Annotated in this window: 47 protein-coding genes (1 of these 47 running past the window's edge); 25 read left to right on the top strand and 22 right to left on the bottom strand. The window is 71.5% G+C overall.

From position 1 onward, the window contains the following. The 5 genes in view from ACIQZN_RS34345 to ACIQZN_RS34325 are tightly spaced (at most 48 nt apart) and all read left to right on the top strand, a layout consistent with a single transcriptional unit that may run on beyond the window. On the top strand, positions 1-1,285 hold the 3' portion of the coding sequence (locus tag ACIQZN_RS34345) for a YhfT family protein (RefSeq protein ID WP_404002543.1). Its footprint begins 53 nt before the window's first position; 1,285 of the gene's 1,338 nt are visible here — the last part of the coding sequence; its start codon lies off the left edge, out of view; its stop codon occupies positions 1,283-1,285. Between the two features lie 48 nt (positions 1,286-1,333). Then, positions 1,334-2,287, top strand: a complete 954-nt coding sequence (locus ACIQZN_RS34340) for a phosphotriesterase (protein ID WP_404002541.1) — start codon at positions 1,334-1,336, stop codon at positions 2,285-2,287. Between the two features lie 2 nt (positions 2,288-2,289). Next, a complete protein-coding gene (locus ACIQZN_RS34335; RefSeq protein WP_404002539.1) occupies positions 2,290-3,405 on the top strand; it encodes an aminotransferase class V-fold PLP-dependent enzyme in 1,116 nt (371 codons plus the stop codon). Between the two features lie 2 nt (positions 3,406-3,407). After that, the gene (locus tag ACIQZN_RS34330; RefSeq protein ID WP_404002537.1) at positions 3,408-4,574 is read left to right on the top strand and encodes a YhfX family PLP-dependent enzyme; all 1,167 of its coding nucleotides are present in this window, start codon (positions 3,408-3,410) and stop codon (positions 4,572-4,574) included. 11 nt (positions 4,575-4,585) lie between these two features. Then, positions 4,586-5,827: a phosphopentomutase gene (locus tag ACIQZN_RS34325; protein ID WP_404002535.1), complete on the top strand. Its 1,242-nt coding sequence runs from the start codon at positions 4,586-4,588 to the stop codon at positions 5,825-5,827. A gap of 13 nt (positions 5,828-5,840) precedes the next feature. Here the strand turns inward: ACIQZN_RS34325 and ACIQZN_RS34320 are convergent, their stop codons facing one another. The 6 genes from ACIQZN_RS34320 to ACIQZN_RS34295 all read right to left on the bottom strand — a co-directional run bounded on the left by ACIQZN_RS34320 (position 5,841) and on the right by ACIQZN_RS34295 (position 11,379). Further along, positions 5,841-7,013 (bottom strand): PP2C family protein-serine/threonine phosphatase, encoded by a 1,173-nt coding sequence (locus tag ACIQZN_RS34320; RefSeq protein WP_404002533.1) that lies wholly within the window; start codon positions 7,011-7,013, stop codon positions 5,841-5,843. A gap of 10 nt (positions 7,014-7,023) precedes the next feature. Further along, positions 7,024-7,914: an endonuclease/exonuclease/phosphatase family protein gene (locus tag ACIQZN_RS34315; protein ID WP_404002531.1), complete on the bottom strand. Its 891-nt coding sequence runs from the start codon at positions 7,912-7,914 to the stop codon at positions 7,024-7,026. Continuing rightward, the gene (locus ACIQZN_RS34310; RefSeq protein WP_404002529.1) at positions 7,911-8,915 is read right to left on the bottom strand and encodes a YdcF family protein; all 1,005 of its coding nucleotides are present in this window, start codon (positions 8,913-8,915) and stop codon (positions 7,911-7,913) included. The genes ACIQZN_RS34315 and ACIQZN_RS34310 overlap by 4 nt, the downstream gene beginning before the upstream one ends. 111 nt (positions 8,916-9,026) lie before the next feature. Next, positions 9,027-9,431, bottom strand: a complete 405-nt coding sequence (locus tag ACIQZN_RS34305) for a RidA family protein (protein ID WP_404002527.1) — start codon at positions 9,429-9,431, stop codon at positions 9,027-9,029. Beyond that, a complete protein-coding gene (locus tag ACIQZN_RS34300; protein ID WP_404002525.1) occupies positions 9,428-10,555 on the bottom strand; it encodes a mandelate racemase/muconate lactonizing enzyme family protein in 1,128 nt (375 codons plus the stop codon). Before ACIQZN_RS34300 ends, ACIQZN_RS34305 begins: the two co-directional genes overlap by 4 nt. A gap of 29 nt (positions 10,556-10,584) precedes the next feature. Further along, the gene (locus tag ACIQZN_RS34295) at positions 10,585-11,379 is read right to left on the bottom strand and encodes a creatininase family protein (RefSeq protein WP_404002523.1); all 795 of its coding nucleotides are present in this window, start codon (positions 11,377-11,379) and stop codon (positions 10,585-10,587) included. A 41-nt stretch (positions 11,380-11,420) separates the two neighbouring features. Here ACIQZN_RS34295 and ACIQZN_RS34290 point away from each other — a divergent pair, with 41 nt between their 5' ends. Next, positions 11,421-12,377 carry an ROK family protein gene (locus ACIQZN_RS34290; RefSeq protein ID WP_404002521.1) on the top strand — a complete coding sequence of 319 codons (957 nt, stop codon included), beginning with the start codon at positions 11,421-11,423 and terminating at the stop codon, positions 12,375-12,377. Between the two features lie 8 nt (positions 12,378-12,385). Here the strand turns inward: ACIQZN_RS34290 and ACIQZN_RS34285 are convergent, their stop codons facing one another. From ACIQZN_RS34285 to ACIQZN_RS34265, 5 genes are read right to left on the bottom strand one after another with little or no spacing between them, the layout of a single operon-like run. After that, positions 12,386-13,204 (bottom strand): ATP-binding cassette domain-containing protein, encoded by an 819-nt coding sequence (locus ACIQZN_RS34285; protein WP_018104763.1) that lies wholly within the window; start codon positions 13,202-13,204, stop codon positions 12,386-12,388. Continuing rightward, entirely contained in the window at positions 13,201-14,028 is an 828-nt protein-coding gene (locus ACIQZN_RS34280; RefSeq protein WP_404002518.1) for an ATP-binding cassette domain-containing protein, read from the bottom strand. Before ACIQZN_RS34280 ends, ACIQZN_RS34285 begins: the two co-directional genes overlap by 4 nt. After that, a complete protein-coding gene (locus tag ACIQZN_RS34275) occupies positions 14,025-14,936 on the bottom strand; it encodes an ABC transporter permease (protein ID WP_404002516.1) in 912 nt (303 codons plus the stop codon). Before ACIQZN_RS34275 ends, ACIQZN_RS34280 begins: the two co-directional genes overlap by 4 nt. Continuing rightward, positions 14,933-15,913, bottom strand: a complete 981-nt coding sequence (locus ACIQZN_RS34270) for an ABC transporter permease (RefSeq protein ID WP_404002514.1) — start codon at positions 15,911-15,913, stop codon at positions 14,933-14,935. The genes ACIQZN_RS34275 and ACIQZN_RS34270 overlap by 4 nt, the downstream gene beginning before the upstream one ends. Continuing rightward, positions 15,913-17,487: an ABC transporter substrate-binding protein gene (locus ACIQZN_RS34265; RefSeq protein WP_404002512.1), complete on the bottom strand. Its 1,575-nt coding sequence runs from the start codon at positions 17,485-17,487 to the stop codon at positions 15,913-15,915. Before ACIQZN_RS34265 ends, ACIQZN_RS34270 begins: the two co-directional genes overlap by 1 nt. A gap of 54 nt (positions 17,488-17,541) precedes the next feature. On the opposite strand from ACIQZN_RS34265, the gene ACIQZN_RS34260 reads away from it, so the two are divergent. The 5 genes from ACIQZN_RS34260 to ACIQZN_RS34240 all read left to right on the top strand — a co-directional run bounded on the left by ACIQZN_RS34260 (position 17,542) and on the right by ACIQZN_RS34240 (position 25,485). Next, on the top strand, positions 17,542-18,447 hold the full coding sequence (locus ACIQZN_RS34260; protein ID WP_404002510.1) for an IclR family transcriptional regulator: 906 nt from the start codon (positions 17,542-17,544) through the stop codon (positions 18,445-18,447). Between the two features lie 110 nt (positions 18,448-18,557). Further along, positions 18,558-19,589 carry a serine hydrolase domain-containing protein gene (locus ACIQZN_RS34255; RefSeq protein WP_404002565.1) on the top strand — a complete coding sequence of 344 codons (1,032 nt, stop codon included), beginning with the start codon at positions 18,558-18,560 and terminating at the stop codon, positions 19,587-19,589. A 119-nt stretch (positions 19,590-19,708) separates the two neighbouring features. Further along, positions 19,709-20,437 carry an alpha/beta fold hydrolase gene (locus ACIQZN_RS34250; protein ID WP_404002508.1) on the top strand — a complete coding sequence of 243 codons (729 nt, stop codon included), beginning with the start codon at positions 19,709-19,711 and terminating at the stop codon, positions 20,435-20,437. 223 nt (positions 20,438-20,660) lie between these two features. Next, on the top strand, positions 20,661-24,086 hold the full coding sequence (locus tag ACIQZN_RS34245) for a CARDB domain-containing protein (RefSeq protein ID WP_404002506.1): 3,426 nt from the start codon (positions 20,661-20,663) through the stop codon (positions 24,084-24,086). A 106-nt stretch (positions 24,087-24,192) separates the two neighbouring features. After that, positions 24,193-25,485 (top strand): haloacid dehalogenase-like hydrolase, encoded by a 1,293-nt coding sequence (locus tag ACIQZN_RS34240; RefSeq protein ID WP_404002504.1) that lies wholly within the window; start codon positions 24,193-24,195, stop codon positions 25,483-25,485. Between the two features lie 63 nt (positions 25,486-25,548). Here the strand turns inward: ACIQZN_RS34240 and ACIQZN_RS34235 are convergent, their stop codons facing one another. Beyond that, the gene (locus tag ACIQZN_RS34235) at positions 25,549-26,154 is read right to left on the bottom strand and encodes a lytic polysaccharide monooxygenase (protein ID WP_404002502.1); all 606 of its coding nucleotides are present in this window, start codon (positions 26,152-26,154) and stop codon (positions 25,549-25,551) included. 275 nt (positions 26,155-26,429) lie between these two features. On the opposite strand from ACIQZN_RS34235, the gene ACIQZN_RS34230 reads away from it, so the two are divergent. Then, on the top strand, positions 26,430-27,212 hold the full coding sequence (locus ACIQZN_RS34230) for a calcium-binding protein (RefSeq protein WP_404002500.1): 783 nt from the start codon (positions 26,430-26,432) through the stop codon (positions 27,210-27,212). 353 nt (positions 27,213-27,565) lie between these two features. Continuing rightward, on the top strand, positions 27,566-30,619 hold the full coding sequence (locus tag ACIQZN_RS34225; protein WP_404002498.1) for an FG-GAP-like repeat-containing protein: 3,054 nt from the start codon (positions 27,566-27,568) through the stop codon (positions 30,617-30,619). Between the two features lie 109 nt (positions 30,620-30,728). Here ACIQZN_RS34225 and ACIQZN_RS34220 read toward each other — a convergent pair whose 3' ends face one another. The 5 genes from ACIQZN_RS34220 to ACIQZN_RS34200 all read right to left on the bottom strand — a co-directional run bounded on the left by ACIQZN_RS34220 (position 30,729) and on the right by ACIQZN_RS34200 (position 38,844). Beyond that, positions 30,729-31,967 (bottom strand): hypothetical protein, encoded by a 1,239-nt coding sequence (locus ACIQZN_RS34220; RefSeq protein ID WP_404002496.1) that lies wholly within the window; start codon positions 31,965-31,967, stop codon positions 30,729-30,731. Positions 31,968-32,008: 41 nt separating this feature from the next. Further along, positions 32,009-35,065, bottom strand: coding sequence for an alpha-mannosidase (locus ACIQZN_RS34215; protein WP_404002494.1), 3,057 nt, complete (start codon positions 35,063-35,065; stop codon positions 32,009-32,011). A 71-nt stretch (positions 35,066-35,136) separates the two neighbouring features. Continuing rightward, positions 35,137-36,153 carry a LacI family DNA-binding transcriptional regulator gene (locus ACIQZN_RS34210; RefSeq protein WP_404002492.1) on the bottom strand — a complete coding sequence of 339 codons (1,017 nt, stop codon included), beginning with the start codon at positions 36,151-36,153 and terminating at the stop codon, positions 35,137-35,139. Positions 36,154-36,208: 55 nt separating this feature from the next. Then, entirely contained in the window at positions 36,209-37,135 is a 927-nt protein-coding gene (locus tag ACIQZN_RS34205; protein WP_404002491.1) for an ROK family protein, read from the bottom strand. Further along, entirely contained in the window at positions 37,132-38,844 is a 1,713-nt protein-coding gene (locus ACIQZN_RS34200; protein ID WP_404002489.1) for a class I mannose-6-phosphate isomerase, read from the bottom strand. Before ACIQZN_RS34200 ends, ACIQZN_RS34205 begins: the two co-directional genes overlap by 4 nt. A gap of 273 nt (positions 38,845-39,117) precedes the next feature. Between ACIQZN_RS34200 and ACIQZN_RS34195 the strand changes: the two genes are divergently transcribed. From ACIQZN_RS34195 to ACIQZN_RS34155, 9 genes are all read left to right on the top strand, one after another. Further along, on the top strand, positions 39,118-40,434 hold the full coding sequence (locus ACIQZN_RS34195; RefSeq protein ID WP_404002487.1) for an ABC transporter substrate-binding protein: 1,317 nt from the start codon (positions 39,118-39,120) through the stop codon (positions 40,432-40,434). Then, positions 40,431-41,369 carry a carbohydrate ABC transporter permease gene (locus tag ACIQZN_RS34190; RefSeq protein WP_404002485.1) on the top strand — a complete coding sequence of 313 codons (939 nt, stop codon included), beginning with the start codon at positions 40,431-40,433 and terminating at the stop codon, positions 41,367-41,369. The genes ACIQZN_RS34195 and ACIQZN_RS34190 overlap by 4 nt, the downstream gene beginning before the upstream one ends. A gap of 2 nt (positions 41,370-41,371) precedes the next feature. Then, entirely contained in the window at positions 41,372-42,202 is an 831-nt protein-coding gene (locus tag ACIQZN_RS34185; RefSeq protein WP_404002483.1) for a carbohydrate ABC transporter permease, read from the top strand. Between the two features lie 69 nt (positions 42,203-42,271). Then, the gene (locus ACIQZN_RS34180) at positions 42,272-43,450 is read left to right on the top strand and encodes a glycoside hydrolase family 76 protein (protein WP_404002482.1); all 1,179 of its coding nucleotides are present in this window, start codon (positions 42,272-42,274) and stop codon (positions 43,448-43,450) included. Between the two features lie 52 nt (positions 43,451-43,502). Continuing rightward, positions 43,503-46,592: an alpha-mannosidase gene (locus ACIQZN_RS34175; RefSeq protein ID WP_404002480.1), complete on the top strand. Its 3,090-nt coding sequence runs from the start codon at positions 43,503-43,505 to the stop codon at positions 46,590-46,592. 155 nt (positions 46,593-46,747) lie between these two features. Beyond that, complete coding sequence (locus ACIQZN_RS34170; protein ID WP_404002479.1) at positions 46,748-47,581, top strand: IclR family transcriptional regulator; 834 nt, start codon at positions 46,748-46,750, stop codon at positions 47,579-47,581. 139 nt (positions 47,582-47,720) lie between these two features. Beyond that, positions 47,721-49,388 (top strand): OPT/YSL family transporter, encoded by a 1,668-nt coding sequence (locus ACIQZN_RS34165; RefSeq protein WP_404002477.1) that lies wholly within the window; start codon positions 47,721-47,723, stop codon positions 49,386-49,388. A gap of 55 nt (positions 49,389-49,443) precedes the next feature. Next, complete coding sequence (locus tag ACIQZN_RS34160) at positions 49,444-50,511, top strand: hypothetical protein (RefSeq protein ID WP_018103123.1); 1,068 nt, start codon at positions 49,444-49,446, stop codon at positions 50,509-50,511. A gap of 48 nt (positions 50,512-50,559) precedes the next feature. Further along, complete coding sequence (locus tag ACIQZN_RS34155; RefSeq protein WP_404002475.1) at positions 50,560-51,834, top strand: alpha/beta fold hydrolase; 1,275 nt, start codon at positions 50,560-50,562, stop codon at positions 51,832-51,834. 81 nt (positions 51,835-51,915) lie between these two features. Here the strand turns inward: ACIQZN_RS34155 and ACIQZN_RS34150 are convergent, their stop codons facing one another. From ACIQZN_RS34150 to ACIQZN_RS34135, 4 genes are all read right to left on the bottom strand, one after another. After that, positions 51,916-52,089, bottom strand: coding sequence for a hypothetical protein (locus tag ACIQZN_RS34150; RefSeq protein WP_404002473.1), 174 nt, complete (start codon positions 52,087-52,089; stop codon positions 51,916-51,918). A 68-nt stretch (positions 52,090-52,157) separates the two neighbouring features. Beyond that, complete coding sequence (locus ACIQZN_RS34145) at positions 52,158-52,325, bottom strand: hydrophobic protein (RefSeq protein ID WP_404002471.1); 168 nt, start codon at positions 52,323-52,325, stop codon at positions 52,158-52,160. Positions 52,326-52,368: 43 nt separating this feature from the next. Next, a complete protein-coding gene (locus ACIQZN_RS34140) occupies positions 52,369-52,584 on the bottom strand; it encodes a hypothetical protein (protein WP_404002470.1) in 216 nt (71 codons plus the stop codon). An 82-nt stretch (positions 52,585-52,666) separates the two neighbouring features. Beyond that, positions 52,667-53,176 carry a lamin tail domain-containing protein gene (locus ACIQZN_RS34135; protein ID WP_404002468.1) on the bottom strand — a complete coding sequence of 170 codons (510 nt, stop codon included), beginning with the start codon at positions 53,174-53,176 and terminating at the stop codon, positions 52,667-52,669. Positions 53,177-53,275: 99 nt separating this feature from the next. Here ACIQZN_RS34135 and ACIQZN_RS34130 point away from each other — a divergent pair, with 99 nt between their 5' ends. Together ACIQZN_RS34130 and ACIQZN_RS34125 are read left to right on the top strand one after the other, a co-directional pair. Further along, positions 53,276-54,214: a sigma-70 family RNA polymerase sigma factor gene (locus tag ACIQZN_RS34130; protein WP_404002563.1), complete on the top strand. Its 939-nt coding sequence runs from the start codon at positions 53,276-53,278 to the stop codon at positions 54,212-54,214. A 57-nt stretch (positions 54,215-54,271) separates the two neighbouring features. After that, positions 54,272-54,835: a dihydrofolate reductase family protein gene (locus ACIQZN_RS34125; RefSeq protein ID WP_404002466.1), complete on the top strand. Its 564-nt coding sequence runs from the start codon at positions 54,272-54,274 to the stop codon at positions 54,833-54,835. A gap of 179 nt (positions 54,836-55,014) precedes the next feature. Here the strand turns inward: ACIQZN_RS34125 and ACIQZN_RS34120 are convergent, their stop codons facing one another. Beyond that, complete coding sequence (locus tag ACIQZN_RS34120; RefSeq protein WP_404002464.1) at positions 55,015-55,659, bottom strand: hypothetical protein; 645 nt, start codon at positions 55,657-55,659, stop codon at positions 55,015-55,017. Between the two features lie 276 nt (positions 55,660-55,935). Between ACIQZN_RS34120 and ACIQZN_RS34115 the strand changes: the two genes are divergently transcribed. Then, positions 55,936-57,489: an alpha/beta hydrolase gene (locus ACIQZN_RS34115; protein ID WP_404002462.1), complete on the top strand. Its 1,554-nt coding sequence runs from the start codon at positions 55,936-55,938 to the stop codon at positions 57,487-57,489. Positions 57,490-57,671 lie beyond the last annotated feature (182 nt).

Genomic DNA, 57,671 nt, shown 5'->3' with positions numbered 1-57,671 from the left:
ACTGACCGTCATAGCCCTCTGTGCGCTGACCGCGTACATCTCGCACATGGCGCTGGCCGTCTTCAACGACGGCGTACGCCCGTTCCTCCTGGACTTCATCCAGGGGCGCACCACGCGCAGCGCGACGACGGCGGTCTCGTTCGGCCTCTCGGCCGGGTTCATCTTCGGGCTCGGCGCCCCGATGGCCCTGTCCACCGGTGTGCTGAACCCGTGGCTGCTCTTCCTGCCCACCGACATCCTCGGCATGCTGTCGCCGAAGAAGTGGCTCGCGCCGATCCTCGGCGGCGCCTGGGGCGCGGTCGTCGTCTTCGGGCTCAACGGGGCCAACAACGTGGCCCATGACCTGCCGGTCGACTTCATCACCGCCATGCAGCAGATGTCGACCCCGATCCTCTTCCTCTTCACGCTGTTCCCGGTGCTGGCCATCACCAAGCAGTTCGGCCGCAAGTGGGGCGGCATCGCGGGGCTGCTGGAGTTCGCCCTGGTCGTCATGACCATGAAGCTGTGGCCCAACATGTTCGCCGGCGCGCTGGCGATGGCCGTCGGTGTGCTGATGCTCATCGGTCTCGCCGTGGCCAAGGACGTCGCCCAGCGCAAGGCGGACAGGGCCGCGGGGGTGAGCGAACCCGTCGTCGAGGGCGACGACCCGATGGCCTCCCTCTTCAGCGCCAGTGCGGCCCGGCTCCGCAGGTACCTGCCCCTGTTCATGGTGCTGGGCGCCGGAGTCTGTGTGCTCGCCCAGATGCACATATTCGGCGGCGGCGAGGCGACCAGCTTCCTGATCGCGAAGGGGCAGTACTCCGAGGCGGCGCAGGTCGACTTCTACCGCGTCTTCGGTTTCATCCCGCTGATCGCGACCACCGCGCTGGCCTCCGGCGCGTACGGCATCGCGGGCTTCACCCTCGTGTACCCCATCGGCTACCTGATGCCGAACCCGTTCCTCGCCGCGATCGTCGGCGCCCTGGTCTTCGCGGCCGAGGTGCTGGCCCTGTCCTACATCGGCAAGCTCCTCGGGCGGCTGCCCAGCGTCCGTGACTCCTCCGAGCACCTGCGCAGCGCGATCAGCGAGACGCTCCAGCTGGCGATCCTCTTCGGTTCGCTGATGGCGGCCAACGCCATGGGCGGCGGTCTGGGCATCCTCGTCGTCGGCGGGCTCTACCTGCTGAACGAGGCGATGGGCCGCCCGGTCGTCCGGATGGCCGCGGCACCGGCCGCGGTGATCGTCGGCGGCATCCTCCTCAACCTCCTCTACTGGATGGACCTGTTCACACCGATCAAGGGATAGCCCCACTCCCCCGGATCACACAGGCCGACCCCAGAAGGACCCCCCACGATGAACAGCCCCGCCCCCGCGCTGCGTACCGTCCTCGGAGGCATCGCCCCCGAAGCGGTACGCGGCCCCGCCCTGGCCCACGAACACCTCGTCCTCGACCTCGACCACCGGGGTGACGGCGGCGCCGTGCTCGCCGCCGGCCGGCACACCGCCGCCGTCACCGCCGAACTGGCCGCACTCCGCGAGGAGTACGGGCTCGCCCTCGTCGTCGAGCTGACCTGTCGCGGCATGGGCCGCGACGTGCGCACCCTGGCCCGGATCTCCCGGGACGCCCGGGTCGCCGTCGTCGCCGCGACCGGCTGGTACTACGAGCCGTTCCACACCCCCGAGATCGACCGCGGCAGCGTCGGGGACCTCACCGCCGCCCTCGTCCACGAGATCGACCACGGCATCGACGGCACGGGCATCCGCCCCGGCGTCCTCGGCGAGATCGGCAGCCACGGGGACATACCGACGCCGCCGGAGAGCAAGGTGCTCCGCGCCTCGGCGCGGGCCGCCCTCGCCACCGGCCTCTCCGTCGCCACCCATGCCCAGCTCGGCCGAGGCGGCCTCGCCCAGCTGGAACTGCTCACCGGCGAGGGGCTGCCCCCGCACCGGATCTCGCTCGGCCATCAGGACCTGCTGGACGACCCTGCGGTGCACCGGGAGCTGGCCGCGAGCGGCGCGTACGTCGCCTTCGACACCGTCGGCAAGGACGGCTACCAGAGCGACGACACCCGGCTGCGGCTCCTGCTCGCCCTCCTGGAGGCAGGGCACGCCGACCGGGCCCTGCTCAGCTGCGACATCTCCCGCCACGGCTACCTCACCTCCGAGGGGGGCCAGGGCTACGGCCACCTCTTCGGGAGCTTCCTGCCCAAGGTCCGTGCGGCGGGCGTGGACGACGACCTGATCGACCTGCTGACCCGCCGCAATCCGCTGCGCTTCCTCACTGGCGCGAACGTGGAAGAGAGCTGACCATGCACCCCGTACTCCCCCGGACGTTCCCGCTGGAGACCGTGGCCCCGGCCGACGCCGTCGCCCGGCAGTTCCGGCTCATCGAGGCCACCGCCCGCCATTTCGAGGGCCCGCAGCTGTTCGCCTCCGACGCCGGGGTCGTGCCCGGTCTCGGGCGCCCCGCCACCACCGCCCGCGTCGAGGCCGTCCTCGCCGACTTCTTCGGGGCCGAGGGCGCCGCCTTCGTCCAGGGCGCGGGCACCGGCGCGATCCGGGCCGCCCTCACCGCCGCCGTCCGGCCGGGCGACCCCCTCCTCATCCACCGGGCGCCCGTCTACCGCACGACCGAGGTCACGCTGCGCGGCCTGGGGGTGCAAACCGTCGAGGCCGACTTCAACGATCCCGACGAGCTGCGCGAGGCCCTGGAATCCGGACGGTTCCGCTGGGCCTACGTGCAGCACACCCGGCAGCGGCTCGGCGACTCCTACGACCCCGGCGCGGTCCTCGCCGCCTGCCGGGCCGCCGGCGTCCGCACCGTCGTCGACGACAACTACGCCGTGATGCGCACTCCGGCCGCCGGGGTCGAACTGGGCGCCGACGCCTCCTGCTTCTCCCTGTTCAAGCTGCACGGCCCGGAGGGCGTCGGCATCGTCGTCGGCGCCCGCGACCTGGTCGAGCACATCCGCCGCGACAACTACTCCGGCGGCGGCCAGGTCCAGGGGCACCAGGCCCTCGACGCACTGCGCGCACTCACCCACGTACCGCTCATGTGGTCCGTGCAGTCCCAGGTCGGCGCCGAGGTCGCCGAGCGGCTGGCCGCGGGCGAGGTGCCCGGGGTCGCCGAGGTCCGGCTCGCCAACGCGCAGGACCGGTGCCTGCTCGTCCGGCTCGACCGCCCCGTCGCCAGGGAACTGCCCGCCGTCGCGGCCCGCTTCGGCGCGGCCCCGTACCCCGTCGGTTCCAACTCCCGCTACGAGATCACACCGCTCTTCTACCGGATGTCCAGCTCCGCCCTGGACGACTCCCCCGAACTGGCCGACTGGACCGTGCGCATCAACCCGATGCGGGCGGGCGCGGACCTCGTCATCGAGATCCTGCGCCGCTCACTGGCCGCGCTGAACGAGCCGAAGGGCCACTGACCGTGTTTCTCGACACCGTACTGACCCGTAATCCCGGGCTCGTCGAGGCCGCGGCCGCGCTCCACCAGGAGGGTGCGATCCCGCCGGACACCTATGTGATGGACCTGGACGCCGTCGAGGCCAACGCCACGCTGCTGGCCGCCGAGGCCGAACGGCTGGGCGTCTCCCTCTGGTTCGTCGTCAAGCAGTTCGGCCGCAATCCGGAACTGATCCGGGCCGTCGCCCGGCACATCCCCCGGTACGCCGCCATCGACCCGCCCGAGGCACGCACCCTGCACGCCTCCGGCGCCCGTGCGGGCAACCTCGGCCACCTCGTCCAGATCCCGCGCCGCGCGCTGCCCGAGATGCTGGCGTGGCGTCCCGAGACCGTCACCGTCTACGACCTGGACAACGCCCGCGCGGTCTCCGACGCCGCGAGGCGGCTGGGGTTCGTCCAGGACGTCCTGATCCGTCTCGAAGGCGCCGAGGGAAGCGTCTACCCCGGCCAGGAGGGCGGCGTCCCGCTCGGCCGACTCGACGCCTTCGCCGACGCCGCCGAGCGGCTTCCCGGCATCCGGATCGCCGGGGTCACCGCCTTCCCGTGCGTGCTGTGCGATCCCGCGACCGGCGCCCCGTACGCCACACCCAACTTCGCCCTCGCCCTCAAGGCCCGCGAGACACTCGCCGGCCGCGGCCACACGGACCTCCTGCTGAGCGCCCCCAGCGCCACGTCGATGGCCTCCCTGCCGCTGCTCGCCGGCCTCGGCGCCACCCACGGCGAGCCGGGCCACGCCCTGACCGGCACGACCCCGCTGCACGCGCTCGACCCGGCGCAGCCCGAGACCCCCGCCTACGTGTACGTCACCGAGGTCGCCCACACCCTGGACGACGGCCGCCCCGCCGTCTTCGGCGGCGGGTTCTACGCCCGCTCCCAGATCAGGAGCGCCCTGCTGCCACGCACCGGGGCACGTCTGGACGTACTGGACGCGCCCGCCGAGAACATCGACTACTACCGGCTGCTCGACGCGCCAGCCCCCGGACAGGACGTCCGCATCGGCGACACGGCGCTGCTCGCCTTCCGCACCCAGATCTTCGTCACCCGCTCGACCGTCGCCGTCGTCTCCGGACTCTCCTCCGGTACGCCCCGTCTCAACGGTCTGTACGACGCCCAGGGCCGGTCCCTGAGCTGAGGAGGCACCCCATGGCCAAGACCGTCATCGTCGTGATCGACGGATTCGGCATCGGCGCCATGCCCGACGCGGGCACCGCGCGCCCCGGCGATCCGACCGCCGACACCTGCGGGCATGTGCTGGACCACTGCCGGGAGGCGTTCGGCCGCCCGTTGCGGCTGCCCGTGCTGGGTTCGCTCGGCCTCGGACTCGTCCACCCGCACCCCGATCTCGCCCGGCGCACCCATCTGCCCGTCGCCGCGGGCCGGGCAGCGCTCGGCTATCCGGGCGCCGACACCTTCGCCGGCCACCAGACCATGATGGGGGCCGACTTCAGCCGGGTGACCGTGGCGCGGCTCGCCGACCACCTCGACGAGGTGACCGCCGCCCTCGAAGCGGCCGGGCACCGGGTCGGCCGACTGGACGGCAGGCCGCTCCTGGTCGTGGACGGCTCGGTCCTGGTCCACGACAACCTGGAGGCCGACCCGGGCATCAACTGGAACGCCTCCGGGCGGCTGGAGGACCTGCCGTTCGACGGCCCCGGCGGCATCCTCGCCGTGGCCCGCACGGTGCGCGCCGTCGCCCCCGTGGCGCGGGTCATCGCGGTCGGCGGGCATGCGGACGGCCCGCTGGGGCGGTTCGTACGGGACGGCCAGGAGGGCACGGTCGGCCTCGACACCCCCGCCACCGGGTTCTACCGCAACGGCGGGCTCGAAGTGCAGCACCTGGGTGCCCGGATCGACCACACCCGCCAGCTCCCCGATCTGGCCGCCCGCGCGGGAATCCCGGTCACCCTGGTGGGGAAGGCCGCCGACATCCTGGCCTGCGAGACCGCGGTCCGGTACCCGGCCGTGGACACCGCCGACGTCCTCACGCACACCCTCGAAGCGGTACGCGCCTGCGGCGACGGCCTGGTGGTCTCCAACATCCAGGAGACGGACCTGGCCGGGCACCAGCAGGACACCGAGCGCTACGGACGTCTCCTGGAACAGGCCGACGCGGGCCTGGCCGCGCTCGTCGCCCTGCTCGACGCGCCGGGCGACCGCCTCATCGTGACCGGCGACCACGGCAACGACCCGACGGCCGGACACGCCTTCCACACCCGCGAGTACGTCCCCGTGCTCATCCACCGCCCCGGCGCGGACGGCGTGGAGCTGCTGCCCGACGCGGAGAGCCTCGCGGACGTCGGCGCGACGGCCGCCGTATCCCTGTCGCTGGACCCGGAGGGCCTGGCCAACGGCCGGGAACTGCGGACGGGCCGACGGGCGGCCTAGATGTGCCGGGATCTCATCTCAGGCGGGTCGGGCCGTACCAGTCCAGGCACAGGACTGTGGCGTCGTCCTGCACATGTCCGTCGCAGGCTTCGGTGACCGCGCTGACCATGGCGCGCACGGCCTCTCGGGGGTGCTCGGCGGCGGTGTCGCGGAGAAGGCCGGGCAGGTCGACGGCTGTCGCCTGGCGTTCCTGCATGCCGTCGGTGTAGAGGAGGATGCGGTCTCCAGGGCGCAGGTCGAGGTCCTGTACCTGGTAAGAGCCCTGCGGAGAGACGCCGAAGGGGAGGTTGATGTTGAGGCGGATCTCCTCGACCGCGCCGTCGCGCAATCGCAGCGGCCAGACGTGGCCGGCGTTGACCAGCTGGGCACTGGTGCCGTCCAGGGCGAGGCGCAGGAGCTGGCCGGTGGCGAAGGTCCGGCGGCCGTGGTCGAGAAGCGCCCGGTGCGTCTGGCGGGCCTGTTCGGCAAGGTCCAGGCCCGCGCGGCGGGCGCCGCGGGAGGCGTTGACCACCAGGGTGGCCATGAGGGAGGCGTCGACGTCGTGGCCCATGGCGTCGGTGATCGACAGGTGCAGGGTGTGCTCATCGAGGCTGTAGTCGTAGGTGTCACCGGCGATGTCGGAGGCCGGTACCAGGGCCCCGGCGAGGGTGAACTCGGGTGCCTCGCAGGAGGGTGCCGAGGGAAGGAGCTGGCGCTGGATCTCCGCGGCCAGGGTGACCGAGGCGGTGCGGTTGCCCCAGTGATAGAGGTCAGTGAAGCGGCGGTCGGTGACGATGACATACGCCAGCGCGTGCGCGACCTCCGCGACCTGCTCCAGCACGTCCTCCGAGGCGTCGGCGAGATAGAGCTCCAGCACGCCGATGGCGTCCCCGCGGTTGGTGACCGGGGCGAGCACCCGTCGGCCCTGCCCGCCGTCGAGCGCCACGACCGGCTTCTGGGTGCGCAGGACGTCGTCGTACACACTGCCCGCCAACAGCACCTGGTCGGCGCCGTGCTCTTGTGCCGTCGTCCGCTCCTCATGGACGCGCAGCAGTCGCCGGCCCACGACGTCGACGAACAGAAACGACACGTGCCGCGCTCCGAACCGCTCGCGCAGAATCTGCGCCACGACGTCGAGGGAGCGCACCGGCGCGGCAGCCTCGGCCGCGGCGAGCACCTCTGCCAGTCCGATCCGATCCCGCTCCACAACAGCCTCCCTAGTTCTGGGACCCTCCTTCCTTCCCCGTATGGCCCGGGGCATGACTCGGCGCATGACTCAGATCGGCCTGCACCAGGTCGTGGTCCGACCACGGGGTGAGATGCACCCGTTGCTCCAGCGGGGCGAAGCCGCGAAGGAAGATGTAGTCGAACTTGCTGCGCCAATCGGTGGTCGGCTCGCAGGTATCCGCTCCCGAGGGACCGCATTCGGGGTCCGCGTCCCCGGCCAGGGCCCACATCACGGTGAGTTCGGAGGCGGTCGGCATCGCGTTGAAGTCACCGAGAACGATCGTCCGGTCGTACCGGGCGACCGCCTCGGCCAGCACGCGGGTCTGCGCCGCGCGGACCGGTGCCTGCCTCCGCTCGGCCAGGTGCGTGTTGAACACCCGGACGCGTACCCCGTCCACGAGGGTCGTGACGGCCATGTACCCCCGGTCCTCGGAGCCGCCGTCGGGGTACTCCACCTGCACTCGGTCGGTCATCGGGGCAGCCGAGAGGATCGCGTTGCCGAAGCCTCCGGGGCTCCATGGCAGTCCCCCGCAGCGGCTCCAACTCGGCAGAACCGACCCGTACTCGACGTGGTAGACCAGCCCGTACCGGTACCGCAGATAGTCCCGGATCCTCTCGACGTCACCCACGCACGCTTCTTGCATGCCGATGATCTGGGGCGCGTACGTGGCGATCTCCGCCGCCCTGCCGCCGTTCTGCCCGCCGCCCTTGCAGGGGTTGCAGATGTTCCAGGTCATGACACGGTTCGGCACGACGTCCTCGGGGGCGCCGGCCGGCAGCGGCGTGGCCGTGTAGGCGCTGTTCGACGCGCTGGGGCCGGCGAGCAGCAGGCAGGCCGTGACCAGCGCGCCGGCGAGCCACCGCGCGCCTGTTCCGGTCACCCCAGCCACCAGATGAAGACGCCGCTGAGCAGGACGAGCAGGAAGAGAACGGCGTTGGTGCGACGGTAGGCGACCAAGAGGGCCACGAACTCGCGGATCATGGCGCTCGGCCAGAAGTACGCGGCTGTCGGGGCACCGATCACATGGCCCCGGACTCCGGTGCGGCGGGCGATGATCGCGGCGCGGAAGACGTGGTAGTTGTTCGTGACGATCACGCACCGGTAGTCCGGATTCGCCTGCTCCATCAGGGTTTTGCTGAACGTCAGGTTCTCGTCCGTGGTCGTCGAGCGGTCCTCGCGTTCGATCAGATCGGCGGGGAAGCCCTGGGTGACCAGGTAGTCGGCCATCGCGTGGGACTCCGGCAGCTTTTCGTCGGGTCCCTGCCCTCCCGAGGTGAGCAGCACCGGGCGCCGGCCCTTCCGGGACAGCCTGGAGTGTTCCTTGCGGGCCCGGTCGAGACGTCCGGCCAGCAGCGGGGGCACGGTGGTGCCGCCGATGAGGCCCGAGCCGAGGACCACCACGTAGTCCGCCCGGCGCCGGATGCGCAGACGCCCGTAAAGGGCCCCGTAGACGAGGAAGCAGAGGAACAGGAAGGCGATGTATCCGGCGAGCGCCACCGCTGTCGCCGCCACCACCAGAAGCGTGTGGGTGTGCAGCACCAGCGAGGTGATCAGCAGCGAGAGCAGGGCGACCAGGGCGATGCCGGCCCCCAGGGACAGCAGGTTCGCCGGGCTCCTGCCCTCTTTGCGGACCATGGTGATTCCGTTGGCGATGAGGAACCACGCGAGCGTGACGACGCCCACGCCCGCGAGGGTCAGGAGCACGACGACCAGATCGCGGCCCAACTGGGCCCGCTCGGAGGCCACATGCAGGAGGAGCCCGATCACCGCGAGGACGGTGGACAGGCCCAGCAGAACCGCGTTGCTCATGCGGCGGCGGTCTCGCACCACACCGACACAGAACAGGAAGAAGCAGACGAACGACGGTACAAAGGCCACCATGTGCCGATCCTACGAGGAGTGGCGCGGTCCCGGGCCGGGCGGGTGCGGCCCCTCGCCGCGGGCCTGGGCCGGCTCGTCATCGGACGGGCCGGCCCGGACGCGTGACCCCGGTCAGGAAGCGCGGCGCAGCGCCACCACGTCGATCTCCACGAGGATGCCCATCAACTGGGAGCCGACCGTGGTGCGCACCGGCCTCGGCTCGCTGAAGTGCTCCCGGTACACGCGGTCGAAGCCCGCGAAGTCGCGGTGCACGTCCTGGAGGTGGACCGTCGCCTTGACCACGTCGTCGAGTGTGAGCCCGTCGGCGGCGAGGAGGGCGCTCACATTGGCCAGGACCTGGCGGGTCTGCTCCTCGATGGTGTCGCCCAGTGCGCCGGTGGCCGGGTCCTGCGGGCCGAAGCCCGAGGTGAACAGGTACGGGCCCGCGGCGATGCCCTGGCTGTAGCCGCCGATCGGGGCCGGTGCCCCGGCCGTGGTGACGGCGCGGCGCGGGGTGAGAGGGCTGTCGGCCGTCACTTGGTGAGGTCTCCTTCCGCGGCGTTGACCCCCGCGTAGTGGCGGAGCTTGTCCTCGTCGACGGTGACCCCGAGACCCGGTCCGTCCGGGACCCGCAGGCTGCCTTCGGACAGCGTGAGCGGCTCGATGATGTCGTCCGCGTGCAGGTAGTACATGGAGTCGATGGCGCGCGACAGCACCGGGGTGCTGGCGACGACCGCGAGGTGCGCCGCCGTGGCGATGCCCAGTTCGCCGCCGCTGTGCAGGTTCATGCCCAGGCCGAACGTCTCGCAGTGCGCGGCCAGCGCCTTCGTGGCGGAGATACCGCCCCACTTGTAGACGTCACCGTGGATCACGTCGACGGCGTTCAGCCGCATCGCGGGCGCGAAGTCCTCGAACCGGACCACGCACATGTTGGTGCACAGCGGGATGCGCACCTTCTGGCGGACCTGGCTCATCCCCTCGATCCCGACGCAGGGGTCCTCCAGGTACTCCAGGTCCAGTTCCTCCAGCGCGATACCCGCCCGGATCGAGTCCGGCACCGACCAGGCGGCGTTCGGGTCGACGCGCAGGTTCACCTCGGGCAGCGCGGCGCGCACGGCCCGCAGGATCGCGACGTCACCCTGGACGTCCTTGGTGCCCTTGAGCTTCACGGCGGTGAAGCCGCCCTCGGCGACGACGCGCTCGGTGTGCTCGGCCAGGGCGCGCGGCAGGTCGTTGGCGCCGGTTCCGGGGGCGTCGGCGCGGGTGATCAGGGCGGTCAGCGGCACCTCGTCGCGCACCGGGCCGCCCAGCAGGTCCGTGACCGACTGCCCGGTGATCTTGCCCATGGCGTCCCAGCAGGCGACGTCGATCGCGGCGAGGGCCGCGTATCCCAGGTAGCCGTAGAAGAAGGGCACCATGTGGTGGCGGCGGTGGAATGCCTCCAGGGCGAACGGGCTGGTACCGATCAGGTCCTCGGCGAGGTCGCGGACGATGGCGGCGACCGGACGGCCCCACATGGTCTCGCCCCAGCCCTCGACGCCGGAGTCGGTCCTGATGCGCACCACGGTGCGCGTCTCCCCGGTCTTCGTCTCGAAGGAGCTGGTGAACGGGTTGACGAGGGGCAGGTTGACGACGTGGACGTCGACCTCGGTGATCTTCATGTGCACTTCCTTGTGTGGGGTGGTGGGGGTCACGCGAGGGGGCGCGACGCGGCGTCGAAGGCGAGCACGGCCCGGGCCAGGCCGCGGGCGCGCCGGTCGAGCAGGCGCTCGCCGTGCTCGGCGTCGGCACCGGCCGCGTCGTCGGTGGCGCCGCCGACCCGCTCCCACTCGCCGTGCCGCTCCACGGTGAGTCCGGGGTAGGGCGGCTTGTCGAAGAGGGGCGGGGGCTCGACCGGCGCGTGCCCGGCCCGCTCGTCCCGTACCAGCTCCGGCTGCGCGGCCAGCATCAGCGACGTCTCGAACCAGCCGGCGTGTCCGGGCACCAGGCCGTCCGGTTCCGCCGCGTCGGCGGGCTCACCGGTGTCGGTGAGCGTCCAGTACGAGCACGCGGCCGCCGTCACGTCGGCGCGCAGCGCGAACCGCTTGACCGCCAGCCGCATGATCTCGTCGTTGCCCCCGTGACCGTTGACGACGAGGACCCGGCGGTAGCCGCAGGCGGCCAGCGAGTCGAGGAGCTCGTCGAGCACCATGCCGAGCACCGGCGCCGACAGGGTGAGCGCCGCCGCGAACAGGTGGTGCGGGCTGTGTCCGTACGGCAGGGTCGGCAGGCGTACGAGGGCGGGCACGGCCTCCCCGGTGGCGGCGCGCTCGTCGAGCAGGGCCAGGGCGCGGGAGACCACGGCGTCGGCGAGCATCGTGTCGGTGCCCATCGGCAGGTGCTCGGCGTGCTGCTCCTGCGAGCCGATGGGCAGGACGGCGATCGCCTCGGGCGCCGCGGCCCGTGTCTCGCGCCAGGTGGTCTCGGTGAGATTGCGGTGGGTCATGCCGCTGTCTCCCCGGTCCGGGGGCATGACAGAGTCGGTGCATGGCGCATGAACGTATTCCTTTGCGGTTGGTTCCCGACCTGCGGCCGGACGAGCCGGCCGGTCGGGACGGCGGTGTGCTGGGCGCCGTCGAGGTGCTGCCCGGTCTGGTGCGTGCCGCGCTGCTCACCCGTGCCGGAGCCGTGCGGGCGCGGACGGAGGCCCGCTTCGACCCGGCCGGCTCGGACCCGTCCCTCGTGGACGCGGCGCTGCGCGAGGCCGCCGCGGTCTTCGACGGGCAGTCCCTGCTCGGGGTGGGCGTGGCGGCGGCCGGTGTGGTGGACCCGGTGGCGGGCCGGATCATCGAGGTGAACGACGCCCCGGCGCTGCGCGGCCACCCGGTGGCCGACCGGCTCGCGGACCTGTCGGGCGCACCGGTGCGGGTCGAGCACCGGGCGCGTGTGCAGGTGCTCGGTGACCGCTGGTTCGGTGCGGGACGCGGCCGGCGCTCGTTCGCCTCCGTCGCGACCGGCGATGTACTCGGCGTCGGCATCCTCTACGAAGGGGAGGTGCTCGCCCCGCCCGGCGGTCGCAGCGGCGCCCACATGACGGTCACCGCGAGCGGTGAGTTCTGCACCTGCGGACGGCGCGGCTGCTGGAAGACCGTGGCGACGACCCGGTGGCTGCGTGAGCGCGCCGCAGAGCACGGCTTCTCGCAGGGCGAGGCCACCCTGGCGGCCCTGGTGGCGTCCGACGCGCCGGCCGCCGCCCGTCTTGTCGACCGGTACGCGGAGAACCTGGTGCTGGGCCTCGCCACCGTCCAGCAGCTGTTCGCGTGCGGCCTGTTCGTGCTGCACGGCGAGGCCGTGGACGGCGGCGAGTCGTTCCGGGCCCTGGTCGAGTCGCGGCTGCGCGCCGACGCGCTCGGCGGCGGCGAGCTGCCCACCGTGGTCCTGGGCGAGGCCGCGGACACGGGCACGCTGCTGGGGGCGGCGGGGCTGGTCCTGTCGGGGGGCTAGTACGGACCTCACGCGCCGACGCCTCCCAGGATCCGGCGGCCGGCTTCGGGGACGGGTACGGCGTCCAGGAGGCGCCGGGTGTACGCGTCCTCGGGCGAGGTGAACACCTGGTCCGCGGTGCCGGACTCGACGATGCGGCCCTGTCGCATCACGGCCACCCGGTCGGCGATCTGCCGCACCACGGCCAGGTTGTGCGAGATGAAGAAGTAGGTCAGGCCGAGGCGTTCCTGGAGATCGGCGAGCAGGTCGAGTACGCGGGCCTGGACGGATACGTCGAGGGCGCTCGTCGGCTCGTCCAGCACGACCAGACGGGGTTCGAGTGCCAGAGCCCGGGCGATGGAGATGCGCTGGCGCTGCCCGCCGGAGAACTCGTGCGGATAGCGGTCGAGGATGCCCGCGTCGAGACCGACGGCGTCGAGGAGCTCCCCGGCCCGGTCGCGTACCTTCGCCCGGCCGCGCCGCCCGCGGGCCCACTCCTCGTGGGTGACCAGGGGCTCCCCGACGATGTCGGCGATCCGCAGGCGCGGGTTCATGCTGGAGTACGGGTCCTGGAGCACGACCTGCATCTGCCGGCGCAGTGGCCTCAGCGCCGCCCCCTTCAGGGCGAGGAGGTCCGTGCCGTCGAACCGTACGCTGCCCGCGGTGGGTTCGAGCAGCCGCAGCAGCAGCCGGGTGAGCGTCGTCTTGCCGCAGCCGGACTCGCCGACCAGGGCGTAGGTCTCGCCTTCCCGGACGGTGAGGGAGACGTCGTCGACGGCGACGCTCGGCGGCCGGCCGGGGAACTCCTTGCGCAGTCCTTCGATCTCCAGCAGCGGGGTCGTGGTCATGCGACGGGCTCCAGTCGGGGGGTGGCGGCCAGCAGCTCGCGTGTGTACGGGGCGGCGGGGCGCGTGAAGACCTGTTCGACGTCTCCGGTCTCGACGACCTCGCCGTGCCGCATGACGACGACGCGGTCGGCCGTCTCGGCGACGACGCCCAGGTCGTGGGTGATGAGCAGGACGGCCATGCCGTGGCGTCGCTGGAGCCGTACGAGCAGCTCCAGGATCTGTCGCTGCACCGTCACGTCGAGCGCCGTGGTGGGCTCGTCCGCGATGAGGACGCGGGGGCGGGCCACGAGAGCGGAGGCGATCATGACGCGTTGACGCAGGCCGCCGGACAGCTCGTGCGGGTACTGGCCGTAGCGCCGCTCCGGGTCGGGGATGCCGACCTCGTCCAGCGCGGTCAGCGCGGCCCGGCGGGCCTCGGCCCGGGTGTGGTCGCCGTGCAGCCGCAGCACCTCGGACACCTGGTCCCCCACCCGTTGCAGGGGGTCGAGGCTGGTCATCGGGTCCTGGAAGACCATGGATATCCGGGAGCCGCGGATCTTGCGCAGTTCCTTCTCGCGCAGGGCGAGTACGTCCCGGCCGTCGAGCAGCACCTGACCGCCCGCGTACACGCACGGAGGTTCCGGGTTCAGGCGCATCGCGGACAGGGCGGTGGCCGACTTGCCGCTGCCGGACTCGCCGACGACGGCCAGCGTCTCGCCGGCGGCGACCGAGAGGTTCACCCCGCGTACGGCGTGCACGGTGGCGGAGGCGAGCGCGAAGTCGACGCGGAGGTCCCGGAATTCGAGGACGGGTGCGGCCGGCGGGGTCTGTTCGGAGTCGGTCATCGGCGGTACGCCTTCGGGTCCGCGACGTCGCGCAGCGCGTCGCCCAGGATGTTGATGGAGAGCGAGGTGAGCATCAGGGCGATGCCGGGGAAGACGGCGATCCACCAGGAGGTGCCGAGGTAGAGCTGTCCGTCGGCGAGCATGCCGCCCCAGGTCACCGTCTCCTTGGGGACGCCGAGGCCCAGGTAGCTGAGCGACGCCTCGGCGACGATGGCGGACGCGATGTGCAGCGTGCCGATGGTGGCCAGGGGTGCCATGACGTTGGGCAGCAGGTGGCGCCGCATGATGGCCAGGTCGCCGACGCCGATCGCGCGGGCCTCGGTGACGAAGTCGCGGGTGCGCAGCGACAGCACTTCGGAGCGAACCACCCGGGCGTACGACACCCAGCCGGTGACGCCGATCACGAGGATGACGTAGCCCAGGCCCGAGCCGACGAATCCGACGACGGCGAGCGCCAGCAGGATCGCGGGGAAGGCGAGCTGGACGTCGGCGAACCGCATGACGACCCGGTCGGTCCAGCCGCCGAGGTACCCGGAGGCGAGGCCGGCGACGGTGCCGATCACACCGGCGAGCAGGGCCGCGCCCGCGCCGACGAGCAGGGAGACCCGGGTGCCGTAGACGATCCGGGAGAGCAGGTCGCGGCCGAGCTGGTCGGTGCCGAGCAGATGGGCGCTGTCACCCCCGGACTGCCAGGCGGGTGGCTGGAGCCTGCCGAGGAGGTTCTGGGCGGCCGGGTCGGCGGGCGCGATCAGGGGTGCGAACAGCGCGCACACGACGATCAGTAGGAGGAAGACGAGCGCGACGGCGGCGAGCCGGTTGCGGAGCAGTGAGCGCAGCACGGAGGGCTGGGCGGAGACGGGAGCGGGGGCGGTGGAAGGGGCCGTGGGGGCGGGAGCGGTGGTGGTCATCGGGAGTTCCTCACCCTCGGGTCGAGGAGGCCGTAGGACAGGTCCACGAGCAGGTTCACCACGACGAAGGTGGCGGCGAACAGCAGCACGGTGCCCTGGACCAGGGGGAAGTCGCGGTTGGCGATGGCTTGGACGGTCAGCTGGCCGACGCCGGGCCAGGAGAAGACCTGCTCGGTGAGGATCGCGCCGCCGAGCAGGCTGCCGATCTCCAGCCCGACGACCGTCACCACGGGCAGCGACGCGTTGCGCAGTCCGTGCCGGAGCACGGTGCGTACCGGTCCCAGGCCGCGGGCGCGTGCCGTACGGATGTGGTCGGAGCCGAGCACGTCGATCAGTGAGGAGCGCAGCAGCCGTGCGACGACGGCGACGGAGTAGACGGCCAGGGTGACCGACGGCAGTACGAGGTGGGCGAAGGTGCCGTATCCGGAGGCGGGCAGCGCGTGCAGACCGACGGCGAACACGAGGATGAGCAGGATGCCCACCCAGAAGGCGGGGGTCGACTGGCCGATCAGGACGGCCGTGATGACACCGCGGTCGGTGGCCTTGCCGCGTCGCATCGCCGCGATGGTCCCGGCGGGCAGAGCGATCACCAGCGTCACCACGAGGGCGCCCGCCGCGAGCAGCAGCGTCGCGGGGATGCGGTCGGCCAGGACCGCGCGGACCGGCTGGTTGTAGAAGAGGGAGTTGCCGAAGTCGAAGCGCGGCAGGCCCCACAGGTAGTCCAGGTACTGCGTGAGCAGCGGCCGGTCCAGGCCCAGGCTGTGGCGCAGCACGGCCTCCTGCTGGGCGGTGGCGTCGGGGGGCAGCATCACCTTCACCGGGTCGCCGGACAGGCGTACCAGGAAGAACACGACGGTGGCGGTGCACAGGAGGACCAGGAGTGCGGTGCCGAGGCGGGAGGCGGCGGGCCGCAGGACGGCCCAGGCGCGGCTGGGTCCGGAGACCTGTACGCCGGGTGCGGTCAGGGTCTGGCTCATCACACGGCCACCTTCGCGCTCGCCATGTCCAGCACCCCTGCGGCGCCGGGCGTCCAGCTCGGCCGGGTGTTGTGCACGTAGATGTTGTCGATCTGGTAGAGGGGCACGAACGGCGCCTCGTCCTTGATGAGTTGCTGGAGTTCGGAGAAGGCGCGGCGGCGCACGTCCGGATCGACGGACAGCTCCTCGCGGTCCACGAGCTGGTCGGCGCGCTTGTGGTGCCAGCGGCTCTGCCGCCGGTCGCTGCGCACGTTCGACTGGAGCATGCTCTCGCCGTCCATGGTCCAGACGGTGGACGCGGCGAGATAGACGGGGCCGAGCGCGCCGTGGTTGGAGGAGGTCAGGCGCTGGGAGTACGTGCCCGGGTCGAGCAGGTTCACCCTGGCCCGGACACCGGCGCGGGCCAGCAGGCCGGCGATGGCCTCGGCCACGTTCGCGTCCAGGTTGGACGCGGTGATCGAGGTGCTGATGCCGTCGGGGTGCCCGGCCTCGGCCAGCAGCGCGCGGGCCTTGGCGAGCGAACGTTCGAAGGGCTTCACGGACTCGTCGAAACCGAAGGCGCCGCGCGGGATCATCGCCGGGACCTCGGTGGCCTTCCCGCCGAGCACGGCCTTGATGAGCAGGGGCACGTCGATGGCGTGGTTGAGCGCCTGCCGTACGCGCCGGTCACGCAGCGGTCCCTCGGTGAGGGTGTCGAGCGACAGGTACGAGGTGCGGATGCCGGTGTGGTGGCCGATCTCCACGCCCGGGTAGCCGGCCAGTTGCTGCGCCGCGTCGGGGGTCATGCCCGCCACGATGTCGACGCCCCCGCTCTGCAGCGCGGCCAGCGCGGAGGAGGAGTTGGGGGCGGGTACGAAGACGAGTTCGTCGACGTGCGGGCGGCCCTGCCAGTGGTGGTCGTAGGCGGCGAGGCGCAGTTCGTGGTCGCGCTGCCAGTGCCGGAACGTGAACGGGCCGGTGCCCACCGGGTGTGCGGCGAAGCCCTCGTCGCCGACCTTCGCGAGGTAGCGCGGGGGTACCACGACGCCGCCGAACAGGGACAGCTTCGCGGGAAGGATCGGGTCGTGCACCGAGGTGCGCACATCGACCGTGTACGGGTCGACCACCTTGACGCCTTCGACGTAACGCAGTTCCACGATGGGCGACTTCGTCGCGGGGTCGAGCAGCCGCTCGATGCTGAAGCGGACGGCCTCGGCGTCGCACGGCTCCCCGTTGTGGAAGGTGACGCCCCGGCGCAGCTCGAACCGCCACACCTTGGGCTCAACGGCCTTCCAGGACAGGGCGATCCGTGGCTGGAGGGAGTTGTCGCGGCCCCGCGTGGTCAGCGTGTCGAACATGTTGATCAGGGCGTTCATCGACGTCATGTCGCCCTGCTTGTGCGGGTCCATCGTCTTCGGGTCCCCGGTCTGGGAGACCCGCAGCACGTTGCCGGCCGAGGCCGCCGACGGGGCTCCGCACCCGGTCAGCAGGGCGGGAGCGGCGAGAGCGGGCACCGCGAGGCCACTCAGGCGCAGCACCGAACGGCGGGAGAACCCGAGTCCCGGGCCGCCTCCCCCTTCACGTATTCGTTCCATTGGACAACACACTCGTTCCGGTGAATGGAATGCAGTTCGGGTAAGGTAGGCCACATGGGGAAACCGGTCAACAGTCGTTCGCAGAAGCAGACCTCCGCCGCGCTGCCCGTCGGCGCTTCCCGAGCGGATATCGCACCGCCCGCGCCCGGCCCGGTGGACAAGGCGATGGAAGTCCTGACGGCCCTCGCCGGGGCGGGCGCCCCGCACCGCCTCGCGGACCTCGCCCGGAGTACGGGACTGGCCAAGCCGACCGTGCACCGACTGCTCCGCGCGCTCGCCGCGTCGGGTTACGCCGAGCCGGGCCCGGGGGGCAGCTACCGGCCGGGACCCCGGCTCCTCGGCCTGGCCGCGGGTGTGCTCGCCGACGACGCCGCGCTGCGCAGGGTCGGGCCGGTTCTGGACGAACTCCGCGTGCGCACAGGGCTGTTCGCTTCGTACGTGGTCCGCGACGACCGCACCGTCATCCATCTGGACGTCCGCGCTCCGGCGCAGGACTTCGGCCTCGGCCTCAGCCCCGGCTTCCGCGAACCGCTGACCTCGGGGGCGGCGGGCCTCGCCCTGCTGGCCGCCCTGCCGGACGCGGAGCGCGAACCGCTGTCCGCAAGCCCCGACGGTGCACCCGCCGACGAGGTGACCCGCGCGATCCTGACCGCGGCGGCCCGGGACGGCTACGCCTTCGACGGCACCGACGCCTGGCTCGACCGCCGCGCACTCGCATCCCCGGTGCGCGATGCGAGCGGCCGCGCGGTGGGGGCCCTCGTGCTGAGCGGTCTCGCCTTCACGCTCGACGAGGCGGCGGCGCGGCTGTACGGGCCGATGGTCCGCTCGGCCGCCGCCGCGGTCTCGGCGGGCCTGGCCGCGCAGCCCGGCGCACGGCTCGGACTGGTGCCGGGCCCCGACCGCGATACGGATCCCGGTGCGGGGGCCGCTGGAAGCGGCGGGGCGGAGGAGTCCCGGTGAGCGCGGACAGGAACTCGGCGACGCCCGCCGGGGCGCGAGGGACCGCCTCCGGCCCGAACGGCCCGACGCCCGCCGGCGCGCGAGGGACTGCTCCCGGCCCGAGCGGCGCGGTGACCCCCGAGGCCCGGGCGGCCGCCCGGCGCCGGCTGCTGGAGGACGGGCGGGAGCGCGGCCTCTACTCCGGTGCCGCCTGGTCGCTCGGCGGCGCGGACGGCCCGTGGGACCACGGCTGGACGGGCACCCGCGCACAGGGGGGACCCCTGCTGGACGGCAACGACCTGTGGGACCTCGCGTCCGTGACCAAACCGCTGGCGGGCCTGGTCGTCATGGCACTGGTCGACCGGGGCGACCTCCGCCTCGACGACACCGTCGGACAGCATCTGGCCCGCTACGCGGACAGCCCGCACGCCCCCCGTACGATCGCCCAACTCCTCGACCACACCTCGGGGCTGCCGGGCGGGGTACCGCTCTACCGCGACCACCCGACCCGTGAGTCCCTGCTGACCGCGCTGGGCACGCTGCCGCGCACCGCCGCGCCCGGCACCCGGGTCACGTACTCGTCCCAGGGGTTCATCCTGCTCGGCCTCATCGCCGAACAGGCCACAGGCCGGGGCCTGGACGAGCTGATGAGCGAGCTCGTGTGCGCACCTCTCGGCCTCACCGACACCTGCTTCCGGCCGGCGCCCGCCCAGCGGGGGCGTGCGGTGGCCACGGAAGCCTGCCCCTGGCGCGGCCGGACCGTGGTCGGCGAGGTGCACGACGAGAACGCGGTGGTACTCGGTGGTGTCGCCGGACACGCGGGCCTCTTCTCCACGCTCGCGGACCTGGAACGCCTCGCGCTCGCCCTGCTGGGCGGCGGCCCCCCGCTGCTGGAGCCGGACACCCTCACGCTGATGACCACTCCGCGCACGGACCACCTCAACCTGCGCCGCGCCCTGGCCTGGCAGGGGCAGGATTCGACCGACTCCCCGGTGGGCGGCACCTTCGGCCCGGGTTCGTACGGTCACACGGGATTCACCGGCACGAGCCTGTGGCTCGACCCTGCGGCCGGGCGCTACGCGATCCTGCTCACCAACCGCGTCCATCCCAGCCGCGTGGAGCGCGGATTCACCGAGCTGAGGCGGGAGTTCCACACACTCTGACCGCGGAACGCGACGGGGGCCCGCACGCCGGGCGGCCATCGGCGGCGAGCACGACCCATCCGAATCCCACGCGGCAACGAATCACGGGTGCACCACCTCTGACGCGTTGGGACCGGATGATGTCACTCCCCGATCACTCGAACGGCACCGCCGATATCGCATTTCTCGCGCTCGTCGGCGGTCGCCGCTCCGTGCGGCGCGCCCGGGCCGCGGTTCTTCTGCTCCACGGCGGGCGCGCCGACGCGCTGGAACCCCCTGCGGCGCTCAACCTCCCCGCGCTCCGCATGAAGCCCTTCGCCACGAGCATCCGGCGAGCGGTGGCCCACGAGGACGTACTCGTGGGCCATGTCCGTTACCGCCACCGCGGCTGGAACGGCCACCACGCCCATCCCGTCGCGGACACCCGCCGCGCGCTGAGCGAGCTGTACGAGGTCGCCGGCCCCGTCCCCGTGGTGCTCGTCGGCCACTCCATGGGAGCCCGGGCGGCTCTCCGTGCGGCCGCCGATCCGCAGGTGAGGGGCGTGATCGCGCTGGCCCCCTGGTGCCCGCCGGGCGAGTCCGCCTCCCATCTCGGAGGTCGCACGGTGATCGCCTTCCACGACGAGAGCGACCGCATCACCCGGGCCGGGGACACCTGGTCCTACCTCACCCGCGCGCAGGCCGCCGGAGCGCGTGCGTACGGCCTTCGCATGCCGTACGGAGGCCACACCATGATCCGCCGCGCCCGCCAGTGGCAACGCCTGGCGACCGAGGCGACCACGGGGCTTCTCGGACTCACGCCCCTCCCGAACCCCCTTGCGGCAGACGGCACATGGACCGGCGAACCCGGGTGCCCGGCAGCCGGGTGACGCCTTGAGCCCCGTTCCGTTTGCCGCGTAGTGCGTCATACCCGACCACTGAGTGTCACAACCCAGTCAGAACCGTTGACAAATCTTTAACCTGTCAGAAATCTATCTCCAAGCAACCGCAAAACCTTGACTAGTTCACTCAAAAATCAATCAACACCTCTTCTGAACGCGGGGCTTCACCCCACCTCGGCCCTCTCCCCACTCCTTCCGAACAGAGGACAGCATGAGACGGAAGTCATCCGTCCGACGGCTGGTCACCGGGCTGCTCGCGGCCTGTCTGATCCCCCTCGGGCTCCTCCCCGCCACGGCGCACGCCGCCGGGTCCCAAGCCGCCGGGCCCAACCTCGCCCTGGGCCGCCCGGCCACCGCCGGCGGCGCCAACGGCGAGTACGGCGCGGGCAACGTCACCGACGGGAACCAGGCCAGCTACTGGGAGGGTCCCGCCGGCTCCTTCCCGCAGTGGGTCCGTGTCGACCTCGGCGCCAAGACGTCCGTCGACGAGGTGACCCTCAAGCTCCCCACGACGTGGGAGGCGCGCGACGAGACGCTCAGCGTGCAGGGCAGCACCGACGGCGACACCTGGAGCACCCTCTCCGGCTCCGCCGAGCGCACCTTCACCCCGGCCGCCGCCGGCGCCGTGACCATCGGCTTCAGCGCCGCCGACGTCCGGTACGTGCGGGTGCAGGTCACCGCCAACACCGGCTGGCAGGCCGCGCAGCTCTCCGAGCTGGAGGTCCGCGGTGCGGGCGGCGGAAGCGACCCGGGCGACCCCGGTGACCCGGGCACTCCGCCCACCGGCACCAACCTCGCCAAGGGCAAGCCCGTCGAGGCCAACGGCTACGTCCACACCTTCGTCCCGGCCAACGCCAACGACGGCGACGTGAACACGTACTGGGAGTCCGCCGGACTGCCGGGGCAGCTCACCGTGAAGCTCGGCGCCGACGCGGAGCTGTCCGCCGTCGTCGTCAAGCTCAACCCCGACACCGCATGGGGCGCCCGGACGCAGGCGATCGAGGTGAGCGGCCGCGGCCAGAACGCCTCCGCCTTCACCACGCTCAAGGCACGCGCGAACTACGACTTCAGCCCGGCCGGGAACAAGAACACCGTGACCATCCCGGTCTCCGGCCGCGCCGCCGACCTCCGGCTCGCGCTCAGCGCCAACTCCGGTGCGCCCGGCGGTCAGATCGCCGAGATCGAGGTCGTCGGCACCGCCGCGCCCAACCCCGATCTCACGCTCACCGACCTGAGCTGGACGCCCGCCTCCCCGTCCGAGAAGGACGCGGTGGGCGTCAAGGCCACCGTCCGCAACGCCGGCACGGCCGCCTCCCCGGCCACCACCGTCGCCGTCAGCCTGGACGGTACGGTCGCGGGCACCGCCGCCGTCGGCGCGCTCGCCGCCGGCGCCTCGGCGACCGTCACGGTGGACACCGGCAAGCACCCGCAGGGCTCGTACGCGGTCTCCGCCGCCGTTGACCCGAACAACACCGTCGTCGAGCAGGACGACAGCAACAACAGCCGGGCGGGCGCCACGCCGCTCGTCGTCGCGCAGAGCCCCGGACCCGACCTCCAGGTCACCGGCATCGCCACCAACCCGGAGAGCCCGGCGAGCGGGGCGAGCGTCAGCTTCACCGTCACCGTGAAGAACCGCGGCACGAGCGCCGTCGCGGCGGGTACCGTCACCCGGCTGACGGCCGGGACGACCACGCTCAACGGCACCACCCCCGCCGTCGCGGCGGGCGCCTCCGTGCAGGTACCGATCTCCGGCACCTGGACCGCGACGAACGGCGGTGCGACGCTCAGCGCGAGCGCCGACGCGACGAACACCGTCGCCGAGACCGACGAGAACAACAACACCTTCGCCCGCTCGATCGTCGTGGGCCGGGGCGCCGCCGTGCCGTACACCGAGTACGAGGCCGAGAACGGCACGTACACCGGCAAGCTCCTCACCAGCGACGCCAAGCGCACCTTCGGCCACACCAACTTCGCCACCGAGTCCAGCGGGCGCAAGTCGGTGCGGCTCGACAACACCGGTGAGTACGTCGAGTTCACCTCCACGAACCCGACCAACTCGATCGTGGTGCGCAACTCCATCCCGGACGCCGCCGGGGGCGGCGGGCAGGCCGCGACGCTCAGCCTCTACGCGGACGGGAAGTTCGTCCGCAAGCTCGACCTCTCCTCGAAGCACTCGTGGCTCTACGGCTCGACCGACGACCCCGAGGGCCTGACCAACACCCCGGGCGGGGACGCGCGGCGCCTCTTCGACGAGTCGAGCGCGCTGCTCGCCCAGACCTACCCGGTGGGCACCAAGTTCCGGTTGCAGCGTGACGCCGGGGACTCCGCGGCCTTCTACATCGTGGACCTCGTGGACCTGGAGCAGGTCGCCCCGGCGAAGACGAAGCCCTCCGAGTGCACCTCGATCACCGAGTACGGTGCCGTCCCCAACGACGGCATCGACGACACCGACGCTCTCCAGCGCGCCGTCATGGCGGACCAGGCCGGGCAGATCTCCTGCGTCTGGATCCCCGCCGGGCAGTGGCGCCAGGAGCAGAAGATCCTCACCCCCGACCCGCAGCACCGCGGTCAGTACAACCAGGTCGGCATCAAGAACGTGAAGATCGTGGGCGCCGGCATGTGGTACTCACAGCTCTACACCCTCACCCAGCCGCAGGACGCCGGCGGCATCAACCACCCGCACGAGGGCAACTTCGGCTTCGACATCGACGACAACACGCAGATCTCCGACCTGGCCATCTTCGGCTCCGGACGGATCCGCGGCGGTGACGGCAACGCCGAGGGCGGCGTCGGCATCAACGGGCGCCTGGGTAAGAACACCAAGATCTCCAACGTGTGGATCGAGCACGCCAACGTGGGTGTCTGGGTCGGCCGCGACTACTCCAACATCCCCGAGCTGTGGGGGCCGGGCGACGGCCTGGAGTTCAGCGGGATGCGCATCCGCGACACGTACGCGGACGGCATCAACTTCACCAACGGCACCCGTAACTCGACCGTCTACAACTCGTCCTTCCGCAACACCGGCGACGACTCGCTCGCCGTCTGGTCGAGCAAGTACGTCAAGGACACCTCGGTCGACGTCGGCTCCAACAACCACTTCCGCAACAACACGATTCAACTGCCCTGGCGGGCCAACGGGATCGCGATCTACGGCGGCTTCGGGAACACCATCGAGAACAACGTCGTCTCCGACACGATGAACTACCCGGGCATCATGCTCGCCACCGACCACGACCCGATCCCCTTCAGCGGCCAGACGCTCATCGCGGGCAACACGCTGAACCGCACGGGCGGGGCGTTCTGGAACGAGGACCAGGAGTTCGGCGCCATCACGCTCTTCGCGCAGGCGACCAGCATCCCCGGCGTCACCATCCGCGACACCGACATCCTCGACTCGACGTACGACGGCATCCAGTTCAAGACGGGCGGCGGCCAGTACACCGGGACGAAGATCTCCGACGTACGCATCGACAAGTCGAACAACGGCTCGGGCATCCTCGCGATGAGCGGGGCCCGCGGTGAGGCGACCCTCTCCAACGTGACGATCTCGAACTCGCGCGACGGCGATCTGCTCGTCGAGCCGGGCTCGCAGTTCACCTTCACGGGCAGCCCCACGAAGGGAGCCGCCAAGCGCTGACCCGACACCCGCGCGTCGGCGCCGTCCGCGTCCCCTCAGGGACGCGGACGGCGCCGCGTGCGTGCCCTCTCTACATCGCCGAAACATTGATGTACGGTCCACTCGCATGCGTACCCGACTTGTTCTCGCGTGGACCTCGGCCGTGACGGCCGCATTCGCGGTCGCAGCCGCAGCCGGCCCCGTGTCGGCCGCACCGGCCGGCCCCATGGCCGTGACGCCGACGACGGCCCGCTGCCCTCAGCTCTCCGACGATCTTCCCTGGTACGGCAGCAACCGGGCCCGGCTCCAGCGCATGATCGACGAGCGCGGCACCTGCCACGGCAGAGGTGGACCGCGCCCGGTCGCGGCGTTCGACTGGGACAACACCATCACCAAGAACGACGTCACCGACGCCACCATCAGCTGGTCCCTGCGCCACGACAAGATCCTTCGGCCCGCCAGCTGGAAGGACACCAGCACGTGGCTGACCGGCACCGCGAGCAAGGCCCTCACCGATGCCTGCGGAACCGAGGTGAAGGTGGGGGCGCCCCTGCCCACCTCCACCAACGCCCGCTGCGCCGACGAGATCCTCCAGATCCGTGAGGACGGCCACACGATGAGCGGCGAGGCCGCCTTCGCCGGGAAGTGGAACCACCGGCGTACCGTGCCGCAGTACGCGTGGGTGCCGCAGCTGTTCGCCGGACACACCGTCCCCGAGCTGCGTGCGTACACCGAGGCGGCGCGCGCGGAGGCCCTCGCCGCGCCGGTCGGCGCGACCCGTACCGTCGGCACCCACACCCTGCCCGCCTATGTGCGGTACTACGAACAGCAACGCGACCTCGTCCGGACGCTCCAGAAGGCCGGATTCGACGTCTGGATCGTCTCGGCGGGTTCCGAGCCGGTCACCGAGGTGTGGTCGCGCGGCATCGGTATCGACCGTGCGCACACCGTCGCCATCCGGTCCGTGCTCGACCGCAAGGGCCGCATCACGACCAGCAACGAGGGCTGCGGCGGCGTGGGCGTCACCAAGGGCGAGGCCATCCCGTACATCGACGGCAAGCGCTGCTGGATCAACCAGGAGATCTTCGGGATCAAGGGCCGGGCCGCCTGGAACCAGCAGGCTCCCCACCGGCGGATCGCGCTCGGCGGCGGTGACGCCGACACCGATGTGACGTTCGTCGGCGATGCCACGGGCGCGCACCTGGTGCTCAACCGCAACAAGAACGAGCTGATGTGCCGCGCCTACGACAACGCCGACGGGCGCTGGGTCGTGAACCCCATGTTCATCGAGCCGCTGCCCCGCAGGACCGCGGCCTACCCCTGCTCGACCGCCGCCTACACCGAACCGGACGGCACCCTCGCCCCCGTGCGGCGTGGCGACGGCAGCGTCGTACCGGATCAGCAGGACACGGTGTACTGAGCGGGAAGCCCCGTCGGGCAGGGTGTCCCTGCTCCGACGGGGCCCGGTGCGGCACTCCTCGGCTCAGCCGAAGTTCACGTCACTGCACCACATGTACGCCTGGTCGAGGTGCGATGCCTGCCAGATCACGAACATGACGTGGTGTCCGCTGTAGCCGGAGGTCTGGACGGGGAACGTGATGTCCTGCGCCGGCGCATAGCGGCCGGTCTGCGTGATGAAGTCGAGGTTGCCCCAGCCCAGGGTCTGGGTCTCGGGGTCGAAGCCCTGCTTGCTCACGTAGACCTTGAAGTAGTCGGCACCGTGGGACGCCTGGTCGCGCAGATGCACCGAGAAGTTGTCACCGACCGTCGTGGTCTTCCAGGCCCCGGGCTTGTCCAGGCTGGCGTTCCGGGACAGGTTGTTGCTGCACAGCGTCCCGTCGGGGGTCTTTGACTCGAACTGACCGCCGAGACCATCGCGTAGCGCGCTCATCCAGTTCCACATGGTGTCGCTGTTGGCCTGCCACGCCTGCCAGCACATGGGGTCCTGCGTCTGCATGGCCGGGTCCATGTGGTTGCTGCCCCATGTCTCCCAGCACTTGTACGCGCGGCTCGCGGGGTCGACGATCGTGCCGTGGGCCTGGGCCGGGGCCGACCAGGCCAAGGCGCCGACGACGACGGCGAACAGCATGACGAGGGACTGGAGGGGCCGACGGAGGTACGACCTCGAACGCCCGGTTAACGGACTCTTGTTGCGCATGTGGGGGGAACTCCTTCCAGTGGCAAAGCTGTCGTGGGAGCGCTCCCAACGGTACGACTTTCGCGGGACATGTCAATGAAACAAACCGAGTCGACCACGAGCCGGGCCCTGTGACAGCGCGCCGGTTCGCGCTCTTGCGGATTCGGGCGGGCACGGGAGACTGCCTTCACCACCCGCCCCGACGCCGCCCCTTGAGATGAGGACTCATGAACCGCAACCGAGCCGCCGTCAGCGCCCTCGCAGTGACCCTGTTATCCGCCGGTCTCACCGTCGGCCCTGCCGCCGCCGGCTCCGTCGCCGCCCCTGTCACCGGGGCGAAGGCACGCGTCGGGGCCGACTGGGAGAAGCAGTCGATCGTCTTCACCGCCGCCGCGGGGCAGACCAACGACCTCAACATCTATCCGATGTACACGAGCGACGGGATCCGCCGGATCGGATTCAGGGACGCGGTCCCGCTGGAACCGGGCGAGCACTGCGCGTACTCCAGCCCCGAGGACCCCACCGTCGTCGTCTGCGAACTGCCCGCCGACAGCGCACGGCCCGACAGGATCGACGTGTTCCTCGGCGACGGCGACGACACGATCGCCGCCTTCGATCCCGGAATGAACACCGTCAGCGGCGGGCCGGGGGACGACGTACTGCACGCCCACACCGCCCGCACGGTGCTGGGTGATGCCGGGGACGACATGGTCATGGGGCCCGCCACCCTCTACGGCGGCGAGGGCATGGACCACCTGATGGGCGACAGCGACAACCAGCGGATGTGGGGCGGCCCCGGCGACGACATGATCGAGGGCTACGAGGGGGACGACATCGTGTACGCGGGCCCCGGCGACGACCACGTCATGGGCGGGGACGGCCGGGACATCCTCCTCGGCGGCTCCGGCGACGATGTGGTGCACGGCGAGGGCGGCGACGACTTCGTCTGCGGCGGCACCGGGAAGGACACCCTCGACGGCGGGGACGGCCGCGACATCGTCCTTCCGTAGGTGAACGCGGGTTCCCCGCGGGGTCTCAGGTCCTGGTCGTGAGGCGGCGTGCGCGCTCACGGGCCGAGAGGGCCGCCCCCCGTTGTGGCGCCGGCGGCGGGGGGCTTCCCGTGGGGCCTGGGCATCGCACCTTCCTCTGACCAGGTGCGATGCGCCCCTGGGCCCGTGATGGGGGTGCCGATGCCGCCCTCGGTGGGCGGCTATAGAGTGTGCGCTTCTGAGGGTGCGGCATCGGCCGGGGGGCCAAGTCGACTTCGTCGGCGGCGCACCGCTTCATGGGCCTGGGGAGGGTCTTCAGGATGAGTCGATGTGGTGTCGTGCGCCCGCGATGGGCCGGAGCGTGTGCGGCATTGATGGTCGTGTTGGGCCTCGCGACGGGGGCGGGTCCCCTGTCGGCTTCGGCGGCGGCAGCGGAAACCCCGCAGGAGACCGTCGTACCGGCCGCGCAGCGCAATACGTACGAGTCGGCGTCGCTCTACAACAGCGACACGCAGTCGGGGGCGGACGGGGCCGGGGCGCAGGGTGTCTTTCACCTGCTGGAGGGCCACAAGGGCCTGGTCTGGACGCGCTACGCGGACGGAGTGTCGACCGAAGCACCCGCGGACACCACGGCCGTCAGGCAGACGGGAACGGGCAGCGATGTCCTCGCCTACGTCTACCAGGACGGCCGGATCAATCTGTGGGACGCGTCCGAGGACACCACGCAGACCGTCCGCGTTCCCTCCGGGCAGCAGATGTTGAACGTGTACGGCACTACGGTCGTCTCGTTCGCCGCCGCGACCGCGGATGACGGATCGTCCACCCGCGTCAATCACCTGCTCACCCCGGGGCCCGACGGCACCACACGTGACGTCACGGTCACCGGGATGCCTGCCGGGATGAAGCTGGGCGCGACACGCGGCGCGGACGCCACCAGCCTGTTCTTCTTCGGCCAGTGGAACGACACGTATCGCATGGTGTCCGTGGACCGGGAGACCGGCGAGGTGGAGAGCTGGACCCAGCCGGTCCCCATCAACAACGACCTGGCCCGGGTGACCGGGGACCACGTCGTCCTGTTCTTCCCCAGTACCCCGACGGTGCTGGTCCTTCCCCGCGACGACCTGTCGGCCGACCCGGCCGAACTGACCGTGGGCTGTGGTGGTGTGAACCCCGCCGACGACCTGGCCGTGGTCGGTGAGTGGGTGGTCTACCGCTGTGGTCTGGCGATCCAGGCGAAGCCGATCGCCGGCGGGGCGAGCGTCCCGGTCATCTCCACGTCGAGTTCCGGTCTCTCCTCGGCGCCAGGGGGTCACGCGCTGGTGGTGGGCCGTGCGACCGCCGAGGGCGACTACGGCATCCAGCGTCTGGTTCCCGGCGCCGGCCAGGGCCCGCCCTCGGTCGTCACGGTCAAGCGGCTGATCAGGCCCGTCGCGAAGGTTCAGGGCCTGTCCCTGGAGCAGGGCAGGCTTGTCGTGACCGACTCCAGCAGTGGGCGGCGGGACGACTACCTGCGCACCGTCGCCGCGTCCGGCACCCCCGAGTTCGGCGACCGCTCCTCCTTCACCGGTTCGGGTGTCCTCATCTCCTCCTGTCCGGTCCAGGATGCCGGCTGCTCGGCGATCCAGGGCACGGCCGACGGCCGGATCGTCTGGCTGGAACGCGACGGAACATCGGGCTACGACCGGCTCTGGGCCTTCGGCCCCGGTCCGAGCGGTCTCGACGACCGGCCGGTGCCGGCCGGTGGCCACGTCACGGACGTGTCCGGCGGCTACGTCATCTACACGGACAGCACGCAGAGTTACGTCTACCATCTGGGCGGCTCCGGTACCTCGGTGACCCGCCCCAAGGGCGCGGCCGCGCTCGACGGTGACGTGCTGCTGAGCGCCGGCACCGCCCCGGGCAGCGTGGCAGGCTTCAACCTGTCCACGAAGAAGGCGACGGCCACCCTCACCACGGACGCGGGCTGCGTGCCGCAGGAGCTGCAGTCCGCCGGACGCTGGCTGTACTGGAACTGCGGCCCCGACGGTGGCGCGGGTGTCTACGACCGCACCGCGAAGAAGTCGGTGCCGGTGCCCTCGGGAGAGGCACGGCTCGGCGACGGCTTCGTGGTCACGCACGACCGAGCGACCGGACAGCTGACCCTCACCACCGTCACGGACGGCGAAGCGGTCGGCCGGGTCATCGGCACACTGCCCGACACCGGCGTCTCGCAGCGCGATGTCCGCTGGACCGTGGACGAGGCCGGCGGCAATGCCGCGTACGTGGATGCGCAGGAGCGGATCCACCTCGTCCCCTCGGGGGTGCCCGCGCAGCCCCTGCGTCTGCTGGGGCCCGCCGAGAACGCCGGCAGCGTCCATGCGACAACGCTCGACGCCGCCCCGGGGGCGCTCACGAGCCTCCTCCTCTCCAAGCCGTCCGCCGGCTGGACCCTGACCGTGCGCAGCAGGATCACGGGCGAGACCGTCGACACCGTACGGGGCGGCGCCGCGCGCGGCGCGCTGGACGTGGGGTGGCACGGGAACGACCCGTCCCGCGCCGGTGACGCGTTTTTGCCGAACGGGCGTTACGGCTGGTCCCTCTCCGTCACTCCGGCGGACGGGCAGGGCGGCTCTCTGAATGTCACCGGCACGGTGGCCCTGATCGACGCCCAGCCGGTGTGGCGGGACCTCGTCGGCGACGACGGTATCGGAGAGCTGCTGGCCCTGAACTCCTCCGGCCTCGTGTACTCGTACCAGGGCAACGGGACCGGTGGGCTGCGGGCCAGGCAGGAGGCGGTGGGCGACCGGTTCCCCGGGGGCACGCTCCTCGTCCCCTTCGGCGACACGAACGGTGACCGCTGCAACGACGTGCTCGTACGGCAGGGGAACGAACTGCGCGCCTACCGGCCCGGCTGCGACGGCATCGTGTCGGCGTCGTCCCCGTCCACACTCATCGGCTCCGGCTGGGCGCAGTACGACGTCATCACCTCACCGGGCGATGTCGACGGTGACGGGATCAGTGACCTGGTGGCACGCCAGACGACCACCGGCGACATGTACTTCTACGCGGGGACCTCGACGCACAAGCTCACCACCCGGGTCCGAATCGGGACGGACTGGCGGCTCTACACGAAGATCGTCGGAGCCGGCGACCTGAACGGCGACGGCAGGGGTGACCTGCTCGCGGTCGACAAGTCCGGTGCGCTCTGGCGCTATTACGGCAAGGCCGCCGGTGCCGTCACCGCGCGCACGAAGGTCGCGTCGGACTGGGGTTCCGCCTACACCACGGTCGTGGGCGCGGGTGACCTCACGGGTGACGGCCGCGCCGACATCGTGGCCCGCGACAGCAGCGGCAAGCTGTACCGCTTCAGCGGCACCGGCACGGGAACCCTGTCCGGCCCGGCGACCATCGGCACGAGTGGCTGGAGCAGTTACACCGGGCTGTACTGACGGCCGGCCTGCTCCCGCCGTGCCTGAGCGGCTCGGCGGAAGCAGGCGACCACCGTCTTGCCGTCGTCGCTGAGCGGCAGCGTCTCCCCCGTTGCCGCTCAGCGGGGGGTCAGACCGGCAGCAGGCCCGGGAACTGCCCGTGTCCCATGTCCGGTGCGGTGACCGCCAGCCAGCCGTGGCCGCGTACGACCGTGTCGAGGACACCCACCAGGTCCAGGTCGACCGACAGGTCTCCGCACGCGTCGCGGACGCCGCCCGTGATGTCGTCGGGGTCCTCGTCGTCGTCCTCGTCGTCGTCCCAGCCGCCCTCGGCCGCGTACTGCCGGACCATCCGGCCGTCCTCGGCGGCGAACCAGATGTCCGCGCCGCCGGCGTCGTCCACGTAGAAGAGTTGGGCCCGGCCGCACGCGGCGCTGACCCGCTCCACCGTCGCGACCATGTCGTTCCAGTCGTCGTAGCCGACGAGCTGGCGGAACTGGCCGAACACCAGGCGCCAGCCGTCCAGTTCCGGTGTCACGAAGGCCCGGCTGATGCCGCGGGACGGGTCCTTCGGGCTCGGGCTCCGTATCTCCTCGCACATCGCGGCAGTCACACCCGTCTGCACCGGCACCGGGCGCGGATCGTGCAGGCCCAGCGCTTCGAAGACGCCCTCGTACGTCTCCCCGGGCACGGCCAGCCACCAGGCGCTGAGCTGGGTGTCGGGCACCGCGCGGACGCTGCCCGGGAGCGTCACCCGGAGCAGCCGTTCCACCAGCACGCGGTCGCGTGCGTCGAGCGCGTCCAGGCCGCCGCCCTCGATCAGGAGGCCGAGCGCGCCCCGCCGTACCGGCCGGGAGGAAGCCGGGTCCCGGCACAGCTCCCGCAGGCGCGGCGCGAACGAATCCCACATGAGGCGGATGTACTCCCCGGGCGCACCGTAGAAGTCGCCGCCTCGGGCGGCCAGGGCCACCAGCGCCCGCACTCCGGCCTCGGAGTCGGTGCGCAGCTTGAGCAGCCCTTCGAAGCCGTAGCGGGACAGGTGGACGTCGGGTTCGAGCGCCAGCGCCGCGTACCGCCCGGCGCAGCGCTCGTCGAAGACGCGGAACAGCCGGGGTGTGAACCAGCTGTTCAGCTCCTCCGTCCTCGACGCGGCGAGAACGGCGTCGAAGGCCGGCGGCCCGATGCGGCCCAGCACCTCTCCGTATGCCTTGAGACGCGGGGCCGCGTAGTCGGCACCCACCCCGCCCAGCAACCCCGGCAGTGCGTGCTCTCCGTGGGCCGCCAGCCCCTCCACCGCCTCGGCCATGCGTGCCGAGTCGCCGGTGTCCAGTTCCTCGATGAGGGCTTCGATCCCGGGTTCGATTTCCATGGCGGGATCCTAACGATCTCGTGCGGCACCGTCCCCAGCCGTCAGACGCCCGGGGTCAGACAGAGGGTCAGGATCTGGAACGGGCGCAAGGTCAGGTGGATGTCCTGGCCGTCGACGGCCGGCGCGGGCTCATCCGTCAGTTCCCGTTCCAGCAGATCCGTGATCCGCGCGCCGACGAGGGGAAATCCGGTCCTGAGCGTCGTCCGCGCGCGGCCGCCCGCGGCTTCGTAGAGGCGGACGATGACACGGCCCGAGCGGTCGTCGGCGAGCTTGACCGCCTCGATGACGACATCACCACCGGATGCCCGGACGAGCGGTTCGACGGGCGCTCCCCCGGACACCACGCGCTCGGGGACGTTGAAGCGGTAGCCCTCGCGGACCGCGTCCCGCAGACCGGCGCCGATGACCAGTCCGTAGCGCAGGCGGTGTTCGCCGCGGTCGCAGTCGGGGTCCGGGAAGAGCGGGGCGCGCAGGAGGGAGAGGCGTACGGTCGTGGTGGTTCCGCCGTCGGGGCGGATGTCCCTCGTGACGTCGTGGCCGTAGCTGGAGTCGTTCACGAGGGCCGCACCCCAGCCGGGTTCCTCGACGTGCAGATAGCGGTGGGCGCAGACCTCGAAGCGGGCGCTGTCCCAGGAGGTGTTGGTGTGCGTGGGACGCCGGACGTGCCCGAAGGGGATCTCCGCGCTGGACTCCGCCGCCCTGATGTCGAGCGGGAAGGCCGCCTTGAGGATCTTCTCGCACTCCCGCCAGTCGACGTCGGTCTCGACGTCCAGCCGGCGGCTGTTCTCCTCCAGGCGCAGTACCTGGGTGATGCGGGAGGCGTTGAAGCCTCGTACCACTCGGATGCCTCCGGGGACGGCGACGACCTCGTCCGCGTCGGTCAGGTCCCGCACGGTGTTGCGGTAGAAGGCGTCGACGTCCCAGGCGTCCCACTGGTTCGGGAAGTCCTGGTGCAGTTGGAGGAGGTTTCCGACCGTGCCGGGAGCGAGCGCCTCGCGTCCGGCGGTCAGGTCGTATGCGGAGGTGATCAGGCCGCGGGTGTCCACCGTGATCCGTACGAGGCCGTTGTCCAGCACGAATCCGCCGCCCTGGGCGGGGTGGGGTTCGACCGGCCGGGCGGCCCGCGCCCGCGGGGACGCACCGAGCGCGGGGATGCCGTCGCGGGTGTGCGGTGCGGCGTTGAACACGGTTTCGCGGGCCGTACCCTCCGCGCCGGATGCCGCGAGGGCGCGTTGCGCGGAGTCGATGACCTCGCCGAGCTCCCGGGCGGTCTCGGCGTACACGGTCTCGGCCTCCCGGTGCACCCAGGCGATCGAGGTGCCGGGCAGGATGTCGTGGAACTGGTGGAGCAGGACCGTCTTCCACACCCGGTCGAGCAGTTCGTACGGGTAGGGCAGGCCGGTGCGCAGTGCCGCTGTCGCGGACCACAACTCGGCTTCCTTGAGCAGGTGTTCGCTGCGCCGGTTGCCCTGCTTGGTGGCGAGTTGGCTGGTGAGTGTGCCGCGGTGCAGTTCCAGGTACAGCTCGCCCGACCACACGGGTGCGTCCGGGTACTCCGCCTGTGCCTTGGTGAAGAACTCCTCGGGGCTCTCCATCTCGACGCGGGCCGAGCCCTCCAGGTTCTCCAGCCTGTGGGCCCGGGCCAGCATCTCGCGGGTGGGGCCACCACCGCCGTCCCCGTACCCGAAGGGGACGAGTGAGCGGTTGGCGGCGCCCTTGTCCCTGAAGTTGCGCTCGGTGTGTCCGATGTCGGCGCCCGAGAGGTCCCCGTTGTAGGAGTCGACGGGCGGGAAGTGGCTGAAGATACGGGTGCCGTCGATGCCCTCCCACCAGAAGGTGTGGTGCGGGAAGGGGTTCGTCGCGTTCCAGGAGATCTTCTGGGTGAGGAACCACTTGATGCCGGCCAGCTTCATGATCTGGGGCAGGGCGGCGTTGTACCCGAAGGTGTCGGGCAGCCACATGTCCTCGGTCTCGACCCCGAATTCCTCCAGGTAGAAGCGCTTGCCGTGGACGAACTGGCGTACCAGTGACTCGCCACCGGAGAGGTTGGTGTCGGGTTCGATCCAGAGGCTGCCCGTGGGTATGAACTGCCCGGTGCTCACCTTCTCCACGACGCGGGCGAACACCTCGGGCCGCTGCTCCTTGAGCCAGGCGAGCTGCTGGGCCTGGGACATGACGAAGCGGAACCCGGGGTGGTCGTCCATCAGGGCGGTGACGTTGGAGACGGTCCTGGCCGCCTTGCGGACGGTCTCCCGTACGGGCCAGAGCCAGGCGGTGTCGATGTGCGCGTGGCCCACGGCGGAGACGCGGTGCGCTCCGGCGTGCGCGGGGGACGCGAGTGACGGGGCGAGCACCTCGCGCGCGCGTGCGGCCGTTCCCCCGATGTCCTGGAGATCGATCGCGTCCAGCGCGCGGTCCACGGCGTGCGTCAACTGCCAGCGCCGGGTGGAGTCCTCGGGCAGCTGGTGCATCAGCCCGGAGAGGACGTCCAGGTCCTGTACGAGTTCCCAGACCGTGGGGTCGAAGACGGCGAGGTCCATCCGGTTCAGGCGGTAGAGCGGTGTGTCCGGTGCGGTCTCGCCGCCCAGCCACGGGGGAGCTCCGCCGGCCCGGGTGGGGACGAAGGGGTCTTCGCCGCTTCCCGAGTCGAAGATGACCGGGTTGGCCGCCGCTTCGATGTAGTAGACGAACTCCTCTCCGCCCTCGGCGCGTTCGGTGATCGGCAGCCACGCGTTGCGGGGGTTGAGTGCCTTGACCGGGCTGCCGTCGGGACGGTACACGAGGCCCTCGGCGGAGAAGCCCGGCTGGGTGGCGCCGAAGCCGAGGTCGAGGACCGCTTCGACCTGCCGCCCGGCCCATGCGGCGGGAACGGAACCGCTGATCCGGAACCAGGTGGTGGACCAGGCGGGCCCCCACAGGGCACCCGTGCGCACGGGTTCGTAACGCGCGCCGATTCCTTCGGACACGGGCACGGGTTCGCCCGTGACCGGCCGGACGGCGATGTCGAGAGGAAGGCTCTCGCGGTATACGGCGGGCCTCAGGCGCAGGTCGAGGACGCGGGCCAGCCGTCGTTCGGTGACGGTTCGGTCGTGGTGCATGGGTGCTCCGGTAGGGGGAGGGCGGGGCAGGAGGGCAGACCGGTGCCGTGGAGATGGCGAGGAAGTCCGGGTCAGCGTGTCCCGTAGCGGATGACGCGGGTGGGTACGACGGTCCTGCGGGCCGGGATCGGCTCGGCGGACGCGCCGTTGATGCGGTCGATGAGCATCTGTCCGGCTCGTCGGCCGATCTCGTCCGCGTCGTACGACACGATCGTCAGGGGCAGGCCGAGGACGTCGGCCAGGTCGAAGTCGTCGAAGCCGGCGAGCGCGACCGGGCGGCCGAGGCCGTGCACGGCGCGGATGGCGCCCTGCGTCAGCCGGTTGTTGGTGCAGAAGAGGGCGGTCGGCGCGTCGTCGGCGCCGAGGAGCGCGCGTGCGGCGGCCTCGGCGGTGGGTACGTCGGTGAGGCCGCGCCGTACGTGGGACTCGGCGGGTTCGATCCCGGCCGCTTCGTGGGCTGCCCAGTAGCCGCGGAACCGCTCCGCTCCGGTGTACAGGGCGGGCGGGTTGCCGAGGAAGCCGATGCGGCGGTGGCCGTCCGCGATCAGCTGCCCGACGGCCTGCTCGGCACCGCCGAAGTCGTCGACCAGGACGCAGTCGGCGTCCATTCCGGCCGGCGGCCTGGAGGCCAGGACGATCGGCATTCCGCGCAGCGCCCCGGGAGCGAGGTGCCGGTGGCTGCTGCCGGCCGGGACGACGATCATGCCGTCGACCTGACGGGCGGTCAGGTCCTCGACGAGACCGCGCTCCTTGTCGACCTGCTCGGCGGTGTTGCTGAGCAGGACCCGCAGGCCGTGTTCGGAGGCCACCTCCTGCACGCCCAGGGCGAGGCGGGAGTAGAACGGGTTGGCGAGGTTGGTGACGACGAGGCCGATCATCCCGCTGCCGCCCAGGCGCAGGCTGCGTGCCGTCTCGTTGCGCCGGTAGCCCAGCGCCTCGACGGCGGCCAGTACACGTTCCCGGGTGGTGCCGCTGACCCGGGCGTCGTCCTTGAGCACGCGGGAGACGGTCATGGCACTGACACCGGCGCTCGCGGCCACGTCGCGCATCGTGGGGGCGCCGTTGTCGCCCGCGCGGTGCTGTGCCATGTGCGGTTCTCCTGCGGATCGGTGGACTGGCCCGTGGGTCGGTGACGCGGTCATTCTAGGTCCGTGCCCGGGGAGCGACGGCGGCCCCGCGCAGGGTCCAGTGCGCGGCGCCGATGAGGGGCGCGTCGGCCGGGTGCCGCGCCGTGACGGCCGGGGGCGCGGCCCCCGGTGCGCATGCTGCGATGCCGTCGCGCACCGCGGGCCCGAGCAGGTCCCAGGAGCCGGCCATCGATCCGCCGACGACCATCAGGTCCGGCCGGAACCGCTCGCACCAGGGCGCGAGGGCCCGCCCCAGGGCGCCGAAGCAGTGCCTGATCGTGTGCAGGGCGGGCCCGTCGCCGGCCCGGGCCGCGCCGGCGATCTCGTGCACGTCGGGCAGGGGGCCGTCTCCGGGCAGGGCCGCGGCGGTGGCGTGGAACCTGCGGATGGCCCGGCGCGAGACCACCTCCTCCAGGGGAAGCCCGTCGACGGTGAGCCGGTGGGCGCGGCCGCCGGGCGGTACGTCGGGTCCTTCGGTCACGGGCCGCCCATCGTCCAGGAACGAGGAGCCGACGCCCGTTCCGAGGGTGACGCACAGGACCCGGCGCCGCCCTGCCGCCGCGCCCGCCCGGTACTCGCCCAGGGCGAAGGCGTCCGCGTCGTTGACGAAGCTGATGCGGCGGGGGGCTCCGGGGAGCCGGAGGAGCAGTTCCGCTCCGACGTCGACGCCGTGCAGAGACTCGAACTTGCCGATGCCGCGGAAGCGGCCGACCCCGGTTTCGTAGTCGAAGGGGCCGGGTATCGCGACGCCCCAGTGGGCGCCCGCCGGGACCTCGGCCCGGGAACCTACGGCGGCGATGGCGTCGAGGAGCTCCCCGGCGGGTGCGTCGGCGGGGACCGGCTCCCGGACCACGGTCAGGGGCGCCGGCAGCGCGGACGTGGTGTCGATGACGGCGGCCGTCACGTGGGTGCCGCCGATCTCCAGTACGGGGACGTGGCTCATGCCGGGGCCACCAGGGACTTCACCACGTGCACCGGTTCGCTTCCGACGGGGTGCAGCCGGTAACCGCCCACGCCGGCCGGGATGGTGAGGGTCTCGGCGAAGGCCAGGTGGTGCCGGTCCCCCCGGTCGGTCTCCACGACGACACCCCCGCCCGAGGAGACGTTGAGGATGTGGAAGCGGCCCGCGGTGTCGTCCTCGGCGGGCCCGGGGCCCTCGATCACGAAGCGGTGCACCGCGTAGAACATCTCGGGCAGTGCCCCGATGACCTCCTCGCGCCAGGCCCGGCCCTCGCGCAGGGTCCTCGGCTCCTGCACGAGCTCCTTGAGGACGTCGTCGCCCCGGCGCGCGGTGTCGAGGTTGGCGAAGGCGTGGGCGGAGGAGAGGGGCCTCGGCGCTCCGGAGACGCCCTTGCGCAGCCAGTCGTAGAAGCGCAGGGAGTAGAGGTAGGGGGTGGCGCTGATCTCCAGGACCAGGTTGCCCTCGCCGGAGGCGTGCGGGGTGCCGGCCGGGATCATGTAGAGCTGCCCGCTCTCGGACTGGTGCGTCATCACGTGGTCCTCGACGCGCAGCGGGGTTCCCTCGGCCGCGGCCGCCTCGACCTCCTCGCGCATGACTGTCACGTCCGTACTGTCCCGCAGACCGAGGTAGACCTGGGCACCGGGGTCGCACGCGGTGACGTAGTAGGTCTCGTGCTGGGTGTAGGGCCACCCGAAGGTCTCCCGCATGTACTGCTCCCGGGGGTGCAGGTGCAGGGAGAGGTTGCCGCCGCCCACGGTGTCGAGGTAGTCGAAGCGGATCGGGAAGGAGGTGCCGAAGCGGCGGTGGACGTCCGGGCCGAGGAACGTCTCGGGGTGGAGTTCGCACAGCAGCTGGAAGGGCAGTTCCACCTGGGCCGTCTCGTCCTGGCCGACGAGGACTCCGGCTTCGGGGGCGATCAGCTCGTAGCCGAGGGCCGTGTTGCCGTGGCGGGGTTCGAAGCCGAGCTCCCGGGCGGCCCACTGACCGCCCCACGGGGTGGAGTTGAAGAAGGGCCGGCTGCGGACGGGGCCCGAGGCCAGGGCGGCGAGGGTGGCCCGTACCGCCGCGCCGTCCAGCGAGGCCGGGGCGTGTGCGCCCTGGAGGTCGATCCAGCGGTCGATGCGGGGGGCCAGGCGGTCGCGGTGGCGGTCGCCGACGGGCCAGTCGGTGTAGAAGAGGCTGCGCAGCTCACCGGGGGTGCCGGGGCGGCCCAGGTTGGCGCCGAGGGGCAGTTCGGCGCGGGTGACGGCCTCTTCCGCGTACCGCTTGGGCAGGTCGGCCCACCACAGCAGGTCGGGCTCGCTGAGCGCGGCGCCGGGGCCGAAGACGAGCAGGACGCCGTCGGCCGGACGCGGCTGGACGGGAGGTGTCTCGAACAGGTCGTCCATGGAGAACCCGGCGAGCGGCAGGAAGAACGGGTCGGCGTCCGCGTCGGGCACGCAGAGCCGCTGGACCGCGTCGGCCGACCACAGGGCGCGCACATCGCACAGCGTGACCTCCATGCCTCGTGCGCGCAGGGCTGCGGCGAGGGCACCGGCCGTCGCTTCCCAGTCGAGTGCGGCGGGGCCGTCCAGGGCCAGGACGACCGGCGTCGTGGGCACGTCCGCGACCGCGGCGGCCCAGCCGGTGACGACGGTGCCGCCGGTGACGGCGTACCGGGGGTTGCGTTCATAGGGACGGGGCTGGTGCACAGAAGCTCCTGAGTAAGGGACCGGCGAGCATCCGCATGGTATCGATAACACCCCTGGCCGAACAAGGTGGCCATCGAATCGACCCACCAAAACCTGCTCTGACAGGTCTTTTTCTGGGTTCCCCGAGAGAACCCCTTGTTTCGGCCACATGGTGTCGTTAACATCCTCGCAACCCGGATGGCGACGACGCACGCCGTACGCGCCTTCGGTGGTCTCCCCACCGCATACCGGAGCCCAGGCATTCCCCGCCGGGGTCCAGAGGGAAGTGAGCCCATGAGATCCACCGGCGAGACGACAGAGCGGTCGTCTCACCCGCTCCGCCGGCGCACCGTGCTGGCCGGCCTCGGGGCCGGCGCGGCCGCCGCGCTGGCCGGCGGCTGCGCACGGGGCGACAGCACCGCCGCGAAGCCGGGGACGACGTCCCTGGCCAACGACAACGCGACCTGGGACGACGGTTACGTGGCCGCCGGACGCGAGCTGAAGAAGCTCACCGGCTACGCGCTGCGGCCGCTGTCGAACCCGAACCCGACCGCGTACACCCAGGTCACGCAGATCTCGCTGCAGACGACCAAGGCGACCGACCTGATCAAGTGGCAGGCGGGCTACAACCTCAAACAGCTCGCCCGCACGGGCAGCCTCAGTGATCTGACGCAGCTGTGGGACGCGTACGAGCGCAAGGGCTGGGTGACCAAGTCCCTGCGCGACTCGATGTCCTACCGGGGCGCGGTGTACGGCATGCCCCTCTACCAGTCGTACTACGTGCTCTTCTACAACACGCACGTCTTCGACAAGCACGGCCTGCGCGCGCCGGAGACCTGGGACGAGCTGCTGCACACCGCGGAGGTGCTCAAGAAGTCCGGTGTCGTCCCCTTCGTCGCCACGCAGAGCGGAAACTGGCCCGCCTACGAGTGGTTCGAGGAGCTGATCAGCAAGGTCGACCCGGTCTTCTACGCGGATCTCATCGCAGGCCGGGCCCGGTACACCGATCCGCAGGCGCACAAGGCCATGCAGATCTGGCAGGACTTCATGAAGAAGGGCTGGATGACCCCGGCCGACTTCGACCAGAACAACGGTCCGGCCGCGCTGAAGACGGGCAAGGTCGGCATGTTCCTGCACGGTTCCTGGCAGTCGCAGGGACTGGCGGCGGCGGGCATGAAGCCGGGTGAGGACTTCGACGCCTTCGTCCTGCCTCCCGTCGACGCCTCCACCAAGCGGTCCGTGATCACCGAGGCGGGCGTGCTCGCCGTCCCGGAGAAGGCCGTCTCGCACGACGCCGCGATGGCCAACGCGGGCCACTGGCTGCACCCCTCGGTCCAGCGGGTGTGGACCGACTTCCTCCAGGACGGCTCGGCCAACCCGAAGGCGGTCACGTCCAACCCGGTGCTCGCCCGGCTCAGGAAGCGGGCGCTGGACGAGCACTGGACCGAGCTGCCCCGCTACGGCCAGTCCGGACCGCCCAATCTCATGCAGGGGAACACCGATGACCTGGGAGCCTTCATGACGCATGCCATGTCGCCCGAGGCGACGCTGCGCAGTATGGCGAGCCGTGCCACCAAGGAGTGGGCCGCGTGGAACAAGGACGAGTCATGACATCCGCCCTCGACACGCGTCGCACCTCCACCGGCCCCGCGGCCCCGCCCGCTCCCCCGGCCCGCAAGCCCTCGCGGGGGCTCAGGGACCGGTTCGCCTCGGCCGGATTCCTCGCCCCGGCCGTCCTGCTCGTCGGCGGCCTGCTGCTCGCGCCGTTCATCGTGACGCTGTACCGCGGCTTCTTCAGCGACGGCCGGGTCTCCGGCTTCACCTGGTTCACCAACTACGGGCTGTTCTTCAGCGATCCGGTCCTCGCGAAGTCCGTGGAGAACACCCTGATGTGGGTGGTCGGCACGGTGGCCCTGCCGCTGGTCCTGGGGCTCGGCATCGCGGTGATGACGAACGGCTCCGGGTGGTCCCGGATCGCCCGGCTGCTGGTGGTCCTGCCGTACGCGATATCCGGCTCGGCCGTGGCCGTCGTCTGGAACTTCCTCCTGACCACGGACGGGGCGGCCAACCAGGCGCTCGACGCGCTGGGGCTGGGGTCCTTCGCCCAGGGCTGGCTGCTGGAGTGGCCGGGGAACACCCTCGTCATGATCGTCGCCAACACCTGGCAGGCCACCGGAGTGGCCGTGATCCTCTTCCTGGTCGGTCTGCAGACCATCCCTCCGGAGACCCTGGAGGCCGCGTCGCTCGACGGCGCCGACGGGCTGCGCAAGTTCTGGTACGTGGTCCTGCCGCAGCTGCGGACCGTGTCCGTGATCGTCGTCGGCAGCAGTCTGGTGAACGGGCTGAAGTCGTTCGACCTGATCTGGGTCCTCACCCAGGGCGGCCCGGGCCGCAGCTCCGAGACGCTCGCCGTCTCGATGTACCAGGAGACCTTCCTCGCGCTGCGCCCCGGCGCCGGAGCGGCGGTCGCCGTCGTCCTCACCGTCATCGTGCTGCTGGCCTCCTGGCTGTATCTGCGGCGCCAGCTCACTCCGAAAGGCGCCTGAGCATGTCCCTTCGCCGCGTCTCCGCCGGCACCGCCGTCCGCAACACGGTTCTGGTGCTCGTCTCGCTCCTCTGGGCCGTACCGACCTGGCTGCTGCTGGTCAACGCACTGGTGCCGGCCGCCGAATACGGCGGCGCGCCGCACTGGCTGCCGCACGGCGGGTTCGGTCTGTTCGACAACATGTCCGAGGCATGGTCCCGGGCCAGGCTCGGTCCCGCGATGGGCAACAGCCTGCTGTACGCGGTGACCAGCTCGGCCGCGGCCATCGTGGTGGCCACGACCGCTGCGTTCGCCACGGTGATCATGCCGGTCAGGCGCAAGGCCCTGTGGTTCTGGCTGATCTACTCGGGCACGCTGCTGCCCCTCCAGGTCTTCCTGCGACCGCTCTTCCTCGCGTACGCCAACACCGGCTTGTACGACGCGCAGTTCGGGCTGTTCCTCATCTACGCGGCGGTGGCGATCCCGTTCGCGTACTTCATCATGCGCAACTTCGCCCAGACGCTGCCCCCGGAGGTGATCGAGGCGGCGCGCCTCGACGGCGCCTCCTGGTGGCGGGTGTTCTGGCAGATCCACGTACCGCTGTCCCGGTCCGCGATGATCGCCGCGTTCGTCTTCCAGTTCGTCGCCGTCTGGAACGACCTGCTCTTCGGCATCACCCTGTCCACGAGCCGCAACATCCGCCCGGTGATGGCCGCGCTCGCCGAACTCCAGGGCAACTACTCCAACGTGGGGCCCCCGGTCGTCCTGGGCGGAGCCCTGCTGGTCTCGCTGCCGACCGTCGTCCTCTTCTTCGCGGCGCAGCGGTTCTTCGTCAGCAGCCTCAAGCTCGGCTGAGTCCCGCCGCACCCCCCGATATCAGACACCCGCACCGACGCCCCGAGCCGCTTCCCGAAAGGCATCCCGGTGAAACTCTCCGCCCGCACCGCCCTCGCCCTGGCCGCAGCGCCCCTGCTCTGCGCAGCCCTCTCCCCCTCTCCCGCCCTCGCGGCAGGCCATCCGGCGACGGGCCCCTGGAAGGCCCGGGCCGTGCAGACGTACGACGCGCTCCAGCATCACCTGTACCAGGGCGCGGACGACCACGGCCTTTACCAGGAGGCGACACCGCACCGCGACGCCGACAACGCCCATTCCTATCTGTGGCCGATGCGGGAGGCGGCGGCCGCGACGGTCGACATGGCCGCCCTTCCGGGGTCGGGCCGGCGCTACACGGCGGACGCGGCGGAACGCTTCTCGACCCTGGAGCTGTACTTCGAGCCGCGTGACGGCAGGCCCGGCTACGACTCGTACCTCCCGGCACCGCTCGGGCAGGGCGGTGACGTCTTCTACGACGACAACTCCGTCGTCGGGCTGTCCCTGCTGGACCAGTACGAGGCCACCGGGGACGCCGTCTATCTGCACCGGGCCGAGCTCGCCTTCGACATCGTCAGCCGGGGCTGGGACGACGACCCGGCCAAGGCGTGCCCCGGCGGGATGCACTGGGTCGACTCCCCGGCCAACGACATGCGCGCTGCCAACGTCACGGGCCTGGCCGCGGAGCTGGCCGCCCGGCTCCACCAGGAGACGCACGAGGGCGGCTACCTGACGAGCGCGCAGCGGTGGTACGAGTGGAACTGGTCGTGCCTGCGCCAGTCCCCCGGTCTTTACCGCAACAGCCTCGGCGACGACGGCTCCGTCAACTCCACCCTGTGGACGTACAACTCCGGGGCCATGATCGGCACCGCCACCACGCTCTACAAGGCCACGGGGGACCGCACGTATCTCCGCCGCGCCGTACAGGACGCCGAGGGGTCGCTCGCGTACTGGAAGGAGGGCGAGCGGCTGCACGACCAGCCGGCGATCTTCAACGCGATCTACTTCGACAACCTCCGGATGCTGGACGGGGTCCGCCACGACCCGGCCTACCGGCAGACCGAGAGCGCCTACGCGGAGCGGGTCTGGAAGGAGAACCGCGATCCCGCCAACGGCCTCTTCCGCTTCCAGCCCTCGGGCGGCGGCGACTACGAGCCGACCGCCTCCGCCGAGACCCTCGAACAGTCCGCGATGGTCCAGATCTTCGCGGGTCTCGCCACCGAAACCTCCTGACCCCGCATCCTCGCACCGAACCGGCACCATGCCAGAGCGGAGAACCCTCTCCATGCCCCGCCCCGATCTGTCCCGCCCCTCCTGGTGGGACTCCGACATCGCCCGCGACATCCTGCGCGACCGCGGTGTGAGCGCCACCGGTGTCCTCGGCGGACACCCCGTCCGGCTCTCCTGCGAACCGCTGCTGCGCCACGACGGTGACGGCGGGCTGCTGCAGTCCGTGCGCATCCAGGCCGGCCGCCCCCTCGCCCGGGTCGCGGTCACCACTCTGTCCGGCGCCTCCGTCCGCAGCGAGCTGATACCCGGGCCGGCCGGCGAGACCCGGCTGCTGGTCCCGGAGGTGGACGCTCCGCTGCCGGTACTCGTCGAGCTGCCCGACCTGGCTCCCGGCGAACACGTCGAGGTGCTGCTGACCCCGCAGCGGCACTGGACGCTGCACCTGGTGCAGCACGCCCATCTCGACATCGGCTACACCGACCCCCAGGGCACCGTGCTCGCCGAGGGCCGCAAGTACCTCGACTCCCTGCTCGAACTGTGCCGTACGACGGACGACCGGCCCGACGCGTCGAAGTTCCGCTGGGCCGTCGAGGGGTTCTTCAGCTTCGAGAACTGGTCGGCGAACCGGCCGCCGGAGCAGGTCGCGCAGTTCCTGGAGCGGGTGCGTCAGGGGCGTATCGAGCTGACGGCGATGCCCTTCAACCTGCACACGGAAACGTGCTCGACGGACGAACTGCACGAGTTGCTGCGCCCGGTGCGCGAATTGCGCGCCCGGCACGGCATCGACGTCACCACGGCCATGCAGACGGATGTCCCCGGTCAGGTGGTGGGCCTGCCCGACGTGCTCGCCGACAGCGGCATCCGCTACCTCTCGGTCGCCCACAACTGGGCGGGCCGGGCCGTGCCGCACCACACCGGCGGCGGGGCTCTGCCCCGGCTGTTCCGGTGGCGCGCGCCGGGCGGACGCAGTGTGCTGGTGTGGCGCACCGACACCCCGCACGGGCTGGCGTACATGGAGGGCTCGATCCTGGGCTTCGACGAGTCCTACGACCGGGTCGACGACCTGCTGCCGCACTATCTGTCGGCGCTGGCCACCCGGCAGTACCCGCACGAGGGGCGCGGGATCCCCGGATTCCCGGTTCTGGACGAGGAGTTCAAGGGCGATCCGTACCCGTGGGACGTCCTGCACCTGCGGGTCCTGGGCAAGTTCGCGGACAACGGCCCGCCGCGGCGTGTCATCGCGGACACCGTGCGCAGGTGGAACGAGGAATGGGCCTTCCCCGCCCTGCGAACCTCACGCAACGAGGACTTCTTCCTCGACGCGGAAGCCCGTTACGGGGACCGTCTGGAGACCTTCGAGGGCGACTGGAGCGACTGGTGGGTCGACGGGGTCGGTGCCGGTGCGGTCCCGCTGGCCGCCACCCGTGACGGTCAGGCGGCGCTGGCCGACGCCCAGACGGTCGCCGGGCACGCGGAGATCCTCGGCGCGGCGGGTTCGGGCACCACGGCTTCGGCGCCCGACGTCTACCGGGCTGCCTCCCTGTTCAACGAGCACACCTGGGGCGGTGGCGATCCCTGGACGCACGGCGACCACGGGCACGCCTCCGGTGAGCGCCAGTGGCACTGGAAGTACGCCCAGGCGCTGCGCGCCCACGACGACGCGAAGACGCTCCTGGACGGCGCGGGTGCGGCGCTCGGCGGCAGGCTCTCCCCGCGCGAGGGGACGCTCGCCGGTTTCTATGTGACCAATACGTGCAGCTGGCCGCGGTCGGAGACGGTCCGGCTGTTCCTTCCCGAGAGCACGGTCGCCCTGGAGGACCCGGTCCGGGTGCTCGACGCCCGCGACGGCTCGGTGCTGGAGCACACCGAGGAGGCGCAGTCCAACGAGCTGCACCGGGCCGCGGGCCGCTTCCTGCTGTTCCGGCTCACGGAGGTGCCGGCGCATGGCGCGGTACGGGTGGATGTCGTCCCGGGCCAGGAGCCGCCGGCCGTCCCCGAAAGCCGTGCCGAGGAGCCGCCGGTCCTGGAGAACGAGTTCCTGCGGGTGCGGGTGGACCTGCGGTCGGCGTGGATCGGCTCGGTGGTCGACAAGCGCACCGGCCGGGAGCTGGTGCGCCAGGACGCCACGGTGGGTCTCAACGCCTATGTGTACGACGAGTACGCCACGGCCGGGGGCTTCAACCATCAGTCGAGCAAGACCACGGCGAACGGGTCGATGCACCTCCTCGCCTCCCGCACCGCCGCGCCCCCGGCCGCGCTGGTGGACCGTTTCCGCGATGCGACGGGTGAGACGCTGGTCTACGAGTGCGCCCCGGCCGGCACCGAGCGGCTGCGGGTGCGCGTCCATCTGCCGCGCGGGCAGGCCCGGATCGATCTGGAGAACCGGATCGTGAAGCCGGCGACGCTGACCAAGGAGAGCGCGTTCTTCGCGTTCCCCTTCGCGATGCGCCGGCCTGCCGTCCGGATGGAGGCGACGGGCGGCATGACGGGTACCGGGCTGCCGGTCGTGCCCGGGTCCGCCCAGCACATGCGCGCGGTGCGGCGCTGGGTGAGCTTCGCGGAGGACGAGGTGGTCGCGGCCGTCGCCACGCAGGACGCGCCGCTCGTCCAGGTGGGCGGGATCGCCGTCCCGTACGTGCCGTATCCGCAGTCGCTGGCCCAGGACGAGCCCGGCACGCTCTTCTCCTGGGTGCACAACAACATCTGGGACACCAACTTCCCCTCCGAGCAGGCGTTCGACCATGTGTTCCGCTACAGCGTGTCCTTCGGACAGGCCCCGCACACCAGCGGGCCCGTGCTGGGCATGCACACCGCGGCCGTGGGCAGCCGCCCGCTGCTCGCCGTCCGCGCTCTGGGCGAGGAGAGTCCGGCTCCGGACGCCTCGTACGGATTGCTGAGCGTCAGCGACCGGCGCGTGCGCGTCGTGGGGCTCACCGTCCCGGCCCCCGGCCAGGTGCTCGTCCGGCTCCAGTCCTTCGCCGAGGAACCGGTCGCCTGCCGGATCACCCCCGGCTTCCCCGTCACGGAGGCCCGCACGGCGGATTACCTCGGGGCTTCCGGCGACCTCCTGACGCCGGACGAGGCGGGCACCACGACCGTCGACCTGCCCGTGCTGGGCACCCGCGCGGTGCTGCTGCGGCTGTAGCCGGCGGCCCGGGTGTCGGCCGGCGGCCTCGTCGAAACCATCGCCGTGCCGAAGAGCACCCTTGACACCACGCCTCGCTGATCACATAGTTCTCACCGCTGAGCGCAACGGCGTTGCGCTCAGCGCACCGGATCAGCGAGGAGAGTGACGAGGCCATGAACGAGGTGAACGGCGCGTCCGCCGGCGGCGCCGCCCACGGGGCCGACCGGCGCGACGACGCGGACGTCCTGGCCCCGCCGCAGCCGGGCGTGCTTCAGGGAGCGGACCGCGCCCTGCTCGCCCTGCTGTCGTTCACCGAGCGGCGCCCCGAGTGGGGGGTGAGCGAGATGGCGCGCAGGCACGGCTGGGACAAGGCCGTCGCCCAGCGCATCCTCACCACGCTCGCCTCCCGCTCCTTCCTGACCTGCGACACCACCACCCGCCGCTACCGGCTCGGCCCCGCCGTGTCCCGGCTGGCCCGCGCCGGGGAGCACAGCGGTGTACTGCCGTCGCTGGTCCGGCCGATCCTCGCCGGGCTGCTGCGGGAGACCGGCGAGAGCGTCGTGCTGAACGTGCCGCAGGGCGCCGGATACCGGTGCGCCGCCGCGGTCGACGGCACCGGACCGGTCCGCTACACCGCGATCGTCGGTGCCGTGATGCCCGGCCACGCAGGCGCGTCCGGCCACGCCATCTTCGCCCACTACTCCGAAGCGGAGATCCGCCGCCTGTTCGGAGCCACCCCGCTCCAGCGTTTCAACGACCACACCGTCACCGGCCTCGACATCCTCCTGGACCGGTACGCGGACGTACGCTCCCGGGGGTACAGCGTCAGCCACGGCGAGTACGACGAGGCCGTCGCAGCCGTGGCCGCCCCCGTGTTCCAGGCCGGCAGCATCGCCGCCTCGCTGACCGTCATCGGGCCCGCGCACCGCGTCGCCCGGGCCGTCGACCGCATCACCGAACTCGTTCTGGCCGGAGCCGAGGAGGCCACGGCCGCCTTCGGCTCCTGACCCGCCCGGCCCGGCGGCGCTGTCCGGCGGGCCCCGCATCCGTACGACATGCATCGTTCCGGAGTACGCGGATCGCCGCAGCCTGCCCGAAAAGTCCCTCCCCGTCCCGGGGCAGGGCCCACCCACCAAGGGGTGTTCCGTGTCGCATCACACCTCGCCGTCGGCCACCGCGCCGCCGCCCTCCGACTCCGGCCCCGCCGCCGCATCCTCCGGCGCCGGCCACCCCCGCGTGCGCGAACCCGTCGTGTTCGTCGTCCTCGCCGTGCTGTCCGTCGTCGGCGCCGTCATCGGCGCGGACCTCGTCGCCAAGCTGGGGATCTCCGCCAACACCTCGGTCGTCGGCGCGCTGATCGCCATGCTCATCGGCCGCATCCCGCTCGCCGGACTGCGCTCGATGCGCTCCGTGCACCGGCAGAACCTCGCCCAGAGCGCCATCTCCGCCGCCACCTTCGCCTCCGCCAACGCGCTGCTCACCTCGATCGCGGTGCCGTACGTCTTCGGGCGCAAGGACCTGGTGTGGCCGATGCTGGCCGGGTCCTTCGTGGGCCTGCTCATCGACACCTGGGTGCTCTACCGCTCCTTCGGCTCCCGGCTGCTGCCCGCCGACGCGGCCTGGCCGCCCGGACAGGCCGCCGCCGAGACGATCAAGGCCGGCGACAAGGGCGGGAAGCGGGCCCTGGTGCTCGGCGCGGGCACGCTCGTGGGGCTCGGCGGCACCCTGTTCAGCCTGCCGCTGTCCGCCGCCGGTGTCGCCTTCCTCGGCAACGTCTGGGCGCTGCTCATGTTCGGCGTGGGGCTCGGTCTGCGCGAGTTCAGCCCCGATCTGTTCCACACCGACCTCGGCGCCGGGTACGTACCGCACGGCGTGATGGTCGGCGCGGGCGTCGTCGCCCTCGGCCAGGCGGTCGTGCTCCTGGTCCGCCGCCGCTCAGCGCAGCAGCCCACTGCCGCGGCGACCGTCGCGGGATACGACGAGACGACCTCGTACACCGTTGACGAGAAGGCGCTGCGCCGGTCGCTCGTACGCGGTTACGCCCTGTTCGTCGCCGGAGCCGTGCTGCTCGCCGTCCTCGGTGGGCTGATCGGTGACATGAGTCCGCTGGGGCTGCTCGGCTGGGTGCTGTTCGCCGCGTTCGCCGCGCTCGTGCACGAGCTGATCGTCGGGCTCGCCGCGATGCAGTCCGGCTGGTTCCCGTCGTTCGCCGTCACCCTGATCTTCCTGGTCCTGGGACTGCTCATCGGCATCCCGTCGGTGCCGCTCGCGCTCCTGGTCGGTTACGTGTCGGCCACCGGCCCCGCCTTCGCCGACATGGGCTACGACCTGAAGGCCGGCTGGCTGCTGCGCCGCGAGCACCGGCCCTGGGACCCGTACGAGCGGGAGGGGCGCCGCGAGCAGTTCCGCGCGGCCCTCATCGGCTTCGCCGCGGCCCTCGTCGTGGTGGCCGTCCTGTGGCAGTCGTACTTCAAGCAGGGGCTGATCCCGCCGGTCGCCAAGGTCTACGCCGACACCGTCAAGAACGGCCTGGGCGAACCGGGTGTGCTGCGCACCCTGCTGCTGTGGGCCATCCCCGGCGCCGCCATCCAGCTGATCGGCGGCACCAAGCGGCAGATGGGCGTCATGCTCGCGACCGGCCTGCTGATCCTCACCCCGAACGCCTGCTGGATGGTCCTCGCCGCGCTCGCCGTGCGCGTCGGCTACCGCAAATGGCGCGGCCCCGCCGCCGACGAGGAACTGAACCTGGTCGGCGCCGGCCTCATCGCGGGCAGCTCCCTGGGCGACTCGGCCCAGATCATCAAGGCGAGCTGACCCCGCTCCCCCTCTACCACCTCCGCACACCCGCACCACCGCAAGGAGAAGATCCATGGAGATGTTCAGCCGGCTCGAACCCCGGTCCGAGTACCTGAGCTACGAACTCGCCCTCGCCGCTCGCAAGCTCGTCGAGCAGGTCATGCTCGTCAAGCCCGGCGAGCACGTCGTCCTCACCGGCGACACCAGCAGCGACCGCCGGGTCGTGGACGCCACCGCCCAGGCCGTCGCGGCGGCCGGGGCGCACCCCGTCGTCGTCTGGTACGAGACGATGCCCAGCTCCTCCATGGAGCCGCCGCGCCCCGTCGCCGGCGCCATAGCCGACGCCGACGTGTGGATCGAGTTCGCCGTCTCGTACGTGATGCACTCCGACGCGTTCCGCCGTGCGATGGCGAACGGCTGCCGCTACACCAACCTCACCGCCATGGACGTGCACATGCTCGTCGCGACGGTCGGCCGCCCCGACTTCGAGGGCGTCATCAAGCTCGGCAAGGCGCTGGTCCGCCTCCTGGAGCAGGCGGACGAGGTGCGCATCACCTCGGCCAACGGCACCGACATCACCGGCCGCAACGGCGACCGCCCCATCAACCTGCGGGGCAAGCCCGCCGAGAACCCCGGCGAGACCGTCATGCTCTCCGGCCAGATCTCCTGGAACCCGCTGGAGGAGACCCAGGACGGCGTGCTCGTCTTCGACGGTGCGCTGTGGCCGCCGGACCAGCTCGGTCTGCTGCGCACCCCGGTCCGCTGCACCGTCGAGAAGGGCGTCGTCACGAAGATCGACGGCGAGGGTCAGGACGCGGAGATCTTCCGCCGCTGGATGGAGTCCTGGGACGACCCGAACATGTTCCGCGTCGCCCACTGGTCCCTGGGCTTCAACCCGGGTGTCCCGGCGCCGACCGGCCGCATCGTCGAGGACGAGCGCGTCTTCGGCTGCGTGGAGCTGGGCATCGGCACCAAGGGTGCGTGGATCGGCGGCGAGCCGTGGGTGTCCGCCGCCCACACCGACGGCTCGGTCCTCGGCCCGTCGATCTTCCTCGACGGCGAGTGCATCGAGAAGGACGGCGTGTACGTGCACCCCGAGCTGGTCGAGATCTGCCGCGAGCTGGGCGTCGCCGGCTACTGACCGCCGCTCCCCCGCCCGCCCCCGTACACCCCGCCCCAGGAGCCGGACTTGACCGACGACCAGATCACGTACCGCCACAGCGGCCTCGTCTGCACCGATCACACCCTCGACGTACCGCTCGACCATGCCCGCCCCGACGGGCCCGGTATCTCCGTCTTCGCGCGGGAGGTCGTCGCCGAGGGCATGGCGGGCCGTGAGCTGCCGCGGCTGCTCTGGCTCCAGGGCGGGCCGGGCGGGCGGGCGGAACGCCCCAACGCGGCGGGCGCCTGGCTGCGCCGCGCGCTGAAGGACTTCCGCGTCGTCCTCCTCGACCAGCGGGGCACCGGCCGCTCCACCCCGGCGGACCGCACCACACTGGCCGACCGGGCCGACGCCGCGCAGTACCTCACTTACTTCCGGGCCGATTCGATCGTCCGCGACGCGGAGCTGCTGCGCCGCCGGCTGCAGGGCGACCGGCCCTGGACGGTCCTGGGCCAGAGCTTCGGCGGCTTCGCCACGCTCACCTATCTCGGCCTCGCCCCAGAGGGCCTGGACCGGGCCCTGATCACCGGTGGCCTGCCCACCCTGACCGGTCACGCCGATGACGTGTACCGAGCGGCGTACCGGCGTACGCTCACCGCCAACGCCCGGTACTTCGAGCGCTACCCGCTCGACCGTGCCCTGGCCGAGCGCGTCGCGGCCCACCTGGCGGACCACGATGTCCGTATGCCGTCGGGCGAACGCCTGTCGGTGCGGCGGTTCCAGACGCTCGGGATCACGTTCGGCACGGCGTCGGCCTTCGACTCCCTGCACTACCTGCTGGAGTGCGCCTTCGTCCCCGGGCGGGGCGGGCCGGTCCTCTCCGACACGTTCCTGCGGGGCGTCGACTCCGTCGTCTCGCTCGCGCCGCGTCCGCTGTACGCGGTCCTGCACGAGGCGATCTACGCGCAGGGCGGCCGTCCCACAGCGTGGTCCGCCGACCGGGTCCGGGCGGAGTTCCCCGAGTTCGACGCCTCCGCGGGCGGGCCGCTCCATTTCACGGGCGAGATGATGTACCCCTGGATGTTCGACGAGGATCCGGCCCTCGTCCCCCTGAAGGCGGCCGCGGACGCGCTCGCCCACCGCACCGACTGGCCCGCCCTCTACGACCTCGACCGCCTCGCGGCCAACACGGTGCCGGTCGCCGCTGCGGTGTACCGCCAGGACATGTACGTCGACCACGATCACGCCCTGACCACGGCGTCCCGGGTACGCGGCCTGCGCACCTGGGTCTCCGAGACCCATCTGCACGACGGGGTGAAGGCCGACCCGGGGGTCCTGGACCGCCTGCTGTCCCTGTCGTAGGGGAGCCGCCGGACGCGAAACGAGCCCTCGACTGCGAAGTCGAGGGCTCGTTCCGTGTGGGCAGGGACGCGAGGCGGCACGTCACCGCCTGCGGCGGGCGGCCCAGCCACTGCCTATCCCCGCCACGTGGAGGGCCAGGGCCGTGAGCCCCAGCAGCATCACGTTGGTCGAGGAGAAGACATCGTTGGTGCTGATATCCGCAGCGTTGATCAGGAAGGAAATGAAGAACAACACCGCAGCGACTATGCCGAGCACGGCAAGCCCCTTTCGTAGAAGTGAAATTCCCTATTACACCGCCGGAGCAGAACCGAGCAGCGAAGAATTCACCACCGGTACCAGCGGCCCCGCTTACCGTTGGCCGTCGGCCGGATCACGAATCCGAGGACCCAGACCACCAGCACGATGACCGCGATCCACCACAGCGCCTTCAGTGCGAATCCGGCACCGAAGAGAAGCAGAGCGAGCAGAAGAACAAGAATGACAGGAACCATGATTATCAACCTCCGAGACGTCCTGTGCCCCGGAGATTCGGCTTCACTCACTTGATCTTACGTAAAACTTATGGCTGCCGGTTTCGTGGCGGGCGCTGCCCCTCGGCCGGTCGGCTACTGGCCTGCCCGACGGAAGAGTGACAGAAGGGTCCGGGCCGGAGGAGAGGACGGATCGGTGCTGTTCGCTGCCGGGCAGGCCGGACAGCCGTACCACCTCGATCAGCGCGGTGCCGTCAACGGCCTCGATGGGGATCAGCATGTGCGAAACCGTTCGTGGTGGATGATCCCCCGTGCCGCGCGGACGAGGGCCGCGCGGCACGGGGGCCGCGTTGCCGGGGGCGTTACCCGTGATAGGTGATGTAGCCGTTGCCATCGCGGTCGTTGGCCTTCTTGGTGTACGCGTGGACGTCCGCGCGGGCGCCGGAGGGCTTGTAGAGGTAGATCGTGTCCTTGTCGTTGTTCCAGATGAAGTTGCAGTTCTGTCGGTAGACGACGTTCTTGGCGTCGGAGTCGGTGCCCCGGTTGCCCCGGAGCTTCACGTAGTCGCCGGGCTGCAGCGTGTGGGACTTGGTGAAGGTGAACTTGTTACCGGTGGCGTCCTTGACGACGTAGCCCTTGAGGTTGACCGTCGTGGTCCGCGAGTAGTTCTTGATCGTCAGGTACTCGCTCGCCGCGTTGCCGCCCGAGCACTTGTTGGAGTCGCGCCCCGGTGCGTCGTACTGGACGCCCTTGATCTTCAGGACGGAGGAGTACTCGGCAGCCTGGGCAGGGGTGCCGGCGGCGAGGCCGAGCGAGACGACCGAAGCCGTGGTTGCGGCGGCGGTCAGGGCATGACGGATACGGGTGCGCATGGCGCGATTCCCCCTCGGTGGTGCGGATGGAGCGCCCCAGAGCCTACCGATATATGTGACCATCAGGTGAACATAACTAGGAGAATGTGCGTGCACCGCTTGGAGTTCGAGCCGTTCCGGGGCGAGTTGACGGCGTACTGCTACCGGATGCTGGGGTCGTTCCACGAGGCCGAGGACCTGGTGCAGGAGACGTTGCTGCGCGCGTGGAAGGCCCGGGACCGGTACGACCCGGCGCGTGCGTCGGTGCGGACCTGGCTGTACCGGATCGCGACCAACGTGTGCCTGACCGCTCTGGAGGGGCGCGGGCGCCGTCCGCTGCCGTCCGGCCTCGGGGCGCCGAGCGACGATCCCGGGGCTCCGCTCGTACCGGCATCGGACGTTCCCTGGCTGGAGCCGTTTCCCGACGCGCGGTTCGACGTGGAGGTGCGGGCCGATCTGCGACTGGCCTGGGTGGCGGCGGTGCAGGTGCTGCCGGCCCGGCAGCGGGCGGTGCTGGTGTTGCGCGAGGTGCTGGCGTTCACCGCCGCCGAGGTCGCCGAGCAGTTGGGGACGACGGTCGCGGCGGTCAACAGCGCGTTGCAGCGGGCCCGTACGGCGCTCGCCGAGGTGCGCGATGCCGGTGCGATCGCCGAGCCGGACGATCCCGGGGTGCGGGCGGTCGTCCAGCGGTACGTGCGGGCGTTCGAGGCGGCGGATGTGCCCGCGCTGGTGCGGCTGCTGGCCGACGACGCCGTGCTGGAGATGCCGCCGGTGCCGTTGTGGTACCTCGGCAGCGGGGACTACGGCCGTTTCATGGAGCGGGTGTTCGCGATGCGCGGCACCGGCTGGGCCCTGCGGGAGCTCACCGCCAATGGGCAGCCCGCGCTCGCCGCGTACGCGCCGGGGCCCGGCGGTGGGCACCGTCTGCACACCTTGCAGGTCTTCACCGTCGTCGACGGCCTGGTCGCGCACAACGTGGTCTTCGCCGATCCGCGCGTCTTCGACGCCTTCGGCCTGCCGCGCGAGATTTCCGCGAAGGATTTCCGCCGGGAGCGATGAGTCGGGGCGGGGCCGCCGGTAGATACCGGTGAACACCGAACCGAGAGGAGCCTCATCGTGAGCGTCGTCGTCATCGAGTTCATCACGCTGGACGGGGTCGTGTCCGACCCGGACGGGTCCCAGGCCACCCCGTTGGGCGGCTGGGCGTTCCGGCACGGCCCGGAGGCGGTCGCCGGGGACAAGTTCCGGCTCGGCCGCACCATGGACGAGGGGGTGCTCCTGCTCGGGCGCACCACGTGGGAGCTGTTCTCGCGGATCTGGCCGGGCCGCGACGACCCGTTCGCCGCGCGGATGAACGCCGTGCCCAAGCTGGTCGTCTCCCGCTCCCTGGCCCCCGGCGACATGTCCGCCTGGACGAACTCGCGGAACCTCGACGGCGACTTGGTCGATGCCGTCAAGCGCGAGCAGCGGGACGTGGTGGTCGCCGGGAGCCTGAGCGTCGTGCGCCGGCTGATGGCCGCGGACCTGGTGGACGAGTACCGGCTGCTGGCCTTCCCCACCGTCCTGGGCACCGGGCGGAGGCTGTTCCCCTCGGACGGGCCTCACACCGACCTGGAATGCCTGGCCGCCGAGCAGGTGGGGGCCGCCGTCCTCAGCCGCTACCGCAGGGTCGGCCGCTGACCGGTGGGCCCGGCCTCCCCCTCATCGAACAGTCCGGCATCTGCGTATCCGGTGAGCGAGTAGAGGTAACAGGCCATCGGCCCACGGTCGTTCGCGGCTTCCTCCCGTTCCATGCGTACGAGTGTCCCGAACGCGGCAAGTGCTTCGCCGGACCGGCCCACGGTCGTGGGAGCGGGTGGTCAGCTGGTCCAGACGACCGGGCTGTCGCTGTACGCGTCACCCTCCTCGAACGACGCGACCGCGATGGGGTCGGTCTTCGTGGCGCTGAGCGAGCAGGTCTCGTAGGAGGCGCCCTTCGTGGTGAAGTCGCGGGGGGCCGTCTCGCTGTCGCACTTGCCCGGGAGGTCGCCGATCAGGATGACGCCCGTGGGCGCGCCGCCGGCCAGCTGGCCGCGCAGCCTCAGCGACGAGTAGGAGAGGTCCGTGCCGCCGACGTTCTCCACCTTCATGCGGATGTAGTACGGCGTCATGCCCTTCGCCTTGTCACCGAAGGGTGCCATGTCGGCCTCGGTGCCCTTCTCGATCGCCGTGACGGTGATGGCGACCGTGCCCTCCTTTGACGTCCCGTACTTGAACGGCACGACCGCGCGGTCACCGACCTTGAACTTCGTGCCGGGTGCGGCGACGTCATCACTGGGCTTGGAGCCGGCGTCGTCGCTGGGGTCCGCCGACGGGCTCTCGCTGCTCGGGGCGGGCGAGGACGGGGCGGAGGCCGAGGGCGACTCCGGCATCGCTGCCGGGTCCTCGTCATCGTTGCAGGCCGTGAGCCCGAGACTCAGGGTGGTGAGGGCAACTGCGGCGACGATGCGTCCCTTACGTATCATTTTGACCTAACTCGCGGTAGAGGCTGCGCTGTACGACAGCCGGAGGGTGTTCCGGGCAACACGGCGACGGCAGCGCGTCAATGAGGCGCGCCGCGACGCCCTACTCACCCTGGGCCAGGAATGACACAAACTCGTCGCAGAGACGGCACAGCCGCGCGACGGCTGTGCACCGCCTGTGAGCGGGTGGACGGCTTGTACGCTGCACTCATTCGACGGACATCAGTTCGGGCGTGCGGCACGGGGCGGGCGTCCAGGGGCGGGAACGCGGGGTCTGCCATGAGCGACGCACATCCGATACGGAGCCGCAGACCGGGCTTCTCGGTCGGTGCGCGCATTATCGTGGTCCTCCTCCTCGCCGTGATGGGGGCCGTCGGCGCCTGGATCCAGCGCGACGCCCGGCACCGGCACGCGGAGCCGCGTACGGAGTTCACCGCGACCAACCCGCCCGCCGGTCTGCCCGCCGCGCTCACCACCGGTCAGCACCTCCGCTGGTCCCGCTGCACCTCGCCGCCGACCGCGCGCGAGGGCTACGAGTGCGCCGTCATGAAGGCCCCCCTGGACTACCGGAAGCCGGACGGCCGGACGATCGACGTCGCCCTGATACGCCTCAGGGCCACCGGGCCGAACAGCCGGCGCATCGGCTCCCTCGTCCTCAACTTCGGTGGACCCGGCGTGTCCGGCGTGAGCGGACTGCCCGCGTTCATCCGCCAGTACGGGCATCTGCTCGACCGCTACGACCTGGTCTCCTTCGACCCGCGCGGCGTGGGCGCGACCATCCCCGTGCGCTGCGGGAAGACAGCGGACGACACCGGAGTCGAGGGGGGCGAGGCCTGCGCCAAGCACTCCGGGGCGATCCTCCCGTACATCGGCACCTCGCACACCGCGCGCGACCTCGACCTGATGCGCTACCTCCTCGGCGACAAGCGGATGCACTACTTCGGCGTCTCGTACGGCACGGCGCTCGGCGCGGCCTACGCCCACCTGTACCCGGCACACGTCGGACGGGTCGTCCTCGAAGCGTCGGTCGATCCGACCGTGGACCTCGACGAGGAGCAGGTGGCGCAGGTCAAGGCGGTCCAGGCGGCGTTCGACCGGTTCACCGTGCACTGCGCGGCCCGTATCCGCGACTGCCCGACCGGCGACGGGCCCGAGGAGGCCGCCCGCCGCATGGCGCGCCTGGCCGACCGCCTGGAGAAGAAGCCCGCCCCGGCCGGAGGCGGCAGGACCATCGACGCCGACGCCCTCGCGTCCGACGTCGACGACCACCTCGCCCGCGGCACCGACGGCTGGCCGCCCCTGGCCAAGGCACTCACCGCGCTGATCGACCACAACGACGGCCGCCCGCTGGACAAGGGCTCGGAACACACCGGCACCGCCGACCGGGCGGCGGAGCCGCAGGACACCAGCCGCGCCGCCCTGACCGCGATCACCTGCGCGGACTCCAGCCTGCGCCCCGACCTCGAACGTCTGGACAGGGACTCGCGGCGCGTCGAGGCCGCGTCACCGGTGTTCGGCGCGGCCTGGTCCAGCGGTGTCTACCTCTGCTACGACTGGCCGTTCGACGGCGAGCGGGTCACCCCGCAGGTGAACGCCGAGGGCGCGGATCCCATCCTGGTGGTCGGCGGCACCGGTGACCCGAGAACCCCGTACGCCGGTTCCCAGCACATGGCCCGCGCTCTGGGCGACGGTGTGGGCGTGCTCCTGACGGCCGAGGAGGAGGGCCACGGGACGTACCCGCAGAACCGCTGCGTCGTAAAGGCGGTCGACCGATACCTCCGCACGGGGCGCACACCGGCCCCGGGAACGGTGTGCCGGGGCGACATGTCCTAGGTGTATTGATCACGAGCGTTGTTAACGCTGGCAGGTCTTGATCATGGCGAAGACCTCCGGTGTGGTGGAGGTGTCTAGGCTCCACACCGGAGGTCTTCGTGCCCCACCGTAATGCCCGGCTGACCGTTCACGGCAGGCGGATTCTCATCGAGCGTGTCCTGTCCGGGCGTCCGGTCGCGCAC

The sequence above is a fragment of the Streptomyces sp. NPDC097595 genome (genome assembly GCF_044761525.1).
GTDB lineage: Bacteria > Actinomycetota > Actinomycetes > Streptomycetales > Streptomycetaceae > Streptomyces > Streptomyces drozdowiczii_A.
The sequence above is the reverse complement of the archived record's forward strand: the minus strand, read 5'-3'. Positions and strand labels throughout refer to the sequence as shown.

Excerpts from the sequence above, each read along its gene's own strand:
- ACIQZN_RS34120 (WP_404002464.1), bottom strand. The coding sequence starts at position 55,659 with ATGATACGTAAGGGACGCATCGTCGCCGCAGTTGCCCTCACCACCCTG.
- ACIQZN_RS34115 (WP_404002462.1), top strand. The coding sequence starts at position 55,936 with ATGAGCGACGCACATCCGATACGGAGCCGCAGACCGGGCTTCTCGGTC.
- ACIQZN_RS34210 (WP_404002492.1), bottom strand. The coding sequence starts at position 36,153 with ATGGCACAGCACCGCGCGGGCGACAACGGCGCCCCCACGATGCGCGAC.
- ACIQZN_RS34195 (WP_404002487.1), top strand. The coding sequence starts at position 39,118 with ATGAGATCCACCGGCGAGACGACAGAGCGGTCGTCTCACCCGCTCCGC.
- ACIQZN_RS34135 (WP_404002468.1), bottom strand. The coding sequence starts at position 53,176 with ATGCGCACCCGTATCCGTCATGCCCTGACCGCCGCCGCAACCACGGCT.
- ACIQZN_RS34280 (WP_404002518.1), bottom strand. The coding sequence starts at position 14,028 with ATGACCGACTCCGAACAGACCCCGCCGGCCGCACCCGTCCTCGAATTC.
- ACIQZN_RS34325 (WP_404002535.1), top strand. The coding sequence starts at position 4,586 with ATGGCCAAGACCGTCATCGTCGTGATCGACGGATTCGGCATCGGCGCC.
- ACIQZN_RS34235 (WP_404002502.1), bottom strand. The coding sequence starts at position 26,154 with ATGCTGTTCGCCGTCGTCGTCGGCGCCTTGGCCTGGTCGGCCCCGGCC.
- ACIQZN_RS34240 (WP_404002504.1), top strand. The coding sequence starts at position 24,193 with ATGCGTACCCGACTTGTTCTCGCGTGGACCTCGGCCGTGACGGCCGCA.
- ACIQZN_RS34290 (WP_404002521.1), top strand. The coding sequence starts at position 11,421 with ATGGCGCATGAACGTATTCCTTTGCGGTTGGTTCCCGACCTGCGGCCG.
- ACIQZN_RS34295 (WP_404002523.1), bottom strand. The coding sequence starts at position 11,379 with ATGACCCACCGCAATCTCACCGAGACCACCTGGCGCGAGACACGGGCC.
- ACIQZN_RS34185 (WP_404002483.1), top strand. The coding sequence starts at position 41,372 with ATGTCCCTTCGCCGCGTCTCCGCCGGCACCGCCGTCCGCAACACGGTT.
- ACIQZN_RS34245 (WP_404002506.1), top strand. The coding sequence starts at position 20,661 with ATGAGACGGAAGTCATCCGTCCGACGGCTGGTCACCGGGCTGCTCGCG.
- ACIQZN_RS34145 (WP_404002471.1), bottom strand. The coding sequence starts at position 52,325 with ATGGTTCCTGTCATTCTTGTTCTTCTGCTCGCTCTGCTTCTCTTCGGT.
- ACIQZN_RS34225 (WP_404002498.1), top strand. The coding sequence starts at position 27,566 with ATGGTCGTGTTGGGCCTCGCGACGGGGGCGGGTCCCCTGTCGGCTTCG.
- ACIQZN_RS34160 (WP_018103123.1), top strand. The coding sequence starts at position 49,444 with ATGGAGATGTTCAGCCGGCTCGAACCCCGGTCCGAGTACCTGAGCTAC.
- ACIQZN_RS34300 (WP_404002525.1), bottom strand. The coding sequence starts at position 10,555 with ATGAAGATCACCGAGGTCGACGTCCACGTCGTCAACCTGCCCCTCGTC.
- ACIQZN_RS34230 (WP_404002500.1), top strand. The coding sequence starts at position 26,430 with ATGAACCGCAACCGAGCCGCCGTCAGCGCCCTCGCAGTGACCCTGTTA.
- ACIQZN_RS34275 (WP_404002516.1), bottom strand. The coding sequence starts at position 14,936 with ATGACCACCACCGCTCCCGCCCCCACGGCCCCTTCCACCGCCCCCGCT.
- ACIQZN_RS34220 (WP_404002496.1), bottom strand. The coding sequence starts at position 31,967 with ATGGAAATCGAACCCGGGATCGAAGCCCTCATCGAGGAACTGGACACC.
- ACIQZN_RS34205 (WP_404002491.1), bottom strand. The coding sequence starts at position 37,135 with ATGAGCCACGTCCCCGTACTGGAGATCGGCGGCACCCACGTGACGGCC.
- ACIQZN_RS34270 (WP_404002514.1), bottom strand. The coding sequence starts at position 15,913 with ATGAGCCAGACCCTGACCGCACCCGGCGTACAGGTCTCCGGACCCAGC.
- ACIQZN_RS34250 (WP_404002508.1), top strand. The coding sequence starts at position 19,709 with ATGTCACTCCCCGATCACTCGAACGGCACCGCCGATATCGCATTTCTC.
- ACIQZN_RS34140 (WP_404002470.1), bottom strand. The coding sequence starts at position 52,584 with ATGCTGATCCCCATCGAGGCCGTTGACGGCACCGCGCTGATCGAGGTG.
- ACIQZN_RS34175 (WP_404002480.1), top strand. The coding sequence starts at position 43,503 with ATGCCCCGCCCCGATCTGTCCCGCCCCTCCTGGTGGGACTCCGACATC.
- ACIQZN_RS34170 (WP_404002479.1), top strand. The coding sequence starts at position 46,748 with ATGAACGAGGTGAACGGCGCGTCCGCCGGCGGCGCCGCCCACGGGGCC.
- ACIQZN_RS34335 (WP_404002539.1), top strand. The coding sequence starts at position 2,290 with ATGCACCCCGTACTCCCCCGGACGTTCCCGCTGGAGACCGTGGCCCCG.
- ACIQZN_RS34265 (WP_404002512.1), bottom strand. The coding sequence starts at position 17,487 with ATGGAACGAATACGTGAAGGGGGAGGCGGCCCGGGACTCGGGTTCTCC.
- ACIQZN_RS34340 (WP_404002541.1), top strand. The coding sequence starts at position 1,334 with ATGAACAGCCCCGCCCCCGCGCTGCGTACCGTCCTCGGAGGCATCGCC.
- ACIQZN_RS34190 (WP_404002485.1), top strand. The coding sequence starts at position 40,431 with ATGACATCCGCCCTCGACACGCGTCGCACCTCCACCGGCCCCGCGGCC.
- ACIQZN_RS34285 (WP_018104763.1), bottom strand. The coding sequence starts at position 13,204 with ATGACCACGACCCCGCTGCTGGAGATCGAAGGACTGCGCAAGGAGTTC.
- ACIQZN_RS34310 (WP_404002529.1), bottom strand. The coding sequence starts at position 8,915 with ATGGTGGCCTTTGTACCGTCGTTCGTCTGCTTCTTCCTGTTCTGTGTC.
- ACIQZN_RS34215 (WP_404002494.1), bottom strand. The coding sequence starts at position 35,065 with ATGCACCACGACCGAACCGTCACCGAACGACGGCTGGCCCGCGTCCTC.
- ACIQZN_RS34260 (WP_404002510.1), top strand. The coding sequence starts at position 17,542 with ATGGGGAAACCGGTCAACAGTCGTTCGCAGAAGCAGACCTCCGCCGCG.